This window comes from Streptococcus sp. 'group B', assembly GCF_002073795.1.
Classification (GTDB): Bacteria; Bacillota; Bacilli; order Lactobacillales; family Streptococcaceae; genus Streptococcus; species Streptococcus agalactiae.
This window is the reverse complement of sequence record NZ_CP020432.1, coordinates 1680584-1738254: the sequence shown is the minus strand read 5'-3', so window position 1 is coordinate 1738254 and position 57671 is coordinate 1680584. Positions and strand designations below refer to the sequence as shown.

Annotated in this window: 52 protein-coding genes and 2 pseudogenes (2 of these 54 running past the window's edge); 34 read left to right on the top strand and 20 right to left on the bottom strand. The window is 35.0% G+C overall.

What is annotated here, in order from left to right; translation table 11 throughout:
* The 5 genes from dagK to A6J68_RS09025 all read left to right on the top strand — a co-directional run.
* Positions 1 to 134 carry the end of a diacylglycerol kinase gene (dagK, locus tag A6J68_RS09050; RefSeq protein ID WP_000365222.1) on the top strand. Its footprint begins 265 nt before the window's first position, so 134 of the gene's 399 nt are visible here — the last part of the coding sequence; the start codon falls outside the window, past its left edge; it ends in the stop codon at positions 132 to 134.
* Between the two features lie 41 nt (positions 135 to 175).
* The gene (gene era / locus A6J68_RS09045; protein WP_000143288.1) at positions 176 to 1075 is read left to right on the top strand and encodes a GTPase Era; all 900 of its coding nucleotides are present in this window, start codon (positions 176 to 178) and stop codon (positions 1073 to 1075) included.
* 236 nt (positions 1076 to 1311) lie between these two features.
* A complete protein-coding gene (locus tag A6J68_RS09040; RefSeq protein ID WP_000551533.1) occupies positions 1312 to 1713 on the top strand; it encodes a hypothetical protein in 402 nt (133 codons plus the stop codon).
* 459 nt (positions 1714 to 2172) lie between these two features.
* A complete protein-coding gene (locus A6J68_RS09030) occupies positions 2173 to 2424 on the top strand; it encodes a hypothetical protein (RefSeq protein WP_000973012.1) in 252 nt (83 codons plus the stop codon).
* A 27-nt stretch (positions 2425 to 2451) separates the two neighbouring features.
* The gene (locus tag A6J68_RS09025) at positions 2452 to 2697 is read left to right on the top strand and encodes a CPBP family intramembrane glutamic endopeptidase (protein ID WP_228761751.1); all 246 of its coding nucleotides are present in this window, start codon (positions 2452 to 2454) and stop codon (positions 2695 to 2697) included.
* Positions 2698 to 3033: 336 nt separating this feature from the next.
* On the opposite strand, the gene A6J68_RS09015 is transcribed toward A6J68_RS09025, so the two are convergent.
* On the bottom strand, positions 3034 to 3228 hold the full coding sequence (locus A6J68_RS09015; RefSeq protein WP_000606014.1) for a hypothetical protein: 195 nt from the start codon (positions 3226 to 3228) through the stop codon (positions 3034 to 3036).
* On the opposite strand from A6J68_RS09015, the gene A6J68_RS09010 reads away from it, so the two are divergent.
* On the top strand, positions 3227 to 3421 hold the full coding sequence (locus A6J68_RS09010; RefSeq protein WP_001876109.1) for a hypothetical protein: 195 nt from the start codon (positions 3227 to 3229) through the stop codon (positions 3419 to 3421). The two genes, A6J68_RS09015 and A6J68_RS09010, sit on opposite strands and share 2 nt — an antisense overlap.
* Positions 3422 to 3471: 50 nt before the next feature.
* Here the strand turns inward: A6J68_RS09010 and A6J68_RS09005 are convergent, their stop codons facing one another.
* The 3 genes from A6J68_RS09005 to shp2 are packed head-to-tail and all read right to left on the bottom strand — an operon-like array spanning position 3472 to position 5402.
* Positions 3472 to 3648, bottom strand: a complete 177-nt coding sequence (locus tag A6J68_RS09005; protein WP_000039430.1) for a hypothetical protein — start codon at positions 3646 to 3648, stop codon at positions 3472 to 3474.
* A 35-nt stretch (positions 3649 to 3683) separates the two neighbouring features.
* Positions 3684 to 5273 (bottom strand): transglutaminase domain-containing protein, encoded by a 1590-nt coding sequence (locus A6J68_RS09000; protein ID WP_000694235.1) that lies wholly within the window; start codon positions 5271 to 5273, stop codon positions 3684 to 3686.
* A 60-nt stretch (positions 5274 to 5333) separates the two neighbouring features.
* On the bottom strand, positions 5334 to 5402 hold the full coding sequence (shp2, locus tag A6J68_RS11435) for a peptide pheromone SHP2 (protein WP_132833258.1): 69 nt from the start codon (positions 5400 to 5402) through the stop codon (positions 5334 to 5336).
* Positions 5403 to 5489: 87 nt separating this feature from the next.
* On the opposite strand from shp2, the gene rgg2 reads away from it, so the two are divergent.
* The 10 genes and pseudogenes from rgg2 (at position 5490) to smpB (ending at position 15118) form a co-directional block, all read left to right on the top strand.
* Positions 5490 to 6338: a quorum-sensing system transcriptional regulator Rgg2 gene (gene rgg2, locus A6J68_RS08995; RefSeq protein ID WP_000410029.1), complete on the top strand. Its 849-nt coding sequence runs from the start codon at positions 5490 to 5492 to the stop codon at positions 6336 to 6338.
* Positions 6339 to 6486: 148 nt separating this feature from the next.
* Positions 6487 to 7308: a DNA-formamidopyrimidine glycosylase gene (gene mutM / locus A6J68_RS08990; RefSeq protein ID WP_001114602.1), complete on the top strand. Its 822-nt coding sequence runs from the start codon at positions 6487 to 6489 to the stop codon at positions 7306 to 7308.
* A complete protein-coding gene (coaE, locus tag A6J68_RS08985) occupies positions 7299 to 7892 on the top strand; it encodes a dephospho-CoA kinase (protein ID WP_000930246.1) in 594 nt (197 codons plus the stop codon). The genes mutM and coaE overlap by 10 nt, the downstream gene beginning before the upstream one ends.
* A gap of 123 nt (positions 7893 to 8015) precedes the next feature.
* Positions 8016 to 8717, top strand: a complete 702-nt coding sequence (locus A6J68_RS08980) for an ATP-binding cassette domain-containing protein (RefSeq protein WP_000424353.1) — start codon at positions 8016 to 8018, stop codon at positions 8715 to 8717.
* Positions 8707 to 10339 (top strand): annotated as a pseudogene (locus A6J68_RS08975) (hypothetical protein). Before A6J68_RS08980 ends, A6J68_RS08975 begins: the two are co-directional and overlap by 11 nt.
* A gap of 195 nt (positions 10340 to 10534) precedes the next feature.
* Positions 10535 to 11704: a multidrug efflux MFS transporter gene (locus tag A6J68_RS08970; RefSeq protein ID WP_000312381.1), complete on the top strand. Its 1170-nt coding sequence runs from the start codon at positions 10535 to 10537 to the stop codon at positions 11702 to 11704.
* Positions 11701 to 11847, top strand: a complete 147-nt coding sequence (gene rpmG / locus A6J68_RS08965) for a 50S ribosomal protein L33 (protein ID WP_001873241.1) — start codon at positions 11701 to 11703, stop codon at positions 11845 to 11847. Before A6J68_RS08970 ends, rpmG begins: the two co-directional genes overlap by 4 nt.
* A 46-nt stretch (positions 11848 to 11893) precedes the next feature.
* Complete coding sequence (gene secG / locus A6J68_RS08960) at positions 11894 to 12130, top strand: preprotein translocase subunit SecG (RefSeq protein ID WP_000282513.1); 237 nt, start codon at positions 11894 to 11896, stop codon at positions 12128 to 12130.
* A gap of 112 nt (positions 12131 to 12242) precedes the next feature.
* Entirely contained in the window at positions 12243 to 14648 is a 2406-nt protein-coding gene (gene rnr / locus A6J68_RS08955) for a ribonuclease R (RefSeq protein ID WP_000659924.1), read from the top strand.
* Positions 14649 to 14650: 2 nt separating this feature from the next.
* Positions 14651 to 15118 (top strand): SsrA-binding protein SmpB, encoded by a 468-nt coding sequence (smpB, locus tag A6J68_RS08950; RefSeq protein ID WP_000238456.1) that lies wholly within the window; start codon positions 14651 to 14653, stop codon positions 15116 to 15118.
* Between the two features lie 83 nt (positions 15119 to 15201).
* Here smpB and A6J68_RS08945 read toward each other — a convergent pair whose 3' ends face one another.
* The 4 genes from A6J68_RS08945 to A6J68_RS08930 form a co-directional block, all read right to left on the bottom strand.
* Positions 15202 to 16590, bottom strand: coding sequence for an amino acid permease (locus A6J68_RS08945; RefSeq protein ID WP_000042126.1), 1389 nt, complete (start codon positions 16588 to 16590; stop codon positions 15202 to 15204).
* Positions 16591 to 16718: 128 nt separating this feature from the next.
* Complete coding sequence (locus A6J68_RS08940; protein ID WP_001196763.1) at positions 16719 to 17645, bottom strand: glycosyltransferase family 2 protein; 927 nt, start codon at positions 17643 to 17645, stop codon at positions 16719 to 16721.
* Between the two features lie 128 nt (positions 17646 to 17773).
* On the bottom strand, positions 17774 to 18166 hold the full coding sequence (locus A6J68_RS08935; protein WP_001116201.1) for a VOC family protein: 393 nt from the start codon (positions 18164 to 18166) through the stop codon (positions 17774 to 17776).
* 87 nt (positions 18167 to 18253) lie between these two features.
* Positions 18254 to 18928: an NAD(P)H-dependent oxidoreductase gene (locus A6J68_RS08930; protein ID WP_000159251.1), complete on the bottom strand. Its 675-nt coding sequence runs from the start codon at positions 18926 to 18928 to the stop codon at positions 18254 to 18256.
* A gap of 266 nt (positions 18929 to 19194) precedes the next feature.
* Here A6J68_RS08930 and A6J68_RS08925 point away from each other — a divergent pair, with 266 nt between their 5' ends.
* Positions 19195 to 20037: an aldo/keto reductase gene (locus A6J68_RS08925; RefSeq protein ID WP_000451359.1), complete on the top strand. Its 843-nt coding sequence runs from the start codon at positions 19195 to 19197 to the stop codon at positions 20035 to 20037.
* 190 nt (positions 20038 to 20227) lie between these two features.
* Positions 20228 to 20950 carry a pseudouridine synthase gene (locus tag A6J68_RS08920; protein ID WP_001234928.1) on the top strand — a complete coding sequence of 241 codons (723 nt, stop codon included), beginning with the start codon at positions 20228 to 20230 and terminating at the stop codon, positions 20948 to 20950.
* Between the two features lie 266 nt (positions 20951 to 21216).
* On the opposite strand, the gene A6J68_RS08915 is transcribed toward A6J68_RS08920, so the two are convergent.
* Positions 21217 to 22383: an IS30-like element ISSag9 family transposase gene (locus A6J68_RS08915; protein WP_105253176.1), complete on the bottom strand. Its 1167-nt coding sequence runs from the start codon at positions 22381 to 22383 to the stop codon at positions 21217 to 21219.
* 202 nt (positions 22384 to 22585) lie between these two features.
* Here A6J68_RS08915 and A6J68_RS08910 point away from each other — a divergent pair, with 202 nt between their 5' ends.
* Together A6J68_RS08910 and A6J68_RS08905 are read left to right on the top strand one after the other, a co-directional pair.
* Positions 22586 to 24625, top strand: coding sequence for an amidase family protein (locus tag A6J68_RS08910; protein ID WP_000824628.1), 2040 nt, complete (start codon positions 22586 to 22588; stop codon positions 24623 to 24625).
* Between the two features lie 109 nt (positions 24626 to 24734).
* A complete protein-coding gene (locus A6J68_RS08905; RefSeq protein ID WP_001873953.1) occupies positions 24735 to 25313 on the top strand; it encodes an LPXTG cell wall anchor domain-containing protein in 579 nt (192 codons plus the stop codon).
* A 33-nt stretch (positions 25314 to 25346) separates the two neighbouring features.
* On the opposite strand, the gene A6J68_RS08900 is transcribed toward A6J68_RS08905, so the two are convergent.
* Positions 25347 to 26588, bottom strand: a complete 1242-nt coding sequence (locus A6J68_RS08900; protein ID WP_000244050.1) for an aminopeptidase — start codon at positions 26586 to 26588, stop codon at positions 25347 to 25349.
* 177 nt (positions 26589 to 26765) lie between these two features.
* On the opposite strand from A6J68_RS08900, the gene A6J68_RS08895 reads away from it, so the two are divergent.
* Genes A6J68_RS08895 through A6J68_RS08885 form a run of 3 tightly spaced genes read left to right on the top strand, consistent with a single transcriptional unit; the run spans position 26766 to position 28452 of the window.
* The gene (locus tag A6J68_RS08895; protein WP_000863865.1) at positions 26766 to 26894 is read left to right on the top strand and encodes a DUF4044 domain-containing protein; all 129 of its coding nucleotides are present in this window, start codon (positions 26766 to 26768) and stop codon (positions 26892 to 26894) included.
* 60 nt (positions 26895 to 26954) lie between these two features.
* Positions 26955 to 28268, top strand: coding sequence for a GTPase ObgE (gene obgE / locus A6J68_RS08890; protein ID WP_000061657.1), 1314 nt, complete (start codon positions 26955 to 26957; stop codon positions 28266 to 28268).
* A gap of 25 nt (positions 28269 to 28293) precedes the next feature.
* On the top strand, positions 28294 to 28452 hold the full coding sequence (locus A6J68_RS08885) for a hypothetical protein (protein ID WP_000502594.1): 159 nt from the start codon (positions 28294 to 28296) through the stop codon (positions 28450 to 28452).
* A gap of 92 nt (positions 28453 to 28544) precedes the next feature.
* On the opposite strand, the gene A6J68_RS08880 is transcribed toward A6J68_RS08885, so the two are convergent.
* The 3 genes from A6J68_RS08880 to A6J68_RS08870 form a co-directional block, all read right to left on the bottom strand.
* The gene (locus tag A6J68_RS08880; RefSeq protein WP_000656279.1) at positions 28545 to 28895 is read right to left on the bottom strand and encodes a hypothetical protein; all 351 of its coding nucleotides are present in this window, start codon (positions 28893 to 28895) and stop codon (positions 28545 to 28547) included.
* A 149-nt stretch (positions 28896 to 29044) separates the two neighbouring features.
* Complete coding sequence (locus tag A6J68_RS08875; RefSeq protein WP_000818887.1) at positions 29045 to 29785, bottom strand: amino acid ABC transporter ATP-binding protein; 741 nt, start codon at positions 29783 to 29785, stop codon at positions 29045 to 29047.
* Positions 29785 to 31968: an ABC transporter substrate-binding protein/permease gene (locus A6J68_RS08870; protein WP_000681010.1), complete on the bottom strand. Its 2184-nt coding sequence runs from the start codon at positions 31966 to 31968 to the stop codon at positions 29785 to 29787. The genes A6J68_RS08875 and A6J68_RS08870 overlap by 1 nt, the downstream gene beginning before the upstream one ends.
* A gap of 182 nt (positions 31969 to 32150) precedes the next feature.
* On the opposite strand from A6J68_RS08870, the gene A6J68_RS08865 reads away from it, so the two are divergent.
* From A6J68_RS08865 to A6J68_RS08845, 6 genes are all read left to right on the top strand, one after another.
* The gene (locus A6J68_RS08865) at positions 32151 to 33071 is read left to right on the top strand and encodes a CPBP family intramembrane glutamic endopeptidase (RefSeq protein ID WP_001042316.1); all 921 of its coding nucleotides are present in this window, start codon (positions 32151 to 32153) and stop codon (positions 33069 to 33071) included.
* A 60-nt stretch (positions 33072 to 33131) separates the two neighbouring features.
* Positions 33132 to 35123 carry an excinuclease ABC subunit UvrB gene (gene uvrB / locus A6J68_RS08860; RefSeq protein ID WP_000567070.1) on the top strand — a complete coding sequence of 664 codons (1992 nt, stop codon included), beginning with the start codon at positions 33132 to 33134 and terminating at the stop codon, positions 35121 to 35123.
* A 242-nt stretch (positions 35124 to 35365) separates the two neighbouring features.
* On the top strand, positions 35366 to 39523 hold the full coding sequence (locus A6J68_RS08855) for a S8 family serine peptidase (RefSeq protein ID WP_000822655.1): 4158 nt from the start codon (positions 35366 to 35368) through the stop codon (positions 39521 to 39523).
* Positions 39524 to 39628: 105 nt separating this feature from the next.
* A complete protein-coding gene (locus tag A6J68_RS11695; protein ID WP_263969670.1) occupies positions 39629 to 40639 on the top strand; it encodes a peptidase in 1011 nt (336 codons plus the stop codon).
* On the top strand, positions 40615 to 40689 hold the full coding sequence (locus tag A6J68_RS11765; RefSeq protein ID WP_413081255.1) for a hypothetical protein: 75 nt from the start codon (positions 40615 to 40617) through the stop codon (positions 40687 to 40689). Before A6J68_RS11695 ends, A6J68_RS11765 begins: the two co-directional genes overlap by 25 nt.
* Positions 40690 to 40840: 151 nt before the next feature.
* On the top strand, positions 40841 to 41365 hold the full coding sequence (locus A6J68_RS08845) for an 8-oxo-dGTP diphosphatase (RefSeq protein WP_000091523.1): 525 nt from the start codon (positions 40841 to 40843) through the stop codon (positions 41363 to 41365).
* Here the strand turns inward: A6J68_RS08845 and A6J68_RS08840 are convergent.
* The 5 genes from A6J68_RS08840 to A6J68_RS08815 form a co-directional block, all read right to left on the bottom strand.
* A protein-coding gene (locus A6J68_RS08840; RefSeq protein WP_370657101.1) for an IS3-like element IS861 family transposase occupies positions 41358 to 42703 on the bottom strand; the annotation gives its coding sequence in 2 pieces (ribosomal slippage) (positions 41358 to 42247 and positions 42247 to 42703; 1347 coding nt in all). The two genes, A6J68_RS08845 and A6J68_RS08840, sit on opposite strands and share 8 nt — an antisense overlap.
* Positions 42704 to 42785: 82 nt before the next feature.
* Positions 42786 to 44258 carry a peptide MFS transporter gene (locus A6J68_RS08830; RefSeq protein ID WP_000416073.1) on the bottom strand — a complete coding sequence of 491 codons (1473 nt, stop codon included), beginning with the start codon at positions 44256 to 44258 and terminating at the stop codon, positions 42786 to 42788.
* 230 nt (positions 44259 to 44488) lie between these two features.
* On the bottom strand, positions 44489 to 45325 hold the full coding sequence (locus tag A6J68_RS08825) for a sugar ABC transporter permease (RefSeq protein WP_001035401.1): 837 nt from the start codon (positions 45323 to 45325) through the stop codon (positions 44489 to 44491).
* Positions 45325 to 46695, bottom strand: a complete 1371-nt coding sequence (locus A6J68_RS08820; RefSeq protein ID WP_001035541.1) for a carbohydrate ABC transporter permease — start codon at positions 46693 to 46695, stop codon at positions 45325 to 45327. Before A6J68_RS08820 ends, A6J68_RS08825 begins: the two co-directional genes overlap by 1 nt.
* Positions 46696 to 46792: 97 nt before the next feature.
* Complete coding sequence (locus A6J68_RS08815) at positions 46793 to 48040, bottom strand: extracellular solute-binding protein (RefSeq protein WP_000414616.1); 1248 nt, start codon at positions 48038 to 48040, stop codon at positions 46793 to 46795.
* Between the two features lie 255 nt (positions 48041 to 48295).
* Here A6J68_RS08815 and A6J68_RS08810 point away from each other — a divergent pair, with 255 nt between their 5' ends.
* From A6J68_RS08810 to A6J68_RS08790, 4 genes are all read left to right on the top strand, one after another.
* A complete protein-coding gene (locus A6J68_RS08810; RefSeq protein WP_000256313.1) occupies positions 48296 to 49324 on the top strand; it encodes a LacI family DNA-binding transcriptional regulator in 1029 nt (342 codons plus the stop codon).
* 120 nt (positions 49325 to 49444) lie between these two features.
* Complete coding sequence (gene malQ, locus A6J68_RS08805) at positions 49445 to 50941, top strand: 4-alpha-glucanotransferase (RefSeq protein WP_000745456.1); 1497 nt, start codon at positions 49445 to 49447, stop codon at positions 50939 to 50941.
* Positions 50942 to 50952: 11 nt separating this feature from the next.
* Entirely contained in the window at positions 50953 to 53217 is a 2265-nt protein-coding gene (gene glgP, locus A6J68_RS08800) for a glycogen/starch/alpha-glucan family phosphorylase (protein ID WP_000197731.1), read from the top strand.
* A 414-nt stretch (positions 53218 to 53631) separates the two neighbouring features.
* A complete protein-coding gene (locus A6J68_RS08790) occupies positions 53632 to 55005 on the top strand; it encodes an MFS transporter (protein WP_000914221.1) in 1374 nt (457 codons plus the stop codon).
* Positions 55006 to 55162: 157 nt separating this feature from the next.
* Here the strand turns inward: A6J68_RS08790 and A6J68_RS08785 are convergent.
* Positions 55163 to 55469 (bottom strand): annotated as a pseudogene (locus tag A6J68_RS08785) (hypothetical protein).
* A gap of 162 nt (positions 55470 to 55631) precedes the next feature.
* Here A6J68_RS08785 and A6J68_RS08780 point away from each other — a divergent pair.
* Entirely contained in the window at positions 55632 to 56618 is a 987-nt protein-coding gene (locus A6J68_RS08780) for a rhodanese-related sulfurtransferase (protein WP_001290912.1), read from the top strand.
* 36 nt (positions 56619 to 56654) lie between these two features.
* Here the strand turns inward: A6J68_RS08780 and A6J68_RS08775 are convergent, their stop codons facing one another.
* Positions 56655 to 57671 carry the 3' portion of an NAD(P)/FAD-dependent oxidoreductase gene (locus A6J68_RS08775; protein ID WP_000683741.1) on the bottom strand. It continues 111 nt past the right edge of the window, so only the last 1017 of its 1128 coding nucleotides appear in the window; its start codon lies beyond the right edge, outside the window; it ends in the stop codon at positions 56655 to 56657.

The window sequence follows — 57671 nt, the reverse complement described above, 5'->3', positions numbered from 1 at the left end:
GTAATTACCATTTCTCGATGCTGGCTAAAAATGCTAAAGATATGGCAGCAGGAGCGGTTTTAGTTGTTTCCTTATTTGCCGTATTGGTGGGATTGATTATTTTTATACCCAAGATACTTGCTTTACTTTTATGATGAGAAGTATTACGAATAAATTGAATGGAGAAAGAAAAGAAATGACATTTAAGTCAGGATTTGTAGCAATTTTAGGTCGTCCAAATGTTGGAAAATCAACCTTCCTAAACCATGTTATGGGACAAAAAATTGCTATCATGAGTGATAAAGCTCAAACAACACGTAATAAAATTATGGGGATTTATACAACAGAAACTGAGCAAATTGTTTTCATTGATACCCCAGGAATTCATAAACCAAAGACCGCCCTTGGTGATTTTATGGTTGAATCTGCTTATAGTACTTTACGTGAAGTTGAAACAGTTCTTTTCATGGTTCCTGCCGATGAAAAGCGAGGCAAAGGCGATGATATGATTATTGAACGTCTTAAGGCTGCCAAGATTCCTGTTATTTTAGTAATCAACAAAATTGATAAGGTTCATCCAGACCAACTTTTGGAACAGATTGATGACTTCCGTAGTCAAATGGATTTTAAAGAAGTAGTGCCAATTTCTGCCCTTCAAGGAAATAATGTGCCAACCCTAATCAAGTTATTGACTGATAATCTTGAAGAAGGTTTCCAATATTTCCCAGAAGATCAGATTACTGATCATCCGGAACGATTTTTAGTATCAGAAATGGTTCGTGAGAAGGTACTTCATTTAACGCAACAAGAGGTTCCTCACTCAGTAGCGGTTGTTGTCGAATCCATGAAACGTGATGAAGAAACTGATAAAGTGCATATTCGTGCAACTATCATGGTTGAACGTGATAGTCAAAAAGGCATTATCATTGGAAAACAAGGTGCTATGCTCAAGAAAATAGGAAAAATGGCGCGCCGTGATATTGAACTTATGTTAGGTGATAAAGTTTACCTAGAGACTTGGGTAAAAGTCAAGAAAAACTGGCGTGATAAAAAGCTTGATTTAGCTGATTTTGGCTATAATGAAAAAGAGTATTAATGAGTTTATTTTGAGATCCGCAAGTTAGTGGGGAAGAGTTAGATAAGTTCACCGTGAGACTTGATTCGCACAGAAAAAGCAATTCACGAGGATAAAACCAACTAGTCATAATTTTGAGATTATATTCACAAATTAATTAAAGGGAGCCAAACATGCTTGTTGGCCCCTTCTTAAATAAAGGAGAGCACATGACTCAAGATTATATTTGCTACCTATAAAGTAGAGGAGGTGAGGATATGCATAATATATTAAGATTTTTAGGCATTGTTATTATTTCTGCAGTGATTCTATTTAGTATAGGTAGTTTCTACGATTTATCATTAATGAAAAATATACTACTTATCTGTTGGAGTTTTCTCTTTGATCTATTGGTTTTTGTCTTCAAACAAAGACAAACGACAGAAGTACTCACATGGTATCAAGTTGTTAAGCAATTTTGGTTATTTATTAAGTGTACTATTCTTATTCCTATCTTAGTTGCTTTTATTATAATGAAAGGATGTTTGACAAGTATATCAGATATATTAATTTACTTTTATTTACACCTTGTCGTTGTTTATTATACGATAGGAATGATTTTATCATTAGGTCGTATCATTTCTCCTGAACACTCTATGTTTAATAAACTTAGAAAGTGAAATGAATTATATTTAAAATTTGTTTTCAACAGAGCGGATTTGACCATCTGTTGTTTGCCATGCCTTTCATAATTTTTCAGTAATTATGATAGTTGTTCTGTTCTCCCAATCATAAAACTTTAAATAAGATTCTATTAGTTCTTGCCTCACTCTCCTTAAGTTTCTGGTAAAAATCGAAAAGTTACCAGACTTTAAAGGGGAGTTTTTTATTTGTCAACAGTTAGTAGAAAAACGATATATTGCTCCATTTAGATTAATTATGGAGATAACCAAATAATAGCTTGTGATAAGAAGATACCTTTGAAGTTTCAGAAACAATCTGTTTTCCATCCTGCTATATTCATCTTTGCCAAAGTTGCAACAACACAATAATAACAATTGCTTGGGCATTGGGTGATTAGTTTACTATCAATAGGGTTAGAGTGGAGTTGGAGTATATGGATTGGCATTAATCTTATAATGATGATTCTGTTGAGTTATGTGCTAACAAAAACTGAGCCAATCAGTAACTACCAAGAGTCATCATCTAACCTCAAAAAATGGCTATTTGCAATAGGTGCTTTTAGCGTTTTATTTTGCTGGGCACTACTAGTAAAAACATTTTTCCCAATAAGGCAAAACCAGGAGGGATTAATAGCTGATATGAATCAGGTCAATCACTACTTTCGAGTTGTCTTATTATTGACTATCTGTCTTATTGCCCCAATTTAAGAAGAGATAACGTTCAGGTTGTTTGTCATGAGAACATTTGGGAACTCCCTGAGTGGTCCCTTGGTTGTGATCTTATCTTCTATACTATTTAGCTGGTCTCACTTACATGGTCTATCTGTCGTCGACTTTGTTGTCTATTTTGGTATGGGTTTGATTTTCGCTAGTTTGCACCACTATACAAAATCCATTCATTATTCGATTGGCGAGCATATTGTTTGGAATAGTTTGTCATATATTTTTTATTTTCTAGCATTTTTGCTTGATTTACTCTAAGTAATAAGATTGAGAGACTAATCATTACTAAGACATTTTTGTCAGTTTAAAAGAGCTTTTTGGCTCTTTTGTTATTCGTTTTTTTAATGAATAAAATGTTATTATTTTATTGTTAACTAAATAAAGTTCGTAACTTTATATGATTTATATAGAATTACGAGTTTTTTGTTAGATAAATATGAGAAAATATAGTATGACGAATTCCTAAATAAAAAATAATGAAAGGAACATGATGTTAAAAGATGTGAATGTTGGAATGAGTCATTTATTAGTTAGAGGTGCTATTATTCTAGTAGTAGGGATTGTTTTTCTGTTGCAACAGATTCAGTAAGTACTTCAAGTGGGAGCTTTGGAATAGGTTATCGAGAAGAAAAGACCCAGACGTTCTCTTTGGATCAGCTGTCCCAAGTGATTTTGTATTGCGGGGAGCCCAATACTGTTAGATTTACTTATACAAATAGCTTCTATATGATGAAAGATATTTATATCGCTCTGGATGGTGCTGGTAGCTCTTTGACCACTCATGATCATGCTGTTCCTAATGATTAAACCAGATTATATAAGGTATTTCAAAGTCATTGACGATATGCATGATACCATGTACCAACAGACTGTTTTTCATGTTCAACTGCAAGCTTGGAAATACACCATGAAATCGATTGATCAATTAGTTGTAGATGATTTGAATCATATCAGTAATGAGAAAACCACTTTGGTTAAATAAAAAGGAACACTGTCAAAAATGGCAGTGTTCCTTTTTATTTTAGGAGAGAGCTAAGATTGGTCATCTAATGGGATTTCCACATGTTCAACTGTCATAGTAATGACAGGTTTGATAACACAATCTCTGTCTTTAGGGATAGTCTCCTGTTGCAGAGGCGCCTCATCGCTCCAAATTTTCTTGTCAGAACAATTGGAATGTAGATAATTTGAATCAGTCTTTTTAGACATTTCATATCCTTTCCAGGCTCAATACAATTTTTGAGTTATGCACCTTGATGGCGATCAGCTGGAATATCTTTAGCTAATGCATTGTATTGACTATCCAAAAGATGATCAGCATCCATTATTGTTTTACCAACAAGGAAATATTTATTGCTTTTTATATTATTATCCCATGTTGTATCAACATAATATTTAACGCCATTAATAGTAACAATGTTCCAAGCGTGATTTCCACCTCCAGCTTGACCAGTTACATACCATACTGATAAGCCAGCAGCAGCCATATCTTTAAACATTACTGCAAAGGCTTGACAAACACCACGTTTATCTTTGTAGAGTGCTTCAGGAGCATGGATACTGATACCACTAGCAGTTTCACGAGTGGTTGCCAGTTCTTCAGTCGCGTAAGTGTAATTATTAACCAAGTGGTCATGAATTACTTTAGCTTTTTCATAATCACTTGTGATATTTTTGTTAGTAATATTTTCTTTGACAAAAGAATCTACAAACTGTTTATATTCTTTATGTAATCCTACCATGTCACCTTTAAGAGTATAGGTGATTGTGATGTCGCTTTTTACAATAATGCGTTGGATTTGTCCACCAAGAGTATAAGTGCTAATGTTACTTTTGGCATTGAATTCAGTTGCTGTTCCAAGTGTATCTCCAATTTCCCGGATGATGCTTCCGAGATTTTTTTGGTATTCGTCAACTTGTTCTTGAGTTTTAAACTCCATTTGAACACTGATGTGTGGTACTTGGTTGCTAATATTATTTCGTAAAACTTCTTTTAAACTATCGTAATCGGCAATATTAGCTGACTCAGGCTGTGATGCCTTTGCATCAGAGGTAGCCTGTTTTTCCTCACTCTTAGTTACTTCTTGTTTATTGCCTGACGCTTCTGATTGAGTAGTTTTTTCTTCTACTTTGTTTGCAGGAACAGAAGTATTTTCGCTAACTTTGAGAGTAGCAAGTTTAGAAGTCTCAGTTTCAATAGCCGCTGTTGATAGGGCATCTACTTCTTGTTGAAGGATTGCCATAGCAGCTTTGTAATTATTAACTTCAGCTACAAGAGGTTCAATTTGATTTCTGAGTGAATGAAATAAATTTTCAGCTTCTTGTATAGAATTCACAGAGTTGTAGTTTACAGTTGCTAAAATAGCTTGAATTTTGTTAACAACCTGATTACGTTGCCCCACGAGCTGAGCTGCTTTATTTTGACTTGTCTGAATCTTATTATGATTTTGGTCAATCAGATTTTGAACAGTTTGGTTAATGACATTACGTTGATTAACGATAGCATTATAGTTACTGGGAGAGAGATGACCAGCTTTCACCTGGTTAAATAATTGCTCATCTTTTTGTTTAAATAATGTTATAGCTCTATTTAACTGTTCAATAGTTGGATTAGCATTTAGTTGAGTGAATGAGTTGACATTATCAACAACAAATTGATTGAGCAAACGATGTTGTTCCTTGATGTAACTAATAAGCTGCTTTTCATTATTTTGCTTACTGATATAGTGATACTCACTGGTGGTGTCATCAGCTTTAACCTCATAGTTAATAGTTGATAGTGAACTGATAATTAAAGCTGCGGCAAAGCCACTAATAATTTTTTTAATCTTCATTAGTTCTCCTGTTATAAACTAAATAAAATGGGATTCCATAACAACCATTTGTGGGGAGTTTTATCCACCAACGATAATTAGGATATCCATGATTAATGTGAACAACAAAGCTTTGTTAATTTTTTTCATGACTATCTCCTTTCTGATTTTCTATTTTGTACTTGTATTATATAATGGATTTAAAGGGTCTTTTAAATTGTTGTGAAAGTGGGAAAAATGGAAAAAGAATTAGGAAAAACACTAAGAAGATTACGTAAAGGAAAAAAAGTTAGTATTTCTTCTTTAGCAGATGAGCACCTATCCAAGTCACAAATCTCAAGGTTTGAGAGAGGAGAGTCAGAAATTACTTGTAGTCGTTTGCTTAATATTTTAGACAAACTCAACATCACTATTGATGAATTTGTGTCGATTCATTCTAAGGCGCACACTCATTTTTTTATCCTTTTAAATCGAGTAAGAAAATATTGTGCTGAAAAAAATGTAACTAAATTAGTGGCTCTCTTAGAGGATCATAACCATAAAGACTATGAAAAGATTATGATTAAGGCTCTTATTTTTTCAATTGATCAATCAATAGAGCCTAATCAAGAAGAATTAGCACGCTTAACAGACTATCTTTTTACGGTGGAGCAGTGGGGATATTATGAAATTATTCTCTTAGGAAATTGCTCACGTCTCATTAATTACAATACTTTATTTTTATTGACCAAAGAAATGGTTAATTCGTTTGCTTATTCAGAACAAAATAAAACCAATAAAATCCTAGTTACACACTTAGCAATTAATTGTCTAATCATCAGCATTGATCACTCTTACTTTGAGCATAGCCACTACTTAATTGATAAGGTTAGATCATTGTTACAGGATGAAGTTAATTTCTATGAAAAAACTGTTTTCTTATATGTAACTGGATACTATCATTTAAAACTTGGTGATACTTCTTCAGGAAAAGAAGATATGAGGAAAGCTTTACAGATTTTTAAATATTTAGGTGAAGATTCATTTTACAATACTTATAATGAACATTATTGTCAAAAAGTACTTGGCAATAATAAAGAATGCTAATGAGTGCAAGTTTATGAGTAATTTTTAAAGCTTTTGTCTCAAAATGATAATAAGAAAGGAAAATAGAAATCGAATGGTCAGGTGACATCAAGAACGTTTGGAAATTATTGCTCTAAGCAATGACTATTGATTTTTAGACTATATATTTATGCCAGAATTACCAGAAGTAGAAACCGTTAGAAAAGGACTAGAAAGACTTGTAGTTAATCAAGAAATAGCTTCTATAACGATTAAAGTCCCTAAAATGGTGAAAACTGATTTGAATGACTTTATGATAAGTCTACCAGGAAAAACAATTCAACAGGTATTGAGACGAGGGAAGTATCTTCTTTTTGATTTTGGTGAAATGGTTATGGTATCACATTTACGCATGGAAGGAAAATATCTACTCTTCCCAAATAAAGTACCAGATAACAAACATTTTCACCTTTATTTCAAATTGACTAATGGCAGCACATTGGTTTACCAAGATGTCCGTAAATTTGGGACATTTGAGTTGGTTCGTAAATCATCTCTCAAAGATTATTTTACTCAAAAAAAATTAGGTCCTGAGCCAACTGCTGACACATTTCAATTTGAGCCTTTTTCAAAAGGCTTAGCAAACTCCAAAAAGCCAATAAAACCTTTACTATTAGATCAGAGATTAGTAGCAGGACTTGGAAATATTTACGTAGATGAAGTCTTGTGGGCAGCAAAAATTCACCCACAGCGTTTGGCTAATCAATTGACCGAATCTGAAACAAGCTTATTACACAAGGAAATTATTCGCATTTTAACTTTAGGCATCGAAAAAGGTGGCTCCACGATTAGAACATATAAGAATGCTCTTGGAGAGGACGGTACGATGCAAAAGTATTTACAGGTCTATGGTAAAACTGGGCAACCGTGTCCAAGGTGTGGTTGTTTAATTAAGAAGATAAAAGTAGGAGGGAGAGGGACGCATTATTGCCCTCGGTGTCAATGCTTATGACAAAAATAATAGGACTGACAGGAGGGATAGCTTCTGGAAAGTCAACGGTAACAAAAATAATACGAGAATCAGGTTTTAAAGTCATAGATGCGGATCAAGTGGTTCATAAATTGCAAGCTAAGGGTGGGAAACTTTACCAAGCTTTATTAGAATGGTTGGGTCCCGAGATACTTGATGCTGATGGTGAGTTGGATAGACCAAAGCTTTCTCAAATGATTTTTGCTAATCCAGACAATATGAAGACATCAGCTAGGCTACAAAATAGTATCATTCGTCAAGAGTTAGCATGTCAGCGCGACCAATTAAAACAAACAGAAGAGATATTTTTCATGGATATTCCTTTATTGATTGAAGAAAAGTATATAAAATGGTTTGATGAGATTTGGTTGGTATTTGTTGATAAAGAAAAACAATTACAACGATTAATGGCCCGTAACAACTACAGTCGAGAAGAAGCAGAATTACGACTTTCACACCAAATGCCTTTAACAGATAAAAAAAGTTTCGCTAGTCTTATTATTGACAATAATGGTGATTTAATAACTTTAAAAGAGCAAATATTGGATGCTCTTCAACGTTTATAGAACTACTAAATGGATAATGTATTTATCCATTTTTTGTCTTTATTACACTAGTTTTAAAAAACTTGCGATTAAACCACAGTAATAGTACAATGATATAAAAGGTTTACTTTCAAAGGAGTTTTTATGGAGTTAGTAATTAGAGATATTCGTAAGCGGTTTCAGGAAACAGAGGTCTTGAGAGGAGCAAGTTACCGATTTTATTCAGGTAAAATAACAGGGGTCTTAGGTAGGAATGGTGCTGGGAAAACAACTTTATTTAATATACTTTATGGGGATCTTGCAGCTGACAACGGGACCATTTGTTTATTGAAGGATAATCACGAGTATCCTCTTACCGATAAGGATATTGGTATTGTTTATTCCGAAAACTACCTTCCAGAATTTTTAACAGGGTATGAATTTGTAAAATTTTACATGGATTTACATCCTTCAGATGATTTAATGACAATAGATGATTATTTAGATTTTATGGAAATAGGACAAACAGAGCGTCATAGAATTATCAAAGGATATTCTGATGGAATGAAGAGTAAGCTCTCATTAATTTGCCTGATGATTTCTAAGCCAAAAGTAATTTTACTAGATGAGCCACTGACTGCAGTTGATGTTGTATCAAGTATTGCAATAAAACGCCTTTTGTTGGAATTAAGTGAGGATCATATTATTATATTATCAACTCATATAATGGCCTTAGCAGAAGATCTATGTGATATTGTGGCTGTATTAGACAAAGGAAAACTCCAAACATTAGATATTGATCGTAAACATGAACAATTCGAAGAGCGTCTTCTTCAAGTGTTGAAGGGAGATGAATATGACAAGTAAAGCATTAATATGGTCTATATTACAGATTGATAGTGCTAGAGCTTATAATAGTTTTTTATATTACCTTCAGAAAATCCCCTGGTTGGGAAGAAAAATCCCTAACCGATGGTATAAAAGGTGTAGTACTATTTATTCGTATCATTTTCTTTTTCTTAAGAGGTTTTGGTCGTTCCATAGGTTACGTACTATATTGTTATGTTTTATCATTTTTTGTTAGAAGTGGCATGAAGCAGTTAAATATTTTACCGCAAGAAGGTTTTACCCTAACTTTAACATTGATGGTGATTACCTCTCTTTTAATTGTCATAAATTTCTATATAAAACTTATAGAACCTAATGATATGCAACAAACTCATATGATTCGCCTTTTCAGAATTGAGCCATCGAGGTATTTCCAATCCGCTGAACTTTTAGAAGCCAGTAGTGAACTATTTTTTAGAAGTTTGAGCTTTGGCATATTTTTCCATTTAAATCACTTTGCTTTTTGGCATGGTTTGACTTTTGCTTTATTTTTAGCAGGTAGTCGCCTTGGAATCAAGGTGCTCTGTTTACCTTTATATGGTAGAGGTAAAGACCAAGAGAATCCAGAGTCTTTACTAAATATTTTATTTTACTTAGGGATTGGTATAGGAGTCTTCCTTTCTCTCTTTTTCCTTCTTCTTGGCAAACAGTTCTCTCCATATCCATTTTTTTCATGGTACACCGGTATTGCAGGACTTATCATATGGTTAGTTAGTTACTATCGATTAAAAACTTATTCTAAACTTAACCACTTGACCTACCTTACCCTAACGCATGAGACGATGAAGGAGAAAATTGCAAAGATTGATAATATAGAGCTGCTTGGGATTGAAATGAAAGATAGGGATATAAATGTCAGTGAACTTTCTCCCCTGCTATTTGAAAATTTATCAGGTATTTCATATTTAAACGCTATCTTTTTAAAACGGATGAGTAGATACTTGCAAAGGAAAATTTTGGTACGTTTAGCTGTTTTAAGTGTTCTGTTTGGAATAGAACTCCTTTTCCTGCTATTTTTTAAAGAAAAGATAAATATTCCGATGAATGAGCATAGTTTTTCAAAATTCCTATTTTTGAGTGCAGTTCCAGGATATCTAATATATATCGGTGAATCCTATTCAAAATTTTGTTTCTATCATTTGGATCGTCCATTATTAAGATATAATTTCTATCGTGAAAGAGAAAATATCTTAGCAACCTTAAAAATACGTTTCCTTTATAGTATAAAACTTAATTTCCCCATTTTTGTAGCTTTAAACATATGTTTTGGAACCTATTATTTTAATTTTTTCACCCCTAAGATTGATCAGATTATCATATTAGTAATTACACAAGCTATATCAATGATTTTATTTAGTTTTTACTTTTTGTATCTTTATTTCTTATTACAGCCTTTTACAGAAGGATTAAAATCAAAGAGTGCTATGTATAATATTTTAACCTTTATTATATACTATATGGGATATAAGCTATTTACCTTTACTAAATCTATAACGATGCCAATATTATTAGTAAGCCTAGGAATTATAGTTGTTATTTTAATTATTGGCTATTTAGCAGTTGTAGTATTTGCTCCAAAAACTTTCCGTTTAAAAAGTTAATTTTAATTGTGGTATAATAACAGAGGCATGTGATAACATAGGTTTAGTTACATAAAGGAAATTATAATGGAAATAACATCTCAAATAGATGTTAAATCTCAATAAAACTGCTAAGATAGTTAGTGGTAGAAAAGTTTAGAAAGAAGATGATGTTTTATCTCAGTTGAAACGGTTAACTGGAAGCAAAATTTAAAAGTGGCTTGGCTCGGTAATTTTTTTACTGGGGCAAGCTTTTCACTTGTTATGCCTTTTATGGTATTATATGTAGAACAATTAGGAGCACCTAGCAACAAAGTAGAGTGGTATGCAGGCCTATCAGTATCCTTATCAGCCTTGTCTTCAGCTTTAGTTGCCCCATTATGGGGGCGCTTAGCTGATAAATATGGTAGAAAACCGATGATGGTAAGAGCAGGGTTGATGATGACTTTTACTATGGGAGGCCTTGCTTTCATTCATAGTGTTACAGGACTTCTGATTTTACGTATATTAAACGGCATTTTTGCAGGCTATGTACCTAACTCTACAGCTTTGATAGCAAGTCAAGCTCCTCAAGAGGAATCAGGATATGCCTTAGGAACCTTAGCGACAGGAGTGACTGGAGGTATGTTAATTGGTCCACTTTTAGGGGGACTTTTAGCAGAGTGGTTTGGTATTAGGGAAGTTTTTTTATTAGTGGGAACCATATTGTTAATATCTACTTTAATGACCATTTTTATGGTAAAGGAAGATTTCAAACCCATTTCTAACGAAGAAACCATGCCAACTACAGAAGTGTTCAAAAGCGTTAAAAGCTTACAAATTTTAATAGGGCTGTTTGTAACAAGCATGATTATTCAAATTTCTGCACAATCAATTGCACCTATTTTAACACTTTACATTCGTCATTTAGGACAGACTGAAAACTTGATGTTTGTTTCCGGATTAATTGTTTCTGGTATGGGATTCTCTAGTATTCTGAGTAGTCCAAAGCTAGGAAGAATCGGGGATCGCATAGGCAATCATCGTTTGCTATTATTAGCTCTACTGTATAGTTTCCTCATGTATGTCTTATGTTCATTGGCACAGACTTCATTACAGCTAGGGGTTATTAGATTCCTGTATGGTTTTGGAACAGGTGCCTTGATGCCGAGTATTAATTCAATCTTGACTAAAATTGCTCCAAGACAAGGTTTATCAAGGATTTTCAGTTATAACCAAATGTTTAGCAATTTAGGACAAGTATTAGGTCCTTTTGTCGGTTCAGCAGTTTCTATTCATTTAGGATTCCGATGGGTTTTCTTTGTGACTAGCTTCATCGTTTTAGCTAATTTTGTTTGGTGTTTTATTAATTTTAGAAAATATATTAGAGTTAAGGAAATTGTGTGAGAGTTAAAATTAATTTAAAGTGTAGCTCTTGTGGTAGTAAGAATTATTTAACCAGTAAGAATAAAAGTAATCATCCCGATAAAATCGAGGTTCCAAAGTATTGCCCAAAGGAGAGAAAAGTAACACTACATATTGAATCTTAATAAGTTTTATGTTAGAATGTACTTTGACCATAGTGGAGGAATTAACATGTATAACCTATTACTCACCATTCTACTTGTTTTATCAGTATTATTGATTATCTCAATTTTCATGCAACCACAAAAGAATCCAAGTAGTAATGTTTTTGATAGTAGCGGTTCTGAAGCCCTTTTTGAACGTAGTAAAGCTCGAGGATTTGAAGCTTTTATGCAACGTTTTACAGGTGTTTTAGTCTTTTTCTGGCTACTAATCGGCTTAGTATTATCTATTTTATCAAGTCATTAATGATAGCTAAATACAGATAAGTGAGGATGGGGGATAGCCCAACCTCACTTTTTGTTAGTAGAATGGTTGTAGAGTAATAATAAAGTGACTAAAGTTACTAGAAAAGGAAATAATGAAAGAAAAAATTATAAAATATTTGGAAGAACACGGTAAAACCAGCGTTAATGATTTAGCTGCTGCCCTAGATATGGCAGGCGCAAAAGCATTTCCAAAATTAATCAAAACAATCTCAAATTTGGAGAGCCACAGGCAATTAAGATTTGACGATAATGGAAGTCTTTCTCTTCAAAAGAAAGAAGCTAAGAAAAAGGAAATCACAGTAAGGGGTCTTTTTAGAGCAAATAAAGCAGGATTTGGTTTTCTTAGTATTGACCAAGACGAAGATGATATGTTTATCGGAAAAAACGATATTGCTTATGCTATTGATGGTGACACGGTAGAAGCTGTTGTAAAGAAACCAGCGGACCGTCTTAACGGGACTGCAGCAGAAGCGCGTGTTGTTAATATTGTTGAACGTAGTTTAAAGACGCTTGTTGGTAAGTTTGTCTTAGACGATGAGCGCCCTAAATACGCAGGATATATCAAATCGAAAAATCAAAAAATCAATCAAAAGATTTATATACGCAAAGAACCGGTCGTTTTAGACGGAACAGAAATTATCAAAGTAGATATTGATAAATATCCGACACGAGGACATGATTACTTCGTAGCAAGTGTTCGTGATATCGTTGGACATCAAGGAGATGTTGGTATTGATGTTTTAGAAGTCTTGGAAAGTATGGATATCGTCTCAGAATTTCCTGAGGACGTTATTGCAGAAGCCAATGCTATCCCAGATGCTCCAACGGAGAAAGATTTAATTGGGCGTGTTGATTTACGTCAAGAGGTCACTTTCACTATTGATGGAGCGGACGCCAAAGATTTAGACGATGCTGTGCATATTAAATTACTGGATAATGGTCATTTTGAACTTGGAGTTCATATCGCAGATGTATCATACTACGTTACTGAAGGCTCTGCCTTAAATCGTGAAGCACTTAGTCGTGGTACGTCCGTATATGTCACAGATCGCGTTGTACCAATGTTACCAGAGCGTCTATCTAACGGTATATGTTCATTAAATCCAAATCTTGATCGTTTAACGCAGTCTTGTATTATGGAAATTGACCAAAATGGGAGAGTTGTTAATCATCAAATTACACAGTCAGTGATTAATACCACTTATCGTATGACTTATATCGCTGTAAATGATATTATTGCTGGCGATGAGGAAATCTGCTCAGAATATGAGTCTATTGTGTCCTCAGTACAGCATATGGTCACTTTACACCATACTTTGGAAGCTATGCGTACGCGTCGTGGAGCGCTGAATTTTGACACATCTGAAGCAAAAATTATGGTTAATGATAAGGGAATGCCAGTTGATATTGTTATTCGCAACAGAGGCATTGCTGAACGCATGATTGAGTCATTTATGTTGGCGGCAAATGAAACGGTTGCTGAACATTATGCTCGTCTAAAACTGCCATTTATTTATCGTATACACGAAGAGCCTAAAGCTGAAAAATTACAAAAATTCATCGATTATGCTTCTGTTTTCGGTGTTCAGATTCAAGGAACAGCAACTAAAATCACCCAATCTGCTTTACAGGACTTTATGAAAAAAGTACAAGGGCAGCCAGGAAGTGAAGTGTTATCTATGATGTTATTGCGCTCGATGCAACAAGCTAGATATTCTGAACACAACCATGGACATTATGGACTTGCTGCGGAATATTACACTCACTTTACTAGCCCCATTCGACGTTATCCAGACTTGTTAGTTCATCGTATGATTCGTGATTATGATGATAAAGCGATGGATAAAGCTGATCATTTTGCTAACCTTATCCCAGAAATTGCAACTCAAACGTCTAGTCTTGAGAGACGTGCCATTGATGCTGAACGTATTGTAGAGGCAATGAAGAAAGCCGAATATATGGAAGAATATGTTGGTGAGGAATTTGAAGGTGTGGTTGCAAGCGTTGTTAAATTTGGTATGTTTGTAGAATTACCAAATACTATTGAAGGATTGATTCACGTAACGACCTTGCCTGAATATTATCACTTTAATGAACGTACGCTGACGCTTCAAGGTGAGAAATCTGGGAAAGTTTTCCGTGTTGGTCAACAAATTAAGGTTAAGTTGATTCGTTCTGATAAGGAAACTGGTGATATCGATTTTGATTATTTACCATCAGATTTTGATATTGTTGAAAAGGTAAGTAAAAGCTCGCGTGAGGGTCGTCCTAATAGAAGTTCTAAACGAGAACATCAGCATAGAATTTCTGATCGTGATAATAAGAATAAAAATACATCTAAGAAAAAAGCATCTCGAAAACCCAAAAGGAACTCGGATAGCAAATCACATCATCATAAAGACGATAGAACAACAGGTTCAACCAAGAAAAAAACGAAAAAACCTTTCTATAAAGGCGTTGCTAAGAAAGGTCAGAAACGGAAATCTAAGAAAGGTTAAGTATGGTTAAAGGTCAAGGAAACGTTGTAGCACAAAATAAAAAAGCGCATCACGACTATACTATCGTTGAAACAATAGAAGCAGGAATTGTTTTGACAGGAACAGAAATCAAAAGTGTCCGCGCAGCGCGTATTACATTGAAAGATGGATATGCACAAATAAAAAATGGTGAAGCGTGGTTGATTAATGTTCATATTACACCATATGATCAAGGTAACATATGGAATCAAGATCCTGATCGTACACGAAAGTTATTACTAAAAAAACGTGAGATTGAAAAAATATCAAATGAACTGAAAGGGACTGGTATGACTCTGGTACCTCTAAAAGTTTACTTAAAAGATGGTTTTGCTAAAGTTCTATTGGGTTTGGCAAAAGGAAAACATGATTATGATAAGCGAGAGTCTATCAAACGTCGTGAGCAAAACCGTGATATTGCCCGTCAGTTAAAAAACTATAATTCACGATGATTATCAAAAGGTTAGGGAATTGCCTAACCTTTTTTGGACGAAAAAAGTGAAGTTGATTGACCAACTTCACTAATAATATAGACTTAATGTGATTTATGTTTGAAGTGACTATATAAACCAAATCCAATAATCCAGATGGTTGCTCCAATAGCCCCGATGTATGTTGAATCTTGCAAGAAGAGAGAAACGAATACAAAGAGGAAGAAGAGAAGTGTGATTGGTGAAAGGATTTTGTAGGCAGGCATTTTATAACCATCTTCCATAAAATCAGGTGATTTACGATATTTCCAATGTGCAATCATAATAAGAACATAGATAGAAATGTAAACACCAGAAGATGATGCAGTAATTAAGGAGAAGGCATCTGAAATACCAGGTAAAACACTGATAAGTGCTGAAGCTCCAACGATTACAGCTGATGCAATAATAGCTCGACTTGGAACGCTTTGACGAGATAATTGGTCTAATTTTAACGCTTTTGTAAGAGCATTTGGTGATTCATTAGCCAATTGGAATAAATGACGCCCTGTTGAGTACAAAGTAGAATTAAGAGCAGATGCTGCAGACGTTAGGACAACAAAGTTAATCAAAGCGGCAGCCCACTTAATCCCAGCTAGTTTGAATACTGTAACGAAAGGTGACTCATTAACTGGTAACTGTTGCCATGGGAAGATGGCCATAATTGCTAATAATGAACCTGCGTAGAATAAAATAATACGCATCGGAATTTCTTGGATTGCTTTTGGTAAAACTTTACGTGGATTAGCTGTTTCAGAAGTTGTTACTCCGACAAATTCAATAGCTAAATAAGCAAAGAATACCATTTGGAAAGCCATGAAGAAATTCAATTTACCTTTAGGGAACCATTCAAAATGATTGGTGATATTTGAGATTGAAGCATGGTATCCGTGACCGGTGTCAAAGTTTGTCAATACCATAAAGATACCGGTTGCTATTAAACCAAGAATTGCAATAACTTTTATCATAGCAAACCAAAACTCGGTTTCTCCGAATGCTTTTACAGCAATTAAGTTGATAGAACTTAGGATAGCTAAAAAAACAATTTGGATAATCCAGGATGGCCATTCAGGGAACCAAAATTGAACATACTCTCCTACGGCTGTAATCTCTGCCATACCGATAAATATTAGGGAAATCCAATAAGAAAGTGTTGAGAAAAATCCCCAACCGGGTCCTAAATATTTGGTAATGAAATTAATAAAAGTATGCTGATTTGGATCTTGATAAAGCATCTCTCCAATAGCACGCATCATGAAGAACATGAAAGCGCCAGTGATAGCATAGACAAGAACTATTGAAGGACCCGTCAGGCTAATTGAACGACCTGCACCAAGAAAAAGCCCAGTTCCGATTGTCCCTGCAATCGCAATTAACTGTACGTGACGATTTTCTAGGCCGCGTACCATACCATTCTCAGATTTTTGAGTGTGGTCATTATTATTTTTTGACATTATAAATACTCCATCTATTTTTGAAAAACTCCTTCATTATATAATTTTTTTGCAAAATTCGCAATAATTACTATACAATATTTTTCTATGATAAAATCTCCTAGCTAAGTGAGCTAAGAGATTTCAATTCATCCCTCTTCCTTGACAATATAGACTGGGCGTTTTTTAGTTTCTAGGAAAATCTTAGAGATGTATTTGCCTATAATTCCTAGCGACAATAACTGAATACCACCCATAAAAAGTACAATGGTAACTGTGCTTGCCCAACCTGAAACGGGATCCCCAAATAGTAATTTTCGAATTATAATAAAAATGATAGCTAAAAGTGATAGTACTGAACTAAGGGTTCCAATCCAGGTAGCTATAGCTAATGGAATTTCTGAGAAGTTGATGAAACCGTCTAGAGAGTATTTTAAGAGATTAAAGAAACTCCATGAGGTCTTACCCGCAATTCGTTCTCGATTCTCATAACTAATATAAGCGACATCATATCCAATCCAGGAAAAAATCCCTTTTGAGAAGCGATTCACTTCATTTAGCTCGAGAATACTGTCAACAACTTGTTTTGTCATGAGACGAAAATCACGCGCACCATCAACCATTTTAGTATCTGACACTTGATTGATTAATTTATAAAAAAGCTTGGCAAAAAGAGAGCGTATCAACGGCTCCCCTTTACGATCTTTTCGCCTTGTAGCGACAATATCATAACCTTCTTGAAGTTTTAGGTACATTTCTGGTAATAAAGTGGGTGGATCTTGCAAGTCAACATCCATAACAGTGATAAAATCACCAGTAGTATGTTCTAAACCAGCCAATAAAGCAGCATCTTTACCAAAATGGCGTGAAAATGAAAGGTAATGAACATTGTCAAATTGTTTAGCTGCTTTCTTAAGAAGTTCGAGTGTACGATCGGTAGAACCATCGTTTACGAAAATATATTCAAAATGGGTGTAACGAGCCATTTCGGATTCAACTTTTTTGATTTCTGTTAAAAAAGTTGAGACAGTCTCTTGTTCATTATAACAAGGGACAATAACTGATAATAAAGCCATTTGTAATTCTCCGTATCATTCTTGCTTAAATTTTAACATAATATGGGAAAAAATAGAAAGATTATAAGGTAATCATAAAAAGGACTAGGTTTTTGCCTCAGTCCTTAACTTAATATGATGAGATGTTATTAGTCAGCTTTAAATTGACTGAGTCGAATAACTTCAATTTTATAGCCATCTGGATCTTGAATAAAGTAGAACATATTAGGTTTACCTGGTAATCCAGAAATTTTTGTTACAGAGTAACCTGCTTTCTGATGGGCATCATAAGTAGTTTCCAAATCGTCTACACCAACAGCAATGTGACCATACCCATTTCCTAAATCATAAGCTTCGTGATCATAGTTATAGGTTAACTCTAATTCGTAACTAGGGTCGTCCTCTAGGGACATATAGACTAAAGTAAATTGATTTTCAGGAAAGTCATTACGACGAACTTCCTTAAAACCAAGTGCTTCTTGATAAAAAGCAATTGAGGCGTCCAAATCTTTAACGCGAATACAAGTATGTAAAAATGGCATAGTCTCTCTCCTATTTCTTTATTAAACGTATTATGTCAAAATAAAATTATCTTTTCAAAAATATTGATTATAAATTAGGCTGTCTATTTACTCAACCCAAGTAATGACCTCTTGACGTTCTTTCCTAGCACGGGAATGTTTAGGTTCACGCAAACGATAACCAAATGAAACCATACAAGAAATAGCTTCTTTCTTATCGTCTATTAACCCTTCTTTACTAAGAATATTATTGACCTTTTCATAGTCAAATCCTTCAATTGGGCATGAATCTACGCCGATCATAGCAGCAGCCGTCATCATATTACCAAGTGCGATATAAGTTTGTTTTGCTGTCCAATCCCAAAGAGAACGTTCAGAATCAATTTTCATATCGTTTTCTTGGAAGGATTTGTAGAGAGGTATCCTACTCTCAAGGGCGGCTGGATCACCTAGACCACGTCGAATGAGACTGTTAATCATGCTATCAGCGTTATAATAAGCACCTTTTTCAGCTAGTAGTAAAACAAAGTGACTAGCAGTATCTAGTTGATATTGTGCTCCCCAAGCAACTTCCTTAAGTTTATCTCGAAATTTTGCAATTGTTTGTCTATCTAGTACTAAAAATCGCCAGCCTTCTAAACCGACTGAAGAAGGACTCAACCAAGCAGTGTCTAAAATATACTCCATATCTTCTTTAGGAATATCATTATTATTATAAACACGAATCGCCATACGAAAATCAAAAGCTCTTCGAACTTGTTTTTTGATATCTTCTTTTGTCATTTTAGATCCTCCTGTTATTAATGCTATCATATCACAATTTAGAAAAAATCTCAGCAGGCGGTATCGTGGCAAAGTAGAGCTACAAAATTCTAATGACTGTCAGAAAAATAAAGGGAATGAACAAAATGATAGGGTTTTGATGAAGAAAGTTATATAATTTTACATAAGGAGGGGATAATACCATATATCAAACTATCATTTAGATGTTTAAAATAGATGTTTTTCACTATGAAATTCATTTTTGTCACATAGAAAAGGAGATTGTTATGGAAACATATACTCTATCGAATACTCTTAACATTCCTAAAATTGGTTTTGGGACATGGCAACTAACTGAAGGTGAAGAAGCTTATAAAGCAGTGACTCATGCTTTAAAAGTTGGTTATACTCATATTGATACTGCTCAGATTTATGGTAATGAACATAGTGTTGGACGTGCTATAAGAGACAGTGGTTTGGCGCGAGAAAGTATCTTTTTGACAACTAAGATTTGGAATGACAAACATGACTATCATTTAGCCAAAGCTTCTATTGATGAATCTCTGCAGAAATTAGGTGTTGATTATATTGATCTTCTTTTGATTCATTGGCCAAATCCAAAAGCTCTTCGTGAAAATGATGCGTGGAAAGCTGGGAATGCAGGCACTTGGAAAGCGATGGAAGAAGCTTATAAAGAAGGAAAGGTAAAAGCTATTGGTGTTTCGAATTTCATGAAACATCACTTAGAGGCTTTATTTGAAACCGCCGAAATAAAACCTATGGTTAATCAAATTATCCTAGCACCAGGTTGTGCTCAAGAAGATTTGGTTCGCTTCTGTAAAGGAAATGATATCTTATTAGAAGCTTACAGTCCATTTGGAACAGGTACTATTTTTGAAAATGAATCTATAAAAGCTATTGCTGAAAAATATGGTAAATCAGTTGCACAAGTAGCTCTTCGCTGGTCACTTGATAATGGCTTTTTACCATTACCTAAGTCAGCGACTCCCAAAAATATTGAAGCAAACCTTGATATTTTTGATTTTCAATTAAACGAAGATGATATTGCTACCTTAATACAACTAGATTCAGGTATTAAACCCAAAGATCCAGATAATGTCTCATTTTAATAAGAAAAGATGGAAATGTATTTCCATCTTTTTTATGTGGGATAGTTCCTTAAAGTTAAGAAAAACATTAAGACCTCCATTGACGAGGAGAATATATTAATGATAGTATTACTAGAAAAGTAGTAATAAAGGATGAGTATGGTAAAATCCTTTACAATATATCATTATCGAAAGAGGTTATAACATCTAAATGAGACTTGATAAATTTTTAGTAGAATGCGGACTTGGTTCACGTACTCAAGTCAAATTAATATTGAAAAAAAAGCAGATTAGTGTTAATAGTAATAGCGAGACATCTCCAAAAGTACAGGTAGATGAATATAGAGATGAGATTAAATATAATGGAACTCTAGTGTCATATGAAAAGTTTGTTTATTATATGCTTCATAAACCCAAAGGTGTTATATCAGCAACGGATGATCCTTCGCATAAAACCGTATTAGATTTGCTAGACAAAACTGCTCGAGATAAAGCTGTTTTTCCAGTGGGGCGTTTAGATATTGATACAACAGGCCTTTTGTTAATAACTAATAATGGGGAATTAGCGCATAAAATGTTATCACCTAAAAAACACGTTGATAAATGCTATGAGGCAAAAATCTCAGGGATAATGACAGAAGACGATATTTTGGCATTTGATAAAGGGATTATTCTGAAAGATTTTACTTGTTTACCAGCATTATTAGAAATTGTGGAAGTAAATCAGGTGAAGAAGCAGAGTCTTGTTAAAATCACTATTAAGGAAGGAAAATTCCATCAAGTTAAACGTATGGTTGCTGCGTGTGGCAAGGAAGTCTTAGAGCTAAAGCGTCTAAGTATGGGAAATCTACAATTAGATAAACAGCTAGAAAGTGGACAATGGAGACGGCTAACAATAAAAGAAATAGAAAAATTAGAAAAACATATGCAATAATATAAAATAAGCTAAATTCTCAAAGTAAGTTCCACCTCTAGTAGAAATGGAATTTAGTCTGATAAAAACCAATAAAAACCAACGAAAATCCGTCTCAGACTAAGTTCCGTTGGTTTTTATAATACTTGATTTCATAGGTTTTCAGAGTTAAAAATCGCAAAAAAAGGGTACAAGAAAACATCCTCATCTGAAAGCGTTTCAGATTAAGTTCCGCTATGGTTGAAGTTAGTGTGAGACGTTTAGGTTGTATCAGTTAGTTGATTAGGTTAGATTTTGTCTTTTAATAGTTTGGGAGATTGGCAGACGTCTTCCGCAGTAATTTCCTCAATACCGAGTATACTTGCGATGTCTTTTCCGTAAGTAAAAGAGAATAGCTCATAAGCCGTTTTACCATTTAGAGCCTGTCTCTTAACGCTGTTGATATGAGATAGTGCCAGATTAATGTCCTCTTGAGTCAAGTTGTCGAAGGAAGTCCCCTTAGGTAGTATGTCTCTCACGAGGGTATGATTCTTCTCGATTCTTGCTTTCTGGTCAGACCGATTAGGGTCACAAAAGAAGAGTTGAGACTGTCCACAAACATCTATCTCAATATCATCCACTCTAGCGAATTTCCCACCATTATCCGTTAGGATAACAGGAAAGAGTTCGAAGAAGTCTCTCTTGTTATCATAGAGTGTCCTCTTAATGACCTGTATGTGTTTAGCAGTTTCGATAGCTGTCTTAGAATCCATCAGTTTGGCAAAGATGAAGTTACAGAAGGCGACATTGAAGGTGAGAAGGACCTTTCCACCAATCCGTCCAATAACCGTGTCCATTTCAAGCCAGGAGTTCAGCTCTGATTGGTTCATGTGTTCTATAAAATCCTCGTACCGTCGCCCTTCTTTAATCGCTTTTGGAATAGGAGGGAGTGTGCTCTTTCGCCTTTTTTTGAACTTCACAGCTCTGGGTAGGTCGATTGGTATGATGGATAGGTAGCCTTTCTTGATGTGTCGATAAACGGTTGAAGAACTCACTTCTAGATCGTTGGTTTTGAGGATATGATAGATACGTTGGCCCTTCTTAACCCCATTAGAAAGCACTCTATCTATTTTCCAGAAGGTCTCTTTGTTCAAAGGGATTCCTTCTCTAGATTCAACTAAAAGTTTTTCATAGTTTCTTTGAGCTTGCTTAGCAAGATAGAAGGTCTTCTTGTAACCACAGTTGATCCTTCTCTTTGGACACCCATTACAAACATAGGGAGCTTTTCTTAGTAGCGGACAGTCTAGGCAGTCTTTGGTTGATTCTCTTAGTTGCTTATTTCGTTTGACTTCTTTTGCGATAGTAGTAGGGTGTTTCGGTAGATTAAGCCCGATGGCTTTAAAGGTTTCTCCTCTATCCAAACCAGATTGGATGTCATTACGGTCTGAGAGAGTTAGGTGTTTGTGTTTTGTCATGATGGATAAACTCATTTCTAACCCAAACGTCTCAGACTTAATTCCACCATAAAAATCCTTTTCACACTAACTTCCGGTTTTGGAGGGCAGACGGAACTTACTTTGAGAAATTACTTAATATAAAATAACAGTTAATATTTTAGCAATTTGATAACACTTAGATTATAATGTAAACGTATACTTTTTTAGATTGGAAGATGAAATGAAACGTAAATACTTTGTTCTTAATACGGTGACGGTTTTAACGTTAGCTACTGCAATGAATACTAGCAGTAGCTATGCTAATAGTACTGAGACAAGTGCTTCAGTAGCTCCTACTACAAATACTATCGTTCAAACTAATGACAGTAATCCTACCGCAAAATTTGCATCAGAATCAGGACAATCTGTAATAGGTCAAGTAAAACCAGCTAATTCTGCGGCGCTTACAACAGTTGACACGCCTCATATTTCAGCTCCAGATGCTTTAAAAACAACTCAATCAAGTCCTGTCGTTGAGAGTCCTTCTACTAAGTTAACTGAAGAGACATACAAACAAAAAGATGGTCAAGATTTAGCCAACATGGTGAGAAGTGGTCAAGTTACTAGTGAGGAACTCGTCAATATGGCATACGATATTATCGCTAAAGAAAACCCATCTTTAAATGCAGTCATTACTACTAGACGCCAAGAAGCCATTGAAGAGGCTAGAAAACTTAAAGATACTAATCAGCCGTTTTTAGGTGTTCCCTTGTTAGTCAAGGGGTTAGGGCACAGTATTAAAGGTGGTGAAACCAATAATGGCTTGATCTATGCAGATGGAAAAATTAGCACATTTGACAGTAGCTATGTCAAAAAATATAAAGATTTAGGATTTATTATTTTAGGACAAACGAATTTTCCAGAGTATGGGTGGCGTAATATAACAGACTCTAAATTATACGGTCCAACGCATAATCCTTGGAATCTTGCTCATAACGCTGGTGGCTCTTCTGGTGGAAGTGCAGCAGCTATTGCTAGCGGAATGACGCCAATTGCTAGCGGCAGTGATGCTGGTGGTTCTATCCGTATTCCATCTTCTTGGACGGGCTTAGTAGGTTTAAAACCAACAAGAGGATTGGTGAGTAATGAAAAGCCAGATTCGTATAGTACAGCAGTTCATTTTCCATTAACTAAGTCATCTAGAGACGCAGAAACATTGTTAACTTACCTAAAGAAAAGCGATCAAACGCTAGTATCAGTTAATGATTTAAAATCTTTACCAATTGCTTATACTTTGAAATCACCAATGGGAACAGAAGTTAGTCAAGATGCTAAAAATGCTATTATGGACAACGTCACATTCTTAAGAAAACAAGGATTCAAAGTGACAGAGATAGATTTACCAATTGATGGTAGAGCATTAATGCGTGATTATTCAACCTTGGCTATTGGCATGGGAGGAGCTTTTTCAACAATTGAAAAAGACTTAAAAAAACATGGTTTTACTAAAGAAGACGTTGATCCCATTACTTGGGCAGTTCATGTTATTTATCAAAATTCAGATAAGGCTGAACTTAAGAAATCTATTGTGGAAGCCCAAAAACATATGGATGATTATCGTAAGGCAATGGAGAAGCTTCACAAGCAATTTCCTATTTTCTTATCGCCAACGACCGCAAGTTTAGCCCCTCTAAATACAGATCCATATGTAACAGAGAAAGATAAAAGAGCGATTTATAATATGGAAAACTTGAGCCAAGAAGAAAGAATTGCTCTCTTTAATCGCCAGTGGGAGCCTATGTTGCGTAGAACACCTTTTACACCAATTGCTAATATGACAGGACTCCCAGCTATCAGTATCCCGACTTACTTATCTGAGTCTGGTTTACCCATAGGGACGATGTTAATGGCAGGTGCAAACTATGATATGGTATTAATTAAATTTGCAACTTTCTTTGAAAAACATCATGGTTTTAATGTTAAATGGCAAAGAATAATAGATAAAGAAGTGAAACCATCTGCTGACCTAATACAGCCTACTAACTCCCTCTTTAAAGCTCATTCATCATTAGTAAATTTAGAAGAAAATTCACAAGTTACTCAAGTATCTATCTCTAAAAAATGGATGAAATCGTCTGTTAAAAATAAACCATCCGTAATGGCATATCAAAAAGCACTTCCTAAAACAGGTGATACAGAATCAAGTCTATCTCCAGTTTTAGTAGTAACCCTTTTATTAGCTTGTTTTAGCTTTGTAACAAAAAAGAATCAGAAAAGTTGATTGTAATGTAAAATAATTCCTATTTTTCACTTTTTAGTATCATATTTTCGATTTTTATGTTGTAATAAATTATAATGAAGATGTAAGGAATTATAAAATAGGAAATAATATGAAAGTGAAAAATAAGATTTTAACGATGGTAGCACTTACTGTCTTAACATGTGCTACTTATTCATCAATCGGTTATGCTGATACAAGTGATAAGAATACTGACACGAGTGTCGTGACTACGACCTTATCTGAGGAGAAAAGATCAGATGAACTAGACCAGTCTAGTACTGGTTCTTCTTCTGAAAATGAATCAAGTTCATCAAGTGAACCAGAAACAAATCCCTCAACTAATCCACCTACAACAGAACCATCGCAACCCTCACCTAGTGAAGAGAACAAGCCTGATGGGAGCACGAAGACAGAAATTGGCAATAATAAGGATATTTCTAGTGGAACAAAAGTATTAATTTCAGAAGATAGTATTAAGAATTTTAGTAAAGCAAGTAGTGATCAAGAAGAAGTGGATCGCGATGAATCATCATCTTCAAAAGCAAATGATGAGAAAAAAGGCCACAGTAAGCCTAAAAAGGAACTTCCTAAAACAGGAGATAGCCACTCAGATACTGTAATAGCATCTACGGGAGGGATTATTCTGTTATCATTAAGTCTTTACAATAAGAAAATGAAACTTTATTAAATATAAAAAGGAGGACTAACCTCCTTTTTATATTTAAATAGCCCATTCGCCATTTCTAAAGATTGGGACAGCAGTTCCATCTGCACGAATACCATCAATATCCATTTGTTCTGAACCAATCATAAAATCAACATGTGTTGAAGAACGATTTAAACCAGCTTCATCCAATTCTTGACTTGTCATTTCTGTTCCTCCTTCTACATTGAAGGCATATGCAGATCCAATAGCGAGGTGATTAGAGGCATTTTCATCGAATAAAGTATTAAAGAAAATTAGTCCAGACAGTGAAATTGGTGTTTTATGTGGGACAAGTGCAACTTCCCCAAGCGATCTTGCCCCATCATTTTCCTCGATCAAGCGTTGGATTGTTTCTTGCCCTTTTTCTGCAGTGACATTGATAATTTTACCGTCTTTAAAAGTAAACGTCATATTTTCGATAATAACGCCAGCATAACTGAGAGGTTTTGTACTTGTCACATACCCATCTGCACGACGGTAATCAGGTGCTGAAAAGATTTCTTCAGTAGGCATATTAGCGATAAAAGTCTCTCCCTGAGCGTTGAGACTACCGGCTGCCTCCCAAATGTGATTTTTAGGCATACCAAGCGTTAAATCTGTACCTGGTGCGGTATAATGAAGAGCATCAAATTGTTCTTGATTTAGTCTAGTAGCTTTTTCTAATAATTTAGCTTCATGTGCATCCCAAGCAGCAATAGGATTATCTTCATAAATACGATTTAATTTGAAAATGGTATCCCAAAGAGCATCAACTTGTTGGTCGCTTGTTTTTAATTCTGGGAAGACAAGTGCAGCCCATTCTCTACCAGCAGCTGCAGCCACGTTCCAAGATACTTTATTAGCTTGTATTGCTCTACTTTGTTCCTCTAAGGCAATAGCGGTTGCTCTAGTTGTTTTAGATAAACGTTTAGGATCAACAGTAGCGAAAGCGTTAGGGTTAGAAGATTTCACAACTAATCGACTAGCCTTCTTATTTAATAGCGCTAAAGATTTATCAACGGTATACTGTGGAACATTCGTGAGAACTTCGTCTGAAGCATGAAGTAGTCGCTGGCGCGTGATAAAATCATCTGTATAATCAACAATAACTTCACTTGCTCCCTTTTCATAAGCGACTTCAGTTAAAAGCCTTGCTAAGTGGACTTGTTCCACATCGATTGTTAAAGCGAGAGTGTGCCCTTTTTGGACATTTAAACCTTTAGAAATAATTAATTGGGCATATTTTTTTAAAAGGTTGTCGAAATCTTGTAAAACCATACTAGCTCCTTTAAATTTACTATTTTTTATAATTTATCATAAACTCTTATAAAGCACAAGGAAATATGGAAGCGATTTAATAAAGATATATTTAAGCTAACGGTTTGTAGTTTGCGAAATAAGACGTTTCGTGTTAATATAGACTTAACTATATATTCAGTAAATGAGGTGACATGAGTGGCTTTTGGAGATAACGGACAACGAAAAAAAACTGGGTTTGAAAAACTAACTCTTTTTGTTGTTATTTTGATGGTACTAGTAACAGTTGGTGGTTTGGTATTTGGTGCTATTAGTGCAATCATGTAATGAGAAACGCTGTAAAGCGTTTTTTTATACTGAATAGAATAAAGAATAGGAATTTTAGAAATGAGTATGTTTTTAGATACTGCCAAAATTAGTGTTAAGGCAGGTCGCGGTGGTGATGGCATGGTTGCTTTTCGCCGTGAGAAATATGTCCCCAATGGAGGCCCGTGGGGCGGTGATGGCGGTAAAGGCGGATCGGTCATTTTTAAAGTAAACGAAGGTTTACGAACTTTGATGGATTTTCGATATAACCGTAATTTTAAAGCAAAAGCTGGTGAAAAAGGGATGACTAAAGGTATGCACGGTCGAGGTGCAGAAGACCTTATTGTGTCATTACCACCTGGAACAACTGTTCGTGATGCTAATACAGGTAAGGTTATTACCGACCTTGTGGAGCATGATCAGGAATTCGTTGTAGCCAGAGGTGGCCGCGGTGGTCGTGGAAATATTCGCTTTGCAACCCCACGTAATCCAGCTCCTGAAATTGCTGAAAATGGGGAGCCTGGCGAAGAACGTGAATTACAATTAGAATTAAAAATTTTGGCTGATGTTGGTCTCGTTGGTTTCCCATCAGTTGGGAAGTCGACGCTACTTAGTGTTGTTTCAGCAGCAAAGCCTAAAATTGGTGCCTATCATTTTACGACAATTGTCCCTAATTTAGGGATGGTTCGTACAAAATCAGGTGATAGCTTTGCAATGGCTGATCTCCCTGGTTTGATTGAAGGGGCTAGTCAAGGTGTCGGATTAGGAACTCAGTTCCTTAGACATATTGAGCGTACACGTGTTATTCTACATGTTATTGATATGTCGGCAAGTGAAGGACGAGACCCTTACGATGACTATATTTCAATTAATAATGAGTTGGAAACTTACAATCTTCGATTGATGGAACGTCCGCAAATTATTGTTGCCAATAAAATGGATATGCCTGATTCAGAAGAGAATTTGGCAGCATTCAAAGAAAAATTAGCTGCAAACTATGATGAGTTTGATGACATGCCTATGATTTTTCCAATTTCAAGTTTAGCACATCAAGGACTAGAGAACCTTATGGATGCGACGGCTAAATTATTAGCCAATACAGAAGAGTTTCTTCTTTATGACGAAACTGACATGCAAGAAGATGAAGCATACTATGGATTTAACGAAGATGAACGTCCATTTGAGATTACACGTGATGATGATGCAACGTGGGTATTGTATGGTGATAAGCTAGAAAAACTCTTTGTTATGACAAATATGGAACGCGATGAATCAATAATGAAATTTGCTCGTCAGTTACGTGGTATGGGCGTTGATGAAGCACTTCGAGAGCGCGGAGCTAAGGATGGAGATATTGTTCGTATAGGTAACTTCGAATTTGAATTTGTAGATTAATGCAGTACTTGATTGGAGGTTTTTTATGGGAGATAAACCGATATCATTTCGTGATAAAGATGGGAACTTTGTTTCAGCGGCCGATGTCTGGAATGCTGAAAAATTAGAAGAACTCTTTAACACATTAAATCCTAATCGTAAACTTCGTTTAGAACGCGAAAAATTAGCAAAAGAAAAAGGATAGTTAAGTAACTATCCTTTTTAGTTATTTTGGGTATGAAAAAAGACTCTAAAACATAATTGATAGAGTGTTAAGGTACAGATTACTTTATTATTTTAAACGTTTTTGAGCTTTTTGATATACTGAAGAGCATTTTTTACAATGGTTGGAGTATAAGTAATAAATTTATAAGCAAAATAAAAAGCACAAACTAAAGTTATAAAAAATAGTAAGTAAATAATAGGGTTTTGCGTTAAGAATCCTTGAAAAAGAAGTACAAGGTTAAGAATTACGGTAGAGATACTTAAGATAAAAATAACTAGATAAGCAATAATAGTTGTCCAAAACCTTAAATGGATGTTACTCACCTTTTCCCATTTAATATCTAAAAAGTCATCTATAAAGTTGACATGATAAGTCATATGTTCTTTAATAAAGTGCAATATTCTGTTAATATAGTCTTTCATACTGCTATATTATCATACTGAAAGCCCTTGTGCAACATTATTCAAACATTCTAGCTGATGTTTTGCTAATTTTAGAAGAAAACTTATCCTATTATAATTTGTTTGTGATCAGGATATAAAAAAAGATGACACGAAGTCATCTTTTTTTATTAAACGTTTAAAACTTTATTAAGGAAGTCTTGGAGACGTGGGTGTTGAGGTGTATCAAAGATTTGCTCAGGTGTCCCATCTTCGAGGAAACGACCACCATCTGTAAAGATAACACGATTGGCAACTTGACGAGCAAATCCCATTTCGTGTGTCACAATTAACATAGTCATACCTTGTTCAGCTAAATCTTTCATAACATTGAGAACATCTCCAACCATTTCTGGATCAAGTGCAGAAGTTGGTTCGTCAAAAAGTAAGATATCTGGATTCATCGCTAAGCTTCTTGCGATAGCTACACGTTGTTTTTGTCCTCCAGATAAACTATCTGGTTTGGCATTAGCTTTATCGGCTAAACCAACTTTTTCAAGTAATTCCATCCCATGCTTTTCAGCTGCTTCTTTAGATTCTTTACCAAGTTCTATAGGAGCAAAAGTGATGTTTTCAAGAACTGACATATGTGGAAAAAGATTGAAGTGTTGAAATACCATTCCGATATTTTCACGTGCTTTGTCTATGTCTGTTTTTGGATTTGATAACTCAAAGCCGTCCACAACAACTTTTCCACTTGTGATTGATTCAAGTAAGTTCAATGTGCGAAGGAAAGTTGATTTTCCTGAACCAGAAGGTCCAATAATACAAACAACATCACCTTCATAAAATTTAGCATCAATACCTTTTAAAACTTCATTTTGCCCATACGACTTGTGTAAATCTTGGACATCAATTTTTAATTCTGCCATTATTTAAGCCTCTTTTCTAAACGTTTTGCTAGACGGGTGAGAAGGGTAATGATTACAAGATACATAATTGCAAGGATAGCATACATACGGAATGATTGATAGTTACGTGCAATTATGATTTTACCAGTTTGGAAGAGTTCCACAAGTCCGATTGCTGATACAATTGTTGTATCCTTTAATGAGATGACAAATTGGTTGATAAAGTTTGGTAACATAAGGCGTACTGCTTGAGGTAAGATAACCTTTTGCATAGTTTTGCCGTAAGAAATACCTAAGCTGCGACTTGCTTCCATTTGACCAGAAGGAACAGCTTCAATACCACCACGTACAATTTCAGCAATGTACGCACCACCATTTAAAGAAAGAGCGATAGTAGCAGCAACGAAGTCATTAATTGGACTTTGGTGACCTGTGATGCTTTCGATTAAATTAGGAATACCCCAGAAAATAAAAGCGGCCACAATCATGAGTGGAATACCACGGACAATATCAACAAAAATCATTGAAATTGTGCGGAGAGTATTACTTGGTGATACGCTCATCATACCAAAGATAATACCAATAACCATAGCAATCGCAAACGAGATAAGAGTTAAACTTAAAGTAGTTCCAATACCAGATAGCAATTGTTTGTAGTTATTAGAAATTAACCCTAAAATAGTTGATTCATCTACAGGTTTAGCAGCTTTATCGTTTGAAGAAGTGCTGGCTGTGGAAAGGTATTTTTTAACAAGTTTATCGTACTCACCCGATTTTTTGAGTGAAGCAAGACCGTTGTTAAACATTTTAATTAATTCTGGATTTGCCCCTTTTTTCACTGCAAATCCGATATCGCCTGATTTTTCACCTTTGATAGGTGTTTCAAATTTACGACCTTGATTAATAGCGTAAGCAAGAACGGCTTCGTCATCCATTAGAGCATCAATTGAACCTGAGTTCATACTATCATACATTGTAGATGCTTCATCAAATGCTTTAACATGATAGTTGTACTTATCTGCGTGGTCTGATAACCAAGTATATGAGGCAGTACCATTTTTAGCACCAACTGTTTTTCCTTTTAAATCTTGGTATGATTTGACATTGCTTCCTTTTTTAACCGCTAAGATAACGCTAGATGTGTAATAAGGATCAGAAAAATCAAAGATTTTTTGGCGTGCTTCTGTGATTGTGGCTCCTGCAATAACACCGTCAGCTTGCCCAGATTGGACAGCATTTAAAGCGGCATCAAAACCTGGATTTGAGATATCAAGTTTAAAACCTTGCTGTTTAGCAATTTTCGTGATTAATTCCATATCAAAACCAGTATATTTCCCTTTACCGTTTTGATATTCGAATGGTGCGAATGAAGAATCAGAAACAATTTTATAACTTGGCTTTACAGGAGTTGCTTTTTCATTGGCATTACCTGTTGCTTTGCCGCTTGTTTTTGTAGCGTCTTTTCCAAGCCATTTATCCATGATGTCATTATAAGTGCCATCTGATTTCATTTGTGCAAAAGCTGTGTTAAATTCTTTAATTAGATTATCGTGTCCACTACCTTTTTTGACAGCAAATGCAAAGCTACCAACTGCTTCGCCTTCCATGTTAATGGCGTAAGCTTTTCCTTGATTTATCGCAAATTGCACAACTGGTTGATCGTCCATAGCGGCGTAAATAGAACCAGAATCAAGGCTGTTATTCATTAGGTCGCTTGTATCAAATGTTTTAACTTTATAGCCGTATTTAGATTTATTTTCTTCTAAGAAGCTTTGAGCAGCTGTTCCATTTTTTACACCGACTACTTTTCCTTTTAGTTGTTTGTAGTTTGTGACTTTATTATTATTTTTAGTATAAAGAATAACGGAAGTATCGTAATAAGTATCTGAGAAATTAAAGACTTTTTTACGTGCTTCAGTAACAGTAGTTCCGGCCATTAGCGCATCTGCCTGTCCAGATTGAACAGCGTTAACTGCGGCATCAAAACCTGGATACGTCATGTTAACATTCCAGCCAGCACGCTTAGCGACTTCGTTAACGATGTCAACATCGATTCCTTTATAAGTTTGATCAGAATCTTTAAATTCGAATGGAGCGTATGCTGTATCAGAAACAATATTCACAGTCTCTGCACTGACCTTTCCACCAAACACAAAGAATATTGAGAGTAAAGCAAGCGTAAAAGCTTTTAACTTGTGCTTCATGTAAATCTCCTTTTTATAAATATGTGTTTTATTATATCAAAATAAATAAGATAGAGCAACAAAATGTCATTTCTATGTTAGAAAACGTAACATGTATGTTATGTTAATTTTATATATATCTTTAGTTAGTATTATGATATAATTGTTCTAGTGTCATCACACAAAAAGGATTTAGGATTATTATGAATAAAAGGATTTTAAATAGTCAGTTCGCTGTCTATAAAAACTGGCCGTCATGGCTATTATTGTTATTTGCTTGTTTTATGGTATACCTATTTTTTTTCGTCGGTCTAACTCTAGGTGGTGTGGGAATTGTTCTAGTGTCTTCTGTACTCTATAAGTTTTCTTCCTATACTTTTTTTGAGTTTATTAATTTATTTAATAATATCTATGGAGAATTAGGAACCTTTAGTTTTTCAGCATTCCTTTTGCTTATCTGGGTAAAATTCGTAGAAAAAAGACCTTTTTCAGAATTGGGTTTTTCTACAAAGTTTAAAAGAACTCTGTGGTCACTTATAAAAGGCTGGAGTATAGGTTTTATTCTATTTTCAATTTCTGTCATCACTGCTTATATATTGGGAGGACTTGACTTTCATAGCTATGATGTTTCTAAGGCAACGATTTTCTATGTTGTAACTCTCCTTCCTTTTTGGCTTATTCAAAGCGGTACGGAAGAATTGCTAACACGAGGGTGGCTTCTTCCTCTAATTAATCATCGTTTTCATTTAGCTGTTGCCATAGGGGTCTCATCCACTTTATTTGGCATTTTGCACTTGGTAAATGCCCATGTCACTTTTCTTTCTATTGTAAGTATTATATGTTCGGGAGTTTTAATGTCCTTGTATATGATTAAAAGTGGTAATATTTGGAGCGTTGCAGCCTTACATGGAGCTTGGAATTTTAGCCAAGGTAATCTCTATGGTATTGCAGTAAGTGGTCAGAAAGCAGGAGCATCTCTTTTGCATTTTACCGTTAAAGAAAACGCACCGGACTGGATATCAGGTGGTGCATTCGGAATAGAAGGAAGTTTGATTTCTATTTTTGTTCTCTTAGCTGCAATTATATACCTTCTATGGCTAATTAAGACTGAAGAAACAGATTGAGTGTTGCAGCTCAGTCTTTTTCTTTTTTCTATGTTAAAATAAAGTAATCGAGGTAAAGAAATGATAGATAGAAAAGATACTAACCGATTTAAATTAGTTTCCAAATATAGTCCTTCAGGAGATCAACCTCAAGCTATTGAAACGTTGGTTGACAATATTGAAGGAGGAGAAAAAGCTCAGATTTTAAAAGGTGCTACTGGTACTGGTAAAACCTACACAATGAGCCAAGTTATCGCCCAAGTTAACAAGCCAACCTTGGTGATTGCACATAATAAAACCCTAGCAGGTCAACTTTATGGAGAGTTTAAAGAATTTTTTCCTGACAATGCCGTAGAGTACTTTGTTTCATATTATGATTATTATCAACCAGAAGCTTATGTGCCTTCTTCGGATACTTATATTGAAAAAGATAGCTCAGTCAATGACGAAATTGACAAATTACGTCACTCAGCGACTTCTTCGTTATTAGAAAGAAATGACGTTATTGTTGTAGCATCTGTTTCTTGTATTTACGGTTTAGGTTCTCCTAAAGAGTATGCAGACAGTGTTGTTAGCCTTAGGCCAGGTCAAGAAATTTCACGTGATCAGTTATTGAACAATCTCGTTGATATTCAATTTGAGCGTAACGATATTGATTTTCAACGTGGAAAATTTCGCGTTCGTGGCGATGTTGTAGAATTTTTTCCTGCGAGTCGTGATGAGCATGCCTTTCGAATTGAATTTTTTGGTGATGAAATTGATCGTATAAGAGAAATAGAATCGTTAACAGGGCGTGTGCTAGGAGAAGTGGAACATTTAGCTATTTTCCCAGCAACACACTTTATGACAAATGATGAACATATGGAAGAAGCTATTTCAAAAATACAAGCTGAAATGGAAAATCAAGTAGAACTTTTTGAAAAAGAAGGGAAATTGATTGAAGCGCAACGTATTCGACAAAGGACAGAATATGATATTGAAATGCTTCGTGAAATGGGATATACAAATGGTGTTGAGAACTACTCACGTCACATGGATGGTAGAAGTGAAGGTGAGCCACCTTTTACTTTGTTAGATTTCTTCCCAGAAGATTTTTTGATTATGATTGATGAGAGTCACATGACAATGGGGCAAATCAAAGGGATGTATAATGGAGACCGTTCGCGTAAAGAAATGTTGGTTAATTACGGTTTTCGTTTACCATCTGCCTTAGATAACCGTCCACTTCGTCGTGAAGAATTCGAAAGCCATGTCCATCAAATTGTCTATGTATCTGCAACGCCAGGAGACTATGAAATGGAGCAAACAGATACAGTTGTTGAGCAAATTATCCGGCCAACAGGACTTCTTGATCCAGAAGTTGAAGTTAGACCAAGTATGGGGCAGATGGATGACTTGCTTGGTGAAATCAATTTGAGGACTGAAAAAGGTGAGCGTACCTTTATTACAACATTGACAAAGCGTATGGCAGAAGACTTAACAGATTATCTCAAAGAAATGGGAGTTAAAGTTAAGTATATGCACAGCGATATTAAAACCTTAGAACGTACAGAGATTATTCGTGATCTACGACTTGGTGTGTTTGATGTTTTAATTGGTATTAATCTCTTACGTGAAGGAATAGATGTTCCTGAAGTTTCCCTTGTTGCAATCTTAGATGCTGATAAGGAAGGTTTCCTTCGTAATGAGCGTGGTCTTATCCAAACAATCGGACGTGCAGCACGTAACAGTAATGGTCATGTTATTATGTATGCTGATAAAATAACAGATTCTATGCAAAGAGCTATGGATGAGACCGCTCGCCGTCGTCGTTTACAAATGGATTATAATGAAAAGCATGGAATTGTGCCACAAACAATAAAAAAAGAAATCCGTGATTTAATTGCTATTACTAAAAGTAATGATAGCGATAAGCCTGAAAAAGTTGTCGATTACAGTAGTTTATCTAAAAAAGAAAGGCAAGCTAAAATTAAAGCTCTTCAAAAGCAAATGCAAGATGCAGCTGAATTATTGGACTTTGAGCTAGCTGCACAAATCCGAGATGTTATCTTAGAACTAAAAGCAATCGATTAAACTTATCTCTCATCTGGTTCTCTCTTTAGGAGATAGCAGAAGGTTATAGATTATTAAATAAGCTGACTCTAGCAGGTAGAGTTAGCTTTTTAGTTTGGTTAAAAAGAACTAATCTAAATAAGATAAAAATTCTTAAAAAATACTCATTAATTAGCAAATAGATATTGACAACTCTATACAAAAGTGCTTAAATTAAGCTTGCTTAACAAATAAAATAATCTAACTTAAAAATGAGTGGAATTATGAAAAGAATTTCTTTAAAAACAACCGGTGTACTGATTGCGTTTTTAGCTGTAAATGCGGTAGCGACCTCTGTAGTGGTAGATGCAGACACAGTAGTCCCTCATACTAGTGCGAATACTAGTCAGCTTTTAGAAAAAAACACAACTATCAAGCCTTCCGAAGTTAAACAGTCACGTACTGAAAGTAATGCAGTAACCCCTCCAACAATAGCCTCGAGTAACTCACAAAAGCTTGAGAATAAATCATCTGTAGATTCAAATATACTAAAGAGTGAACAACCTGCACATAAAGTTGCTGGTGTTAAACAAGTCGTTCAAGAACAAACGAAAAATCAAAAAGATGAAACCTCTTTACAGGCTAAAAAGCAAGTACAATCAAGTGAAAAGTTATTAAATACTTCATCACAACCTTCAAGTGAGGAAAACAAAAACACTAATAAGCCTAATAAGGCTAATGAAGTGGATATGAAAAATGTCGTGAATAATGCTTCGACGAAGCCAACTCCCCCATCTGATTCTAAAGTGTATAAGCGCGTTATTGTAACATTTGATCAAGTAAATAAGGAAAAAGTAGATGAAGCCCTTAAAGCAATTCCGGGCACTCGTATTAAGTTAACTTATAGTAGCCTTTTTAATGGCTATTCATTAGCAGTAGATGAAAAAGAAATTGAAAAAATTGGTAAGATTAAAGAGATAAAACATATTGAAGCAGTTCAAGTATTAAAACCTCAAATGTTTACTGCTAACCAATGGACACATGTCTTAGCTGCACGTTTAAAAGCTAAACAAAATAGTAAAGTTGACGGTAGAGGGCTACTTATTGCGACTATTGATAGTGGTGTAGATATCCATCATCCTGCCATGCGATTGGATGAGAATGATCCAGATGTGATGGCAAAGCGTCGTATTAAAGATATTAAGGCTCCTTATACAAATAAAGTTCCTTTTGCATACAATTATCAACGAGGCGATAATTTAGAATTGAAAGACGACGTTCAGCGCCCTCATGGTATGCATTTAGCAGGTATCTTAGCGGGAAATGCAAAGGATGGTTTTAAAGGAGTTGCCCCTAATGCACAGTTATTAGTGTACAAAATTTCAACAAATAGAGAAGATCCATCTGCAGAGTGGACCGGCTCTGATGCAGTCTTCCATGCAATGGAAGATGCCGCTAAAAGAGGGGCAGACGTTATTAGTTTAAGCTTTGGATATTTGGGAACAGGACGTCCAGGTGAACTTTGGTATGAGACAATTAAGAAGGTGACTGACAAGGGTGTTATCGTAGTAGCAGCAATGGGAAACTATGGTAATTCGGCTTCATCTACTACCTACGATAATGTCGTTGACAACTCTTTGGGAACAAAAGATACTGCTGCTATGGTGTCTGTTGCAGCTGTTGATAAGGTTATTGGAGTTGGTTCAGTTCAAAATAGTGCTCTTCTTTTAGATGTTTTGAAAGTTGGAAATCTTAAATTAGGATATGCAGAACTGGGACATAAAAGTCAAACAATATTAAAAATGCTCAAAAATAAAACATTTGATCTAGTCTATGTTGGTAAAGGCCAGTTGAAAAAAGATATCTCAGAAGAGGACCTTAAAAGTTATACTGGAAAAGTTATCGTCGTTGAGCGTGGAGGAGAGGGCGTTAAAGATAAGCTAAAACGTTTTATCGGAATTGCTAAAGGGGTTATTATGATAAATGAACCTGCTTATTATAGTTCTGGGAATTTTGATACTCACCCCATGTTTGATTATCACTATGATATACCAGAAGGTAAATGGGCTATTAGTCTATCAAAAAAAGATGGTGATCAGTTGATTGACTACATCAAGAAAAACAAAACTGCTAAATTAGAATTTTTACCTAAAGAAACCTTTGTTCGCCGTCCAAATCCTACAATTTCAGGCTTTTCTAGTTGGGGAGTGACACCAGATTTGCATTTGAAGCCAGATGTAGTTGCTCCAGGAGAAGATATTTATTCTACTTTTAACGACGGTACCTATGGGTACATGTCTGGAACTTCAATGGCTACCCCTCAAGTAGCTGCCATTAGTGCATTAGTAAAAAGTAAAGTAGCTGAAATAATGGCATTAAAACTTCCAATGTTAGCTGGTTTGACAAACGTTGATTTGACAAAGATTGTCTTGATGAATACAAGTCAACCTTTGAAAGATACTCTAAATAAAGCTTTAGAAATTTCACCACGACGTCAAGGTGCAGGTATGGTTAACTTAGAAAAAGCTTTAGCTAACGATGTTCTTGTTTTTGGTGATAAAACAGGATCATTCTCTATAAAAGAGATTAAGAACCATAAAAGATTTACCTTGAAATTGGTCAATACAGGACAAAAACGTCGTAACTTTAGTATTGAACCAGGAGCGATTTTAACAACTAAAATTGTTGATAAAGTGACTAATCAGGGGTATGAAAATGTCGTTTTAAAGGCAGTTCACGCTAAAGTAATAGAGGGAGCAACTTTACAAATGGGTAAAGTTATCTCACTAGCACCGCAATCAGCCATAGAGCTTGATATAGATCTTGAGATAAAAAAACCTATACAAGATTTTGCTGAAGGGTATTTGTATTTCAAAACTTTAGATAAAGATGGACAAGATATCTCAGCTCCTTACATGGGCTTCTCAGGAACATGGGATTTAGAACCAATTTTTGACGCACCTATGTGGGATAGTCGTTCTAAAAATAAATTAACGACCTTGATGCAAGCAACTTTGGTTGGACACGGAACTAACAAATTTTATGAAATCGGACAAGAAATAGGTAGTAAAAAGGTCAATCCATCCCTATTTACTATGTCTAATGTGCGTGTAGCTCCCGATAAAGTTGTGCGTGTAGCACCTCGATTTTCTTTATTACGCTCAGCATCAGATTTTGACCTCTCTATTGTATCAGAAGCAAAAGACGATTCACCAATACTTCGTCGTATAACAGTGAAACATTTCGTGGAGAAATATTACAAATCAAGAAATGAGGAAGAAGACTCATATTATGATGCTTTGAGAACGACAGAATCATCGCTAGTTTGGGATGGAAAGTTTTATGATCCTAAGACTGGTGATTTTAAAGCTGCAAAGCCAGGCTTATATTACTTTAAGTTACGTGCACGTTCAAATCCTACAGATCCTTATCAAGTCCAATACCTTCCAATTTTAATAGATAATGAAAGACCAACTTTTTCTCTTAAAAAAGTTAATAACGGCTTTGATATTTTAACCCATGATAATCATCGTGTTAAAGAAGTAATTGTTCGTAATAAAGAGACACAAAAGCCTATCACAGTTAAAAAAATTGCCGAAAATCACTATCATATTGATGAGTTAACGTTAAGAGAATCTGATCTGGATATAAAAGTTGCAGACTATGCTGGGAATTCAAACAAGGAAATTGCTTTATCAGAATCAGAAGAAGTATCAGAGAAATCTTACTCTAGTGAGGAAGATAATACATTACAACCACAGTCACTGTCTCATCGCAATATGAAAGCTCAAGCAACCAGTTCAGATGATGACGATATCTGGGATGATAACGATGATGACCTTAACGAAGAAAAAGATTTTGATTTTGAAGAAAATATTTCTGATATCGAGGATGGTTTATTATTAACTCGAGAAACGGTATATTCAATTCGAACTGTAAATAAAATTCGAAATGTTGAAAATGAAAGCTTGGAGCATAGTGTTTCTCTCTTATTAAAAGATGGCTATCGTGCAGAAATAAGAGTTGTTAACCTTCATGAGAACGCTAAAGATCCAAAACATTCCGACCCATATCGTACAGTATCCAACCCTATTTATATGTATGGTGATGACTCTGACACATTTAAAACCACATGGGTCAAATTTATGTCTGGGAATAACATCATGAATTTGAAGGTTTATAATAAGAATGATAAATTGGTATTTAGTCGTGGCTATCATATTACCGTTGATGTACAACCTCCAAAATTAGAACTGGACAAGACTAACATAGAAGAAGCTGCTGACAAAGATAACTTTATCACTGGTCAAATCTATGCTCAAAATGGAGAAATTGAAATCAAAGGGCACGTTTCTGATAATGTAAAAGGTTGGGGTCTTTCTATTAATGGTGATAGCGTCGATGTTAAATATTCAAGTGGTGAATTTATCAGTAATAGATGAGCATTTACTCATAAGATAAAAGCAGCAGCAGGAGATATTGTTACGATTTCAGCGGTAGATACATCAGGTAATACCGTTTCTGAACATTATAAGGTAGTTAATGATGTGGATACACCGAAGTTAACTATTAATGAAGCAGATTTATTATCCGGAAAAGTCAAAGTGGTTATAGCTAAAGCAGAAGATAATCACCTTAAAAATTTAATGATAACTGTTAATGGCAAGCCCTACACAGAAGGACAAAGTATTGACTCTTACCAATTAAAAGGTTTCGAAGGGCGTTACGTCATCAAAGTATCAGCAGTTGATAAATCAGGTAAAGTCACTGAAAAAATTATAACAATCGGCAACTTCCCTGAATTATCAGCAAGTTTACGCAAAACCTCTTTCCAAATGCAAGATCTTACCTCTATCGATAATTTATTATCCCTAGCCCACAATCAGACTGCGGAATTGATTAAGCCAGTCCAACTCATGGACAAAAAAGTGAGCTTTACGGCAAAAATATCTGACCCCCTTGGTCGTTCTGTGGTTAGAGAGTTTGAAGCATTATTATCAACTTCAAACCTTAAAGTAGATTCAAAACTAAAACCACATTTGAAAAAACAAACTCTCCTTTTAACAGATCCAAAAGGAATTACGGACCTTTTCGACTTGGATAAGGATAGCTCTATTTTATTGACAGAAATAGTCGATAATAAAGTGGGAAATCATACTATAAAGGGTTTGATATTTAAAAATGGTGCATATAACCATTTCGAAACAAGTATACAAATTGTAAAAACAATGGAAGAAATCAACTCTGACAGACGTTTGAAAAATGATCATAAAAGCTCTGACGACACAAAACTAAAAAAAGAAACAGAGTCGTTAAAAGGGCATAAGGTTGATCCAGCAGTTCATGGTGAATTTAAAGAAATATCTAAACATCAAATGGATAAACCACAAGTGATAGCTGTAGGCATGAAAGGGAGTACAAAGACACCCCATTTGTTCATAGTCAAATGGAAGCGAAGAAAACAACTAAGATTCCAATGTCTAGAGCGGCAAAACATGAATTGCCAAGGACAAGTGATGACAATAATAATTTACTGGCTAAAGGAATTGCACTCATAGTAATTGTACTTGGTTTACTAGGCCTTAAAAAAGCTTCAAAGAAATATTGATTTTGATTAAATTAGTTTTCTAATTTATTAAGCTAAAATTCCTTTGGATAAATTATTAAGGGAGTTTTAACTTAATCTATTATTTTGTAGAAAAATTGATAAATAAATGGTATTGTAACTCTATCACTAAATTTATATACTAGAGGAAATAATGTCACGCAGTCAAAAAGTTATTTTAACTAATATGTGTCTTATTGAAGATAATAAAGGACGTATTGTGATGCAAATCCGTGATCCTAAACGTTATTCTTGGTCAGGAGCTGCTCTACCAGGCGGCCATATTGAAGAAGGAGAAAGCTTGTATGATGCTCTCGTTCGAGAAGTTCGCGAGGAGACAGGTTTAACAATAAGTAATCCCAAATTAGTTGGTATGAAGCATTGGTACACAGATGAAGGCATCCGTTATTTGGTATTCCTTTATAAAACATATGATTTTTCAGGTGAATTACAATCGTCAGATGAAGGTGATGTTATATGGATTGAACGTTCACAACTTGATAAGATTGAACTAGCATATGATATGCTTAACCTTTTGAGAGTATTTGACGAAGATGACATCTCAGAGATGTTTTATAGTAAGCGACTTGAAGATGGTTTTATAAGAAAAATTTTATTAAACAAAAAAGAACTAGGAATTGTACTGACCCCCAAAAGTTGGACAATTTATTTTAAGTGAAGGATTTAGTTCTGTATTGCACAGGACTAAGTCCTTTTAGTTTTGCTTTGATTCGCTTGTTGTTGTAGTAAAAAATGTAATCTGTGATAGCTTGCTCAAGGTCATCAAGTGATTTGTAAGACTTCTCCAAGCCATAGAACATCTCAGATTTTAGAATCCCAAAGAAAGATTCCATCATACCGTTGTCAGGACTGTTCCCCTTCCGTGACATAGAAGGACGAATGCCTTTGTCCTCCAGAAATTGATGGTAGGACTTGTGCTGGTACTGCCAGCCTTGGTCGCTGTGGAGAATGGTTTCGCTGTATGAAGCCGCAGGAAAAGCCCTCTCAAGCATGGTTTGAACCTGTTTCAAGGCAGGAGACCGAGACAGGGTAAAATCAATTATCTCACTGTTATAGCCATCAAGAACAGGCGATAGATAAAGTTTCCCTTCAGGTAAAGCAAACTCCGTCACATCGGTATAGCACTTCTCATAGGGCTTCGACCCCTCAAACTGGCGTTGAATCAGGTTATCAGCCTTCTTACCAACCTCACCTTTGTAAGAGGCATACTTGCGCTTACGACGAATACGAGCAGTCAAGCCCATACTTTTCATCAAGCCTTGCACCCTTTTGTGGTTGATGACAAAGCCACGATTTCGCAGTTCTAAATAAATCCGACGATAGCCATAGTTTCCTCTATGTTCATCATAAATGGATTGAATGTCAGATTTGATTGCTTTGTCTTTATCTGGTTTATTCAGTTTCTTTAGTTGATAATAGTAAGTTGCACGAGCTATCTTAGTTATCTCAAGTAAGAGGTCTAGTCGGAATCCTCCTGTGACCATTTCTCTAATTGTTTCTGCCGTTCGCTCTGTAAGGCTTCGTCCCTCAAGCGCAAATCCCTCAACTTTTTTAGAAAGGCATTCTCCGTTCTCAAGCGCTCATTTTCTTCCTGAAGTCGCTCGAGCTCTGTCATTTCTTCCCAAGTTTTCTTACGCTTACGTCCCATTTTACTCGGTCTCCCTCTTGTTTTCTCAACAATAGTATAACCATTTTTCTTAAATTGGGAAAGCCAATTTGTGAGTATAGAACAATTAGAGAGAGCATAATCAAGAGAAACAGAGAGTTGAGAACAACCATGAATCAAGACTTTATCTATCATTTCCTGCTTTAATTCAGGTGGATAATACTCATTTCTACCTTTTTCGACGATTTCTACACCATACCGATCCATGAGTTTTATCATGTATTTAAGATTCGAGATACGAACATCATATCGTTGACTAATCTGAGACCAGGACATCCCGATCTTTCTTAACTCGTATATTTCTAGTTTATCTTCATAACTTAATTTCATCAGAAAAGCACCCCAATCGTTAGATTTTTTGTCTAACTTTTGGGGTGCAGTTCAAATGTAACCTAGTTCTTTTTAGATGTCTTTATTTAACTCCAGACATTAGTTTTTCAATGCGTGGAACATAAAATAAGAGGATAAATCCAAATACAACTGTTATACCACCAACAACACCATAATAAAGAATTTGAGTATCAGGTGTGTACAATTTAACGATTTGAGCGTTAATAGCTTGTGCTGCAGCATTACTTAAGAACCAGATGCTCATCATTTGAGCTTGGAATGCTTTAGGTGCGAGCTTACTAGTTGCTGATAATCCAACTGGTGAGATTAGCATTTCCCCAACGATGACAATAGCCCAACTCATTGTTAACCAAAGAGGGCTTACTTTAGCGTTAACTCCAAAGAGTAAACCTGGTAGCATCATCCATAAGAATGAAGCTCCAGCAAAGAAAAGTCCATACGCAAATTTTTTAGGTGATGAAGGTTGCTTACTTCCCCATTTAGCCCATAACCAAGCAAAGAATGGTACATAAAGCATAATGAAGAGAGGGTTCATACTTTGGAAATAACTTGATGGGAAATTAATATGATGCCCAAAGAAGTTAAGGTAAAGTTTTGTTTGTTCATCTGCAAATAAGGCTAAGACAACTGAACCTTGTTCTTCAATTGACCAAAATAGAATTGAGGCGATAAAGAGAGGGATATATGCCCACACTCGAGAACGCTCAACAGAAGAAATCTTTTTACTACTTAAAATCTTGATAAAATAAATAATTGGGATGGCGATTGCAATAATACTAAAAATATCGATAATTACTTCAATTGTTAGCATATGCATCAAGTGAAGTAGAATAAGTACAATAACAATACCAATAAGGATAAGCCCAACTTTTTTATATAGAGAGGACTTTTCTTCAGGACTTAAAGGATCGTTTGGTCTGAGACTCTCTTCAGTCAAATATTTTTTTCCATCTAAGGTATATTGGAGGAGACCAAAGAACATACCAATAGCAGCAAGTGAGAAACCAAGATGGAAATTTACTTCTTGTCCGAGGTACCCCACTACAATGGGTGAAATAAAAGCACCAAGGTTAATACCAAAAACAAAGATACTAAAACCAGCATCACGACGAGAATCATTTTCTCCATATAAATTACCAACCATCTCTGATACATTTGGTTTTAATAGTCCAGTACCAAGGATAATTAGAGCAATCGAAATGAATAGAGCTGTTTGACCAAATGGTGTAGCTAGAGCAATATGACCTAGCATGATTAGAATACCACCATACAGAACAGTTTTACGACTACCTAGAATACGGTCGCTGACAAAACCACCAATTACTGATGAGAGATAAACCAGTGAACCATAGACAGCCATGATTGATGCAGCGACAGTCTTGTCCATACCAAGGCCACCTTGAGAAACACTATAGTACATATAGTACAGCAAAATAGCACGCATACCATAGTATGAGAATCTTTCCCACATTTCAGTAAAGAAAAGAGTGGACAAACCACGAGGATGTCCAAAGAATGATTTTGTTTTTTCCATGAAAAACGCTCCTTTTGTAGATAACACTATTAATAATATAGTAAATAGAAGCAACTGTCAAATTACTTAGCACTATCAAGTTATTTTTTTGTAGAGGTTAACACCCTTGGTAAACCAAGTTTTTTAACTATCTAGCTTAGAAAAAGGCTTGAATTCAATAGAACCCAAGCCTTTTTTAGAAAAGAAACCACAGTGAAATAAAAATGTCGTGTCTTTAAATTATCTGAAGATTATTTTACAGATCCACCTGTAATACCTTCAACATAGTATTTTTGCATGAACATGAAAAGTATTGTGATTGGAATTGCAATAATAACAGATCCTGCTGTAAATGACATGAACCACTGGTTGATGGTATCTTGTTGCAACATTGAAAAGAGACCAATAGCGACTGTGTACTTGCTCGTAGCATCACCTAAAATAACTTTTGCAAAGATAAAGTCCATCCAAGGGCCCATAAAAGCGATTAATGCAGTATAAACGATAATGGGTTTTGACAATGGTAGGGTGATTTTAAGGAAAATATCCAAACGGGTCGCCCCATCAATCATAGCAGACTCATCCAAAGAGTATGGAATAGTATCAAAGAAACCTTTTGCGATGTAGAAGGTTAATGCTGCTCCTGCAGAATAGACAAATATTAAAGCGGTTAATGTTTGGTCTAGATTTAGAGCTTTTAGGATGTAGTAAACTGCAATCATTGACATGAACCCAGGAAACATATTCAAGACTAAAGCTAGCTTTAGGAAACCATTACGGTGTTTGAATTTGATTCTGCTGAGAGAATAAGCCATTGCTACAGTGATTAAAGTTGATAGTATACAAGTACATGTAGCGACAAATAATGTATTTAAGAACCATTGACCAAATGGGAATGTGTTTTGGGTGAAGAGTTTAGCGTAGTTGTCTAATGTCCAAGTTTTAGGAATAAAGTAGTTGACAAAGGCACTTCCTTCACCACGGAAGCTTGTGAGAACGACCCAAACAATGGGAAAGAGCCACATAATTGATAGTACTATCAATAAAATATAAACAAAAGTAAGGTTAAGACGTTTTTTCTTATTCATTATTTAGCTGCCCCTTCCTTGTAAGAATTTGTTCTTGTGTAAGCTAGTAAACTAAATACTGCTGAAAGAATAAAGATTAAGATACCAACAACAGATGCTAAGTTATAATCTGCAGCAGTTACTGTCAAATTGTATAGCCAAGTGACAAGTAAATCGGTGCTACCTGCTTGGTAGTATGTTGAGTTTGTTGGTCCACCTTGAGTGAGTAGGTAGATAACGTTGAAGTTGTTAATATTTCCGATAAATTGTTGAATTAAAGTAGGAGTCATAATCAACAAAATTTGTGGGAAAGTAATTGATTGAAAGACTTGGAACTTATTCGCCCCATCAATTTCAGCAGCTTCAATTTGTTCTGCAGGTAAATTCATGATGATACCAGTAGCAACAAGCATTGTTACAGGAATACCAACCCACATATTAACAAAGATGATTGAGAATTTCGCCCAGACCGGATCAGAAAGGAATGGAAGGGGATGTGCTGAAGAAATAAGTCCCCATTTTATTAACAAGGCGTTAACCGGTCCAGCGTCACTTAAGAGGTTTCTCATGATTAAGAGAGAGATAAATTGAGGGACAGCCATGGTAATAACAAAAATAGTACGCCACATCTTTTTGAATTTCAAACCTTTTGTATTAATTAGTAAGGCAAGAATAATACCAAAGAAGAAATTCGTTACAGTAGCGAAAACAGCCCAAATTAATGTCCAAGATAGAACAGGGAAGAAAGTACTGGCCATACGCCCGCTAAAGATATTACCGAAGTTAGCAAAACCAACCCAGTCAAATAAACTTTTTGGCGGTAAGTGGTTATGATCATAGTTAGTAAATGCCAAACAAATCATATAAACTAACGGAAGGATTGTAAATAGAAGCACCCCTATTAAAGGAATAGACATTAAAGTCATATGGAAGCGTCCATCTGTCAAGCTTTTAATATCTTTTTTGAAGGATGGAATTTCTCTTCCTTCTTCTTTCAAGGTCAATAAATGTGCTGCGCTTTTAATGTTTGACCAGTAAATATAGGCAAATACGCAACAGAAGATAAGCGAAGCTAATCCAAAAATTAGCATTAACATAGAGTTATCACCTTGTGTCGCAACTTGGATTTTAATACCATCCACAGTTTTAGTTGTCATACCTTGTTCTTGGGTCCCTAAGGAAATAAGACCTTTTACAGCTGGGATAACTTGGTAAACAAAGGTAATTAAAAACAGAATTTCACTGATTAAAAATAAAAGTCCCTTGACAATTTGTTTATTTTTGAGGTTAGCAAGTCCCATAATTAAGAATGATAGTTTAGTTGCTAAATCACCTTTTTGAAAGACCTCTTTTAGGGACATACCATCAAGTGAGATCAGTTTTTTATTCATAATGGTCTCCTTTAATTGTTATTTTACAAAATAAGAGATGGGAAGCACTCTCAATTGAAAGGAAGAGTACTCACCTCATCTCATTACTCTAGACGTACTATTTTGTTTTAGCGATGTCTTTATCGAATTGTTTTAGACGTTTAAGGTAATCGCTAGATTTGATTTTACCACTGTAAGTATCGCTAAGAATAGCAGCACTTTCTGTCCAGAATGTTGACATTTGACTCAACTTAGGCATAACCGTTGTATATTTATCTGAGCTACCCATTTCGATAACTGCTTTTGCAAGTTCATCTTTTTGGACGCTATCAGAAGATTGAATTGATGAGTTAGCAGGAACGATATGACGTTTTTCGAATTGAATTTTTTGACTTTCAGCATTAGTTAGATATGCAGCGAGTTTGTAGCTAGCTGAGATTCGTTTAGTGTTTGAACCAGCAGGTGCTTGGTTAACGGCATAAAGTTTAACGCCCAAGAATGCTTTTTGTTGAACTTCTTTGTCACCGATTTTCATTGTTGGGTAAACAGCAACACCGATTTTATCTTCACCGACAGCTTTTTTAGCAGCGTCGTAATCCCATGGTCCACTTTCAAAAGCATGAACAGAACCATCGCCAAATTTAGACATTGTATTTTCAGCTGTCAAGTTGACAAAACCATCATTTTTCTTTTGATCTGCAATCCATTTAAGGACAGAAACACCTGCTTCATTACCCCAGTTAGTGCCTTTAGCATCTTCACCAGATTTACCAAATAAAGTGTCGCCTACAGAAAGGAAAAGAGGACCTGTTACATATGAGTTAGCTGCTTTAAGCTGTTGACCGAATTTCCCTTTGCTTGTAATTGTTTCGTATGATTTAACGTCGTCAGCAGTTAACTTTGTTTTATTATAATAAAGAACTTGAGATTCAATACCAAATGGGAATGCATAAGTTTTCCCTTTATATTGTGCACCAGTAAGTGATTGTTTAGTGTCGTTTTTAGCAATTTCTTTTGAGTATTGCTCTGGAATTTCTTGGATAACACCAGATTCTACTAATTGACCAAGTTGGTCATGTGGAAGTGAGAATACATCGGCTGCCTTGCTTGGGTCTTTTTTTACGTTTTCTTGAGCTTTGGAGTCATTAGACTCAATCATTTTTACAGTAACGCCTTTGTTTTCCTTCTCGAATTTTTTAACAATTGCTTTATAAGACGCTTTTGAATCTGTTGGGACCCAAAGTTTGATAGTTGTTTTTGAAGCAGCATCAACTGAGTTAGAGTGAGTAGCAGCAATTGCTCCTCCTGCAACTACTGAAAGAGCAGCAGTACTAACAAGTAATTTTTTCCAAGTATTTTTTTCCATTTTGGTTCTCCTCCTAGAGAATATTTTAATTACACCTATATTATGCAACCGTTTGCAAAAAAAGTCAAGTCTTTTTTTAAAAAAAATAAGAAAAATAAAAAAATAATATCAATTAATACTAAATGAGAAGATTATTTTAGTGAGAGTATTACATTTGCAGAGAAGGCAAACGTTTGTTTTTTTCTTAGATTAGAGTATAATAGACAAAGGACTATACCAAAAGGTATAAAATGATTAGAATGAAGAGGTCGTAGGATGGTAACTATAAAAGATGTTGCTGCCAAAGCTGGTGTTAATCCATCGACAGTAAGTCGTGTACTAAAAGATAATGAATCTATTTCAAGTAAGACGAAAGAGCGCGTGAAAAAAGCTATGGAAGAGCTGGGCTATGTTCCTAATGTTGCAGCACAAATGTTGGCTAGTGGTTTAACGCAAAATATTGGAGTTATTTTTCCTCCACTGGTTTTACCAGACCGCTTAAGTGAACCCTTTTTCATGGAGATTCTTTCTACATTAACTAATGAAGCAAAAGAGCATGGGTTTACAGTTTCTATTGCAACAAGTATGTCTTCTGAGGAGTTGTTAGAACAAGTAAAATTAATGCATCTACAAAAACGAGTGGATGGTTTTATTGTTCTCTATTCGGATCAAAAAGATCCTATCAGAGAGTATTTATTAAAATATAAACTGCCCTTTGTTGTTGTTGGTGCTGCTAATGGCTATGAAAATGAGATTACTTATATTGATAATGATAATCAGCTGATGGGGAAATCTGCCATTGATTATCTCTATAAAAAAGGACATAAAAGCATCCAGTTTGTTACAGATGATTTAAATTCAGAAGTATCAGAAGAGCGCTATTTAGGGTATTTTAAAGGTGCTAGAAAGTTAGGTTTAAACCAAAAGCCAGCTCTTTTATTTGACAGAGGCAATCCGCAAGTTTTAGAGGAATTTATAAATAGAGTCAAAGAAGAAGAAACAACTGCTTTAATTGTTATTGGTGATACTGTCTCTGTTAGAGTAATGCAATTTCTTTCTTTCTATAAATTAAAAGTTCCAGATGACATTTCTATCATGACCTTTAATAATTCTCTCTTCTCACATCTGATTCATCCTTACCTAAGCACATTTGATATTAATGTTAATAATCTAGGAAGGACAAGCGTTCGTCGTCTGATTGACATCATTAAATCTCCAGACAAAGTCTTTAGTGAGACTATTATTGTGCCTTTTACTTTAGAAGAGCGTGAAAGTGTCCGAGATATTTCTAAAAATAATAATTAAGCTATGATATAAAGACTTCTATCAATTTTCGATAGAAGTTTTTTTAAATTATGCTTGACTTATGCAATCGCTTGCGTTAAGATGGAGGAGTAAAGTAAGTAATCGAAAAGGAGAATCAATATGAAAAAACGTGCAAGTGGTGTCTTAATGCACATCACTTCTCTACCAGGTGATTTAGGTATTGGAACATTTGGACGAGAAGCCTACGCTTTTGTTGATTTTTTGGTCGAAACTGATCAAAAATTTTGGCAAATTCTTCCCTTAACAACAACAAGCTTCGGGGACTCTCCTTACCAGTCTTTTTCTGCAGTAGCTGGTAATACACATTTAATTGATTTTGATTTGCTAACGCTTGAAGGTTTCATTTCGAAAGATGACTACCAAAATATTAGTTTTGGACAGGATCCAGAAGTTGTTGATTATGCTGGTCTGTTTGAAAAACGCCGTCCAGTTTTAGAAAAAGCAGTTAAAAATTTCTTGCAAGAAGAGAGAGCTACGAGAATGCTATCTGATTTCTTGCAAGAAGAAAAATGGGTAACTGATTTTGCTGAATTTATGGCGATTAAAGAACATTTTGGTAATAAGGCGCTTCAAGAATGGGATGACAAGGCTATTATACGCCGCGAAGAAGAAGCCTTAGCAGGATATCGTCAAAAGCTTAGTGAAGTGATAAAATATCATGAAGTAACGCAATATTTCTTTTACAAACAATGGTTTGAGTTAAAAGAATATGCTAATGATAAAGGGATTCAAATTATCGGTGATATGCCAATCTACGTTTCTGCCGATAGTGTAGAAGTTTGGACAATGCCTGAACTGTTTAAATTAGATTGCGACAAACAACCACTTGCTATTGCTGGTGTACCAGCGGATGATTTTTCTGACGATGGTCAGCTTTGGGGCAATCCTATTTACAATTGGGATTACCACAAAGAGTCAGATTTTGACTGGTGGATTTATCGTATTCAATCTGGTGTTAAGATGTATGACTATTTGCGTATTGATCATTTTAAAGGTTTTTCAGATTATTGGGAAATTCGAGGAGATTATCAAACAGCTAATGATGGCTCATGGCAACCAGCTCCCGGTCCAGAATTATTTGCAACTATCAAAGAAAAATTAGGTGATTTACCTATTATTGCTGAGAATTTAGGCTATATTGATGAGAGAGCAGAGAGATTACTGGCTGGAACAGGGTTCCCAGGTATGAAAATCATGGAATTCGGTTTTTATGATACAACAGGAAATAGTATTGATATTCCTCATAACTACACAGAAAATACAATTGCATATGCTGGAACTCATGATAACGAAGTTATTAATGGCTGGTTTGAAAATCTTACAGTCGAACAGAAAGCTTATGCAGAAAATTACATGCGTCGTTTGCCAAATGAGCCCATTACTGAGACTGTACTGCGTACCTTGTATGCAACCGTTAGTCAAACAACGATTACATGTATGCAAGATCTACTAGATAAACCTGCAGATAGCCGTATGAACATGCCAAATACCGTTGGAGGTAACTGGCAATGGCGTATGAGAAAAGAAGACTTAACAGAAAATCGCAAAGCATTCTTAAAAGAGATTACAACTATTTATAATAGAGGGAATAAATAAGGAATATTATCATGACAAGAAATTTTACAACTTACGTTGGACAACAAGGAAAAGTATTATCAGAATTAACAAATGAAGAGATTTACGTTGAATTGTTAAATTTTGTAAAAGAAGAAGCTGCCGCTAAATCAAAAAATAGCTCTCAACGTAAGGTATACTATATTTCAGCTGAGTTTCTAATTGGTAAATTACTTTCAAATAATTTGATTAACTTAGGGATTTATAAAGATGTCAAAAAAGAGTTAGAACTTGTAGGTAAATCAATTGCTGAAATAGAAGATGTAGAGCCAGAACCATCACTTGGTAATGGTGGTTTAGGGCGTTTAGCATCATGTTTTATTGACTCGATTTCTTCTTTAGGTATTAATGGTGAAGGTGTTGGTTTAAACTATCACTGTGGGCTTTTCAAACAAGTATTTCGCAACAATCAACAAGAAGCAGAAGCTAACTACTGGATTGAGAATAATTCTTGGTTAGTACCAACAGATATTTCTTATGATGTTCCTTTCCGTGACTTTACTTTAAAATCACGCCTAGATAGAATTGATGTATTAGGTTATAAGAAAGATACTAAAAATTATTTGAACCTTTTTGATATTGATGGACTTGATTATAACCTTATTGAAAAAGGTATCACTTTTGATAAGACAGAAATCAAGAAGAATTTAACCTTGTTCTTGTATCCAGATGATTCAGATAAAAATGGAGAATTATTACGTATCTATCAGCAATATTTCATGGTCTCAAATGCTGCTCAATTATTAATTGATGAAGCAATCGAGCGTGGTTCAAACCTTCATGATTTAGCTGAATATGCTTATGTTCAAATTAATGACACTCACCCATCTATGGTCATCCCTGAGTTGATTCGTTTATTGACAGAAAAACATGGTTTTGAATTTGACGAAGCTGTGTCAGTTGTTCGCAATATGGTTGGCTATACAAACCATACCATCCTTGCAGAAGCTCTTGAAAAATGGCCTTTAGAGTATCTTAATGAGGTAGTACCCCACCTAGTAACAATCATTAAAAAATTAGATCAAATGATTCGTGAAGAGCAAACAAATCCAGAGGTTCAAATTATTGATGAAGCTGGACGTGTTCACATGGCGCATATGGATATCCACTTCTCAACAAGCGTTAATGGTGTAGCAGCATTACATACAGAAATCCTTAAAAATAGTGAATTAAAGGTTTTCTATGATATTTACCCAGATAAGTTTAACAATAAGACAAACGGTATTACATTCCGTCGCTGGTTGGAGTTTGCTAACCAAGATTTAGCAGATTACTTGAAAGAACTAATTGGGGATAGCTATCTTACTGATGCGACTCAGCTCGAAAAATTGTTAACTTATGCTGATAGCAATGAAGTTCATGATAAATTAGCTGCTATTAAATTTAAAAACAAACTGGCTCTTAAACGTTACCTTAAGGAAAATAAAGGTATTGAATTGGATGAATACTCAATTATTGATACACAAATCAAACGATTCCACGAATATAAGCGCCAACAAATGAATGCTTTATATGTTATTCATAAATACTTAGAAATTAAACGTGGGCATTTCCCATCACGTAAATTAACAGTTATTTTTGGTGGTAAAGCTGCTCCAGCCTATACTATTGCACAGGATATCATTCACTTAATTCTCTGCTTATCAGAATTAATTAATAATGATCCAGAAGTTAATAAATACCTTAATGTCCATTTAGTAGAAAATTACAATGTGACAGTAGCGGAAAAGTTAATCCCTGCAACAGATATTTCGGAACAAATTTCATTGGCTTCCAAAGAAGCATCTGGTACAGGTAACATGAAATTTATGTTGAATGGTGCTCTTACTCTTGGTACTATGGATGGGGCAAATGTTGAAATAGCTGAATTAGCTGGCAAAGAGAACATCTACACATTTGGTAAAGACTCTGATACTATCATTAATCTTTATGAAACATCTGGTTATCGTTCAAAAGATTACTATGATAAAGACAAAGTAATTCGTGAAGCTGTTGATTTTATCATTAGTGATGATATAGTGTCACTCGGTAATGCAGAACGACTAAAGAGATTGCATGATGAGTTAGTAGGTAAAGATTGGTTCATGACATTGATTGATTTGAAAGAATACATTGCTGTTAAAGAACAAGTGCTTGCTGATTATGAAGATTATGAATCATGGAATAAGAAAGTTATACACAATATTGCTAAAGCAGGGTTCTTCTCATCAGATCGTACAATCGAACAATATAATCAAGATATTTGGCATTCAAATTAAAAAGTCTCTAAAAGTAAGGTTTTCAACCTTACTTTTTTCTTGTCTAATAAAACTATAAGTATTTATTTTTGTCCGTAGACTTTAAAAATAGAACTGAGCAGAACTTATTCTAAATATTTAATTGCATGTGTATTTATATTCTATATAATATAAAAATATGCACTCTGTGATACTTGGTTATAGGGTGTTTTAATTTTTGAAATATAAACTAAAATTAAAAAATATAATTTGATTTCAAAATACAGAAAAATCAGATAAAAAGCTTATAATATAGTATTATCTACACTTTAAAGAGTATTATCCACATTTAAAAAAATAAGATAAAATGATAAAAAATAAATTATTAATTAATTGACAGTGTGAATTCATAGTTGTATAATTAAACACATCTAAAAATCGGAAAGGTAATTTGCTATGTTGAAAAAACTATTTGCACCCCCTCAGAAAAGAGAACGTTTATCAGCTGAGGAAATTAAGCATAAATATCCTCGTTATCGTGTACAAGTCCTTATTTCTATTTTTGTAGGTTATATGGGATACTATTTTGTTCGTAATACGACTTCAATTTTATCTGGTATCCTTAATATGTCTGCTACTGAGATTGGTATTATTACCTGTGCTAGCTACATTGCTTATGGTCTCTCTAAATTTATTTCTGGTTTGATTTCAGATGAATCGAATTCTAAAATTTTCCTTCCAGTTGGTTTGTTTCTTACAGGACTAGTTAATGTGTTAATCGGTGTTATTCCATCTGTAATTACTAGTATCTGGCTCTTTACTATCATGTATCTTATTAATGGTTGGTTACAAGGGATGGGATACCCTCCTGGAGCGCGTACATTAGTCTATTGGTATGATAATAAAGAAAGAATTAAATATGCTACCATTTGGAATTTATCTCACAATTTTGGTGGAGCAATAGCGCCGATTTTAACTGGTGTAGGTCTAGCTCTTGCTGGTAATGATTCTCTTAATCAAGCGCGTGCTGCTTATTGGTTTCCAGGGGTGGTGGCTTGTCTTTTGGCTGTTCTTGTTTACTTTTTACAAGAAGATACTCCAGAATCTATCGGACTTCCGCCTATAGAAGAGTATCATAAAGAGCAATATACTAATGTTGTGGATTCAAGTGACATTTTAGAAGAGCCTGAAGTTTTGGGTATGGGCGAAATTATAAAAAAATATATTCTACCAAATACTAAACTGATGTGGGCATCCTTGTATTCAATATTTGTATATATTTTACGTTACGGTATTGTCTCATGGACTCCTAAGTTTTTAGCGACGAGTGTGCAAGATGGTGGAAAAGGTATTACTGCAACAGCTGGTATGGGTGGTTTTTCACTTTTTGAAATAGGTGGTATTATTGGGATGCTAACAGCAGGATATCTATCTGCCAAAGTGTTTAAAAACTCTAAACCTTTAACCAATGTAGCCTTCTTAGTTGTAGCAATCTTATTACTAGCTGCCTATTGGTTTATTCCAGCAGGACCTCAATATATGGCATTAGACTTCATTATTTTACTAGGTTTGGGGGCATCAATCTACGGTCCTGTTATGATGGTTGGCCTGTATGCTATGGAGTTAGTTCCAAAAGCAGCAGCTGGAGCAGCTTCAGGATTGACTGGCACATTTAGTTATGTCGGAGGAGCAACGATCGCTACTCTAGCTATTGGTATTATTATTGACCACTTTGGTTGGGGAGTAGCATTTATAATATTTGGTATTTCTGGATTTGCGGCTATTGTCTGTACCTTGCTTTCAAGAGATAAGAGTCTAGAGTATTGGTGATATTATTTGGTAAAAGTATCATTTAATATTTAGTGAGATAAGTTATGAAAAAAGGCCTCTTGAAAGAGACCTTTTTTGTTTTAGATAATCTATTTGTTGAATTAATTAGTGATATCGATTGTTTTTAATAGATAGTTTCTACCTAGTTAAAATAAAACTACCCCATTAATAATGATTCAATTTTAATGTCATATTCAGGGTAGTGTATGCTTAAATGTTCGATAATCACATGATAAATTTGTGTGATTTTTGCTCTTTTTTCTGGGAAGTCATGACCAATATAGTGGAAGGAACATTCTATCGTTAAAAAGAGCTCATGGAATAAGGTATTGACTTCTTCTAAAAGTTCTAAAAGTTTTTTTATCTTCAGTAATAAACGCAGGTGCAGTATTGATTTCATCAGCCCAAGCATCTACAGGTCTAAGTGGATAAGTACCGTATTCTAGACATAATTCATAAGTCATAAAAGTCCTCCTAGTCTTTTACTATTTTAACATATGTGTGTTCTTAAGAAGAATAATTTGTCTTTAAAGCAAAGAATATGTCCTAAGCGTATTTTTTGCTATGTTGTAAGGAGTCGTTATATAATGAAGTATACTAACTTATTTTGCAGATGAGGAGAAAAAATGTCAGAAAAAATCAGAGTTTTACTCTATTATAAATATGTTTCAATTGAAAATGCGGAAGAGTACGCTGCGAAACATCTAGAATTTTGTAAATCTATTGGGCTTAAAGGTCGTATTTTGATTGCGGATGAGGGGATTAATGGAACTGTTTCTGGAGATTATGAAACAACTCAGAAGTATATGGATTGGATCCACAGCGATGAGCGTTTTGCTGATCTTTGGTTCAAGATTGACGAGGAAAATCAACAAGCTTTCCGTAAAATGTTTGTTCGTTATAAGAAAGAGATTGTGCACCTTGGGTTAGAAGATAATAACTTTGATAGCGATATTAATCCTTTGGAAACAACAGGTGAGTATTTAAATCCTAAACAATTTAAAGAAGCCTTGCTTGATGAAGATACTGTTGTTTTAGATACGCGTAATGATTATGAGTATGACTTAGGTCACTTCCGTGGAGCAATTCGTCCTGATATTCGCAATTTCCGTGAGTTACCACAATGGGTACGTGACAACAAAGATAAGTTTATGGAAAAACGTGTTGTTGTGTACTGTACCGGTGGTGTTCGTTGTGAGAAATTCTCGGGTTGGATGGTTCGAGAAGGTTTTAAAGATGTTGGACAATTACACGGTGGTATTGCAACATATGGAAAAGATCCGGAAGTTCAAGGTGAACTTTGGGATGGTGCGATGTATGTTTTTGATGATCGTATCTCGGTGCCAATTAATCATGTTAATCCAACTGTTATTAGTAAAGATTATTTTGATGGAACACCTTGTGAACGTTATGTCAATTGTGCAAATCCGTTTTGTAACAAACAAATTTTTGCTTCAGAAGAAAACGAAGCGAAGTATGTTCGAGGGTGCTCGCCTGAATGTCGTGCACATGAACGTAATCGCTATGTGCAAGAAAATGGTTTATCACGTCAAGAATGGGCAGAACGTTTAGAAGCTATTGGAGAATCCTTACCTCAAGTAGCAAATATTTAATATTAAAAAATCGCTAGCAATAAAGCTAGCGATTTTTTAGCAATCACAATTGACATCGCAACAAGCTAGGTTATCAAGGTACATTTGATTTTCTTTAAAGAATTCAAGGGTATCTTCGTCTAATATAATCCCTTCTCGTTGTGCGATATGATTAATAACAGGGACAAAGCGCTGTCTGAATTTATAAATATAGCAGAAAATAGTATCTCTTTGTCGTAAGCTTGGACCAATTAAGAAACAGTTATTAACGATAGTAGATTCGTCATCTTCAGTAACTATTGGCAACTGATTTTTATCGTATTCAAATAAAGCGATTCCGTCAATGAGATGACAGGTATTTAGAAAACCTGTGGAAAGAATAGGTTTATGGAAAGACTCCGCAGTACTACCGTCATCAAAAGTAACTTGATATTGTTTTCCAATTTGTTTAATCTCAATGGCTTTCTTGCCTTCAGAGATACTATAATATTCTTTTTTGTGGTCTTGTATATGTTTTAAACGTTCTTTAGTTAGGGGGGATAAAGAGATGCTTGGATCGGGATTGCTCTCTTTACGACCAAACGTATCTGTATATAATTCGACTTGATTTCCCAAATATACTAGATGTGTTAGTGCATCACAAGCACTTTCGTTTCCACCAATGATGATAAATGGATTGTCAGATTTGATATGGAAATTATCAACTTGACCATAGTGCATTCCTAGATCTGCACCTTTAATATCAATGGTATTTGGATTTTGAAATTCTCCTGTTGCCATAATAAGATAATCAGCAGAAAAATCTCCCTTTGAAGTTTTAATAACAAAAAGGCTATCTCGTTTATCAATAGATAGAACAGATGTTTCGTTTTGGATAGGGAGATTATAATGAGCAGCAACTAATTGTAAGTAGCGTGCATATTCCACTCCAGAAAGATGTTCTTTTTCAAATGAGAAAGCAGGAGAAGTATCTGGAATAACAGCGTTTAGATCTGGAAAACCAAAGCCATTGGTAGTGAAGGAAGGTGTGATAAATTGTGTTGTTCTGGGCCATCTTAAAAAAGATTCTCCAAT

What these genes read in the sequence shown, in the direction of transcription:
- A6J68_RS08855 (WP_000822655.1), top strand. Translation starts at nt 35,366, where the DNA reads ATGAAAAGAATTTCTTTAAAAACAACCGGTGTACTGATTGCGTTTTTA.
- A6J68_RS08900 (WP_000244050.1), bottom strand. Translation starts at nt 26,588, where the DNA reads ATGGTTTTACAAGATTTCGACAACCTTTTAAAAAAATATGCCCAATTA.
- A6J68_RS08820 (WP_001035541.1), bottom strand. Translation starts at nt 46,695, where the DNA reads ATGAATAAAAAACTGATCTCACTTGATGGTATGTCCCTAAAAGAGGTC.
- A6J68_RS08815 (WP_000414616.1), bottom strand. Translation starts at nt 48,040, where the DNA reads ATGGAAAAAAATACTTGGAAAAAATTACTTGTTAGTACTGCTGCTCTT.
- A6J68_RS08910 (WP_000824628.1), top strand. Translation starts at nt 22,586, where the DNA reads ATGAAACGTAAATACTTTGTTCTTAATACGGTGACGGTTTTAACGTTA.
- A6J68_RS08980 (WP_000424353.1), top strand. Translation starts at nt 8,016, where the DNA reads ATGGAGTTAGTAATTAGAGATATTCGTAAGCGGTTTCAGGAAACAGAG.
- A6J68_RS08935 (WP_001116201.1), bottom strand. Translation starts at nt 18,166, where the DNA reads ATGCCATTTTTACATACTTGTATTCGCGTTAAAGATTTGGACGCCTCA.
- A6J68_RS08875 (WP_000818887.1), bottom strand. Translation starts at nt 29,785, where the DNA reads ATGGCAGAATTAAAAATTGATGTCCAAGATTTACACAAGTCGTATGGG.
- glgP (WP_000197731.1), top strand. Translation starts at nt 50,953, where the DNA reads ATGACAAGAAATTTTACAACTTACGTTGGACAACAAGGAAAAGTATTA.
- A6J68_RS09030 (WP_000973012.1), top strand. Translation starts at nt 2,173, where the DNA reads ATGATGATTCTGTTGAGTTATGTGCTAACAAAAACTGAGCCAATCAGT.
- malQ (WP_000745456.1), top strand. Translation starts at nt 49,445, where the DNA reads ATGAAAAAACGTGCAAGTGGTGTCTTAATGCACATCACTTCTCTACCA.
- coaE (WP_000930246.1), top strand. Translation starts at nt 7,299, where the DNA reads ATGCTTATGACAAAAATAATAGGACTGACAGGAGGGATAGCTTCTGGA.
- A6J68_RS09005 (WP_000039430.1), bottom strand. Translation starts at nt 3,648, where the DNA reads ATGTCTAAAAAGACTGATTCAAATTATCTACATTCCAATTGTTCTGAC.
- A6J68_RS09010 (WP_001876109.1), top strand. Translation starts at nt 3,227, where the DNA reads ATGCTGTTCCTAATGATTAAACCAGATTATATAAGGTATTTCAAAGTC.
- smpB (WP_000238456.1), top strand. Translation starts at nt 14,651, where the DNA reads ATGGTTAAAGGTCAAGGAAACGTTGTAGCACAAAATAAAAAAGCGCAT.
- A6J68_RS08905 (WP_001873953.1), top strand. Translation starts at nt 24,735, where the DNA reads ATGAAAGTGAAAAATAAGATTTTAACGATGGTAGCACTTACTGTCTTA.
- A6J68_RS08870 (WP_000681010.1), bottom strand. Translation starts at nt 31,968, where the DNA reads ATGAAGCACAAGTTAAAAGCTTTTACGCTTGCTTTACTCTCAATATTC.
- uvrB (WP_000567070.1), top strand. Translation starts at nt 33,132, where the DNA reads ATGATAGATAGAAAAGATACTAACCGATTTAAATTAGTTTCCAAATAT.
- A6J68_RS08925 (WP_000451359.1), top strand. Translation starts at nt 19,195, where the DNA reads ATGGAAACATATACTCTATCGAATACTCTTAACATTCCTAAAATTGGT.
- A6J68_RS08880 (WP_000656279.1), bottom strand. Translation starts at nt 28,895, where the DNA reads ATGAAAGACTATATTAACAGAATATTGCACTTTATTAAAGAACATATG.
- A6J68_RS08780 (WP_001290912.1), top strand. Translation starts at nt 55,632, where the DNA reads ATGTCAGAAAAAATCAGAGTTTTACTCTATTATAAATATGTTTCAATT.
- rnr (WP_000659924.1), top strand. Translation starts at nt 12,243, where the DNA reads ATGAAAGAAAAAATTATAAAATATTTGGAAGAACACGGTAAAACCAGC.
- A6J68_RS08945 (WP_000042126.1), bottom strand. Translation starts at nt 16,590, where the DNA reads ATGTCAAAAAATAATAATGACCACACTCAAAAATCTGAGAATGGTATG.
- A6J68_RS08940 (WP_001196763.1), bottom strand. Translation starts at nt 17,645, where the DNA reads ATGGCTTTATTATCAGTTATTGTCCCTTGTTATAATGAACAAGAGACT.
- A6J68_RS08825 (WP_001035401.1), bottom strand. Translation starts at nt 45,325, where the DNA reads ATGAATAAGAAAAAACGTCTTAACCTTACTTTTGTTTATATTTTATTG.
- A6J68_RS09040 (WP_000551533.1), top strand. Translation starts at nt 1,312, where the DNA reads ATGCATAATATATTAAGATTTTTAGGCATTGTTATTATTTCTGCAGTG.
- A6J68_RS08930 (WP_000159251.1), bottom strand. Translation starts at nt 18,928, where the DNA reads ATGACAAAAGAAGATATCAAAAAACAAGTTCGAAGAGCTTTTGATTTT.
- A6J68_RS08885 (WP_000502594.1), top strand. Translation starts at nt 28,294, where the DNA reads ATGGGAGATAAACCGATATCATTTCGTGATAAAGATGGGAACTTTGTT.
- A6J68_RS09015 (WP_000606014.1), bottom strand. Translation starts at nt 3,228, where the DNA reads ATGATCATGAGTGGTCAAAGAGCTACCAGCACCATCCAGAGCGATATA.
- A6J68_RS09000 (WP_000694235.1), bottom strand. Translation starts at nt 5,273, where the DNA reads ATGAAGATTAAAAAAATTATTAGTGGCTTTGCCGCAGCTTTAATTATC.
- rgg2 (WP_000410029.1), top strand. Translation starts at nt 5,490, where the DNA reads ATGGAAAAAGAATTAGGAAAAACACTAAGAAGATTACGTAAAGGAAAA.
- secG (WP_000282513.1), top strand. Translation starts at nt 11,894, where the DNA reads ATGTATAACCTATTACTCACCATTCTACTTGTTTTATCAGTATTATTG.
- A6J68_RS09025 (WP_228761751.1), top strand. Translation starts at nt 2,452, where the DNA reads ATGAGAACATTTGGGAACTCCCTGAGTGGTCCCTTGGTTGTGATCTTA.
- obgE (WP_000061657.1), top strand. Translation starts at nt 26,955, where the DNA reads ATGAGTATGTTTTTAGATACTGCCAAAATTAGTGTTAAGGCAGGTCGC.
- A6J68_RS08790 (WP_000914221.1), top strand. Translation starts at nt 53,632, where the DNA reads ATGTTGAAAAAACTATTTGCACCCCCTCAGAAAAGAGAACGTTTATCA.
- A6J68_RS08830 (WP_000416073.1), bottom strand. Translation starts at nt 44,258, where the DNA reads ATGGAAAAAACAAAATCATTCTTTGGACATCCTCGTGGTTTGTCCACT.
- A6J68_RS08810 (WP_000256313.1), top strand. Translation starts at nt 48,296, where the DNA reads ATGGTAACTATAAAAGATGTTGCTGCCAAAGCTGGTGTTAATCCATCG.
- A6J68_RS08845 (WP_000091523.1), top strand. Translation starts at nt 40,841, where the DNA reads ATGTCACGCAGTCAAAAAGTTATTTTAACTAATATGTGTCTTATTGAA.
- era (WP_000143288.1), top strand. Translation starts at nt 176, where the DNA reads ATGACATTTAAGTCAGGATTTGTAGCAATTTTAGGTCGTCCAAATGTT.
- A6J68_RS08865 (WP_001042316.1), top strand. Translation starts at nt 32,151, where the DNA reads ATGAATAAAAGGATTTTAAATAGTCAGTTCGCTGTCTATAAAAACTGG.
- mutM (WP_001114602.1), top strand. Translation starts at nt 6,487, where the DNA reads ATGCCAGAATTACCAGAAGTAGAAACCGTTAGAAAAGGACTAGAAAGA.
- A6J68_RS08915 (WP_105253176.1), bottom strand. Translation starts at nt 22,383, where the DNA reads ATGACAAAACACAAACACCTAACTCTCTCAGACCGTAATGACATCCAA.
- A6J68_RS08920 (WP_001234928.1), top strand. Translation starts at nt 20,228, where the DNA reads ATGAGACTTGATAAATTTTTAGTAGAATGCGGACTTGGTTCACGTACT.